Genomic DNA, 57,671 nt, shown 5'->3' with positions numbered 1-57,671 from the left:
TAATACTCATACTGGAATACGCCGCCGGGTATGGTATCTGTGATGGTTTGTAGAAGCTGTTGAACTGACTGATTCTCACGTTGTAAATGGCGGTGCTCGGTAACATCTGTAAGTACTGTCATGATGCCTGCTAGTTCACCATCTAACCCCACATACGGCTTTTTAGTGTAAAGCAGCTCCAGTTCTTTGCCAGATTTGTTAGTGTAATTAATATGCTGATTAATGACTTTGCCTGAATTTAAACTTTGCTCATTTTGTGAAATTAGTTTTTTTACGACTTTAATATCGCCGCGCAGATATTGGTTATTTTCATCCCATAAGTGAGCAAAATTTTCTTTGTAGGCACGATTCCACATAACGCGTTTTTGATGCTGATCTTGAATCACCACCATAGTGGGTAAGTCATCAATGAGTTTTTGGGTAAAGTTAAGCTTAATCAATGCCACTTCTTCAGCTTCTTTACGCTTTGCAATTTCGCGATTAATAGTTAACCGCCAGCTAATAAAATAAATCACCGACACAGCGATTAAAATTAAAATAAGAATTGCCGTGGTATTCACTGTTTTACGGTCGTAGCCACGTTCAATACTAAAAATGCCATGTCGGTTCACAACATGGCTAAAGTCGTTGCTGGTCAGTGTTTTAAATAAGCTGTCTAGCAAAGTCGCAAACTCTGAAAAGTGCTTATTCACTAAAAAGTAAATAGGCTGGGTATAACGGTATTTTGGATTAATATAAAACTCACCAATATAGAATTGGTTTAACTGGTATGCGGCAATACTTTGCGGCAGTATCACAGCATCAATGTTGTCATTTCTCAGTGCATAAAATAGCGTTTTAATTGAGTCAAATGATACCGTTTCAACGAGTTCATTCGTTACAAGCTTTTGCTTAGGGTCAGCAAACGCTTCTAAATAACCAATTCGTTTAGTTTGGCTTGCTCGTTTAGAGATTAACACCATCTCTAAACTGTAATGAGCTGGCAGTGCTATCAACACCCCCTCATCAATTTTAGTGGGGTTCATGGTCGGAATTAAATCAATTTTATTGGCCAAAAATAGACGTTCCAACTCTTTCGAATTAGCCGCAGGTATATACTTAAACTGAAAGTCACTGCGCTGAGCTAAAAGCTCAAGGGTATCGTTTAAATAGCCGTCTGCCTCTCCTAAATTACTTGTCGCATGAATTGGATATAAACCATCGACAAAAGAAAATGTCAGTAAGTAATTATTTTCTTCTTTTTTATCAATACGGTTAAAGTCACGCTTAAATTGACTATACGCTTTAGCGGCTAAATATTCTTCACTAGCAGAACTTTCCCATAGTTGTTTCGTGGTTGGTGAAATAGCGGCTAATACCGAATTAACTTGATTGCGTAATGCTGTTTTGTTTTTATTAAACATTACATGCAAGGTTTCGCTCGATAGCCAAACTGGGCTCACAACTTTCAGGTTTTCTTGAGAGCGATTTTTTAGTTGATGAGATAATACTGAGTAATCACCCATAAAGGCATCAAACGAGCCATCTGCTACTTTTTTAAAGGCGTCTTCGGGTTTTATAAAACGATTAATAAATAGCGCGCCATTTTCAACTAAATATTCACAATGTGAGCTACCCGTAATGCACACCCAACGTAAGCTCGCTAAGTTTTTCAAAGCATCATTTGCGATAGACTGATTTGCGACAATACCTCTTGGCGCTTCCATGAAGGGTGTTGAAAATAAGAAATGCTTTTTACGCTGTGCGGTTTTATTTAGGCCTACAGCAAAATCGATCTCACCAACTTTAAGCGCATCTAATAACTCATCTAAACTGTCGTAAACACGGTATTCAAGATCGGCTTCAGCCAAGCGAGCGATTTCATTACTATAACCAACAATAACACCCGAAAACTGCCCATCAGCATCCCGGGTATGGTAAGGAAAAAAATTATAGTTAACGATACCCGCTTTGAGTTGTGTGGCTAAGACATCGAATGAAAGACACAGCGTCAAAAACAACACTATGATTTTATGGAAATAACTCAACTGAAACATCGCTTTTATTAAGGTTTTTTAAGTATAAGAGCATAAATTGATTTAAACAACTGCACATAAATCTTACACAAGAGCTTAAGTAAATAATTAAACCTTAAAAATTAATTATTTTATAACTGTAAAACCTATAGTGAATTTGTTTATAAAATAAAAAACCCTGCAAGCGCAGGGTTTTAATATACAAGTATTTAAATCGTTCGTTTAGAACTTAAATTTGAAACCTGCATAGTACAGACGACCAACTTGGCTATAAAGAGTATCGTCGTAGTCTAATTCAGAGTTCAATACTGGATCTTTATCAGCTAAGTTATTAACACCTAGTGTTAGATCAAGATTCCAAGGCGTTGCGTAAGTATAGTTAATATCGATAATGTTATACGAAGATAACTCACCAACTGCTTTGAACTTAGTACCTTCATCATTTGCATCTTCAGTTTCTTCAGCTGTAGAAGCAATATGGTTCCAATTTACGTTTAACATGTGAGCTTCGATATCCCATGTTAAGCCCCAGCTGATTCTTCTTTCTGGTAAGCCAGCACGGCCAATTTTATCAACGTTAGGGTAACCGATGATATCTGGCTCTTCATAGCTAAGTACTTCTGACCAAGCAAATTTAGAGCGAAGTAGACCTGCGCCACCTAAGTCAAATACTGCGTTAAGTTTGAAATCTAAGCCATCTGTAGAGAAACCAGGGATGTTAGCCATTGGTGCAGTAACAAGTAACGAACGACCAGTTGGATTACCACCACGGTCTACAGATACTTGGTCATAACCAGCAGCGTTATCATTTGGATCTTCAGGGTCACCTAAAAGGCCAGCTAACTCAAGGTCAAATACATCTTGTGTAGATAACGAGCTAACTTGGTTAGTGATTTCGATATCATAGTAATCAACTGACATATCGATATTATCAGTGATGTTATAAACCATACCGAAACTTACACTTTCTGATTCTTCAGGTTTTAATGAATCAGTACCGATGAAGTAAGTTGTATGTTGTTGAGTACGACAATCAGAACGTGATGTACCTGCCGATGTACATACTACAACATCTTTAGCTGATGAAGCTGACTCTTGTGGTGCTTTATATAGATCTTCCAGCGTTGGAGCACGGAAACCTTCACCCCAAGCAGCACGTAAAACTAACTCATCAAATGGCTGGTATTTAAGTGAAACTTTAGGAACAAATGATGAACCTACATCGCTGTAATCATCATATCGAGCAGCTAAGTTTAACTCTAATGTGTCTACTACAGGGATTAACATTTCAGCAAAAACAGCTGATTCTGTACGGTCACCTGCCGCTGAACCACCAGCAGTACCAATGATGTTTTTCGCTTCGTTTTGAGCTTCCGCTTGGTCAAAGTAATCAGTTTCACGGTAGCTAGCACCAACATATAGGCCTAGTTCACCTGCAGGTAAAGTAGCTAACTCATTAAAGCTTACGCCTGCAGTTACTTCACGTAATGTACTACCAGAACGACGGTTACTATTTGCGGCGATATTAGCTAATTGAGTAGCATACGCAGATTGATCTGGGTCACGTGGATCCCAACCATCAATGATCGCATTTTCTACGCTTGGGCGATGAACATAGCCTTGACCCCACTCGTTCATTTCATAACGGTTATAGTGTGCATCTACATGCCAATCAAACACTTCACCCATACCATTTAGAGATGCACTCCAATCAGCCATGTTGCTAACTTGCCAAGTGTCACGTGAAGTACCTACGTTATTAAAGCGGTAATAACCACGGTCGCCTTCATTAACAGCCATTAAGCCTTTTTCTGTGTCTTCAGCAAGCGCAATAGGGAATGTAAACCAGCCTGCTGCAGGTGCGAAACGACCAAAGCTTTCATTACGCGAATGTAATGAACGGAAGTTAAAGATTAAATCATCATTGATGTCATAATCAAAGTTAACAAATACTGAGTCACGCTTTGTTGAAGCAGCGTCAGCAGCAACAGCAGTATAATCATAGTGACAGCCGTCGTCAGCAGGGAAATCTGGTGCATCATTATGATAAGCAAATGAATCACCGTACTGCGAACAGTCTTGACCAGTGATCATTGGGTTAAACTCAAATGTTTGCATATCTAGAATGTTACGGCCATACCAGCTTTGACCTGTTGTACCAGCGAATGTACCTGAGCCATCGTCTGTTGCACGTGAGAACCAACGATCACGAGCAAAAATAATATCACGCTCATCATGCTCATAGCTGAATACTAGGTTAGAGTTTTCTGATTTAAGACCTGTGATAATTGAGAATGATGACTCATCACCACCGCCATCACGGCTCGGAGTACCCATACGACCCTGAACTTGAACACCTTCAAAATCTTTTCTTAAAATAATGTTTACTACACCGGCGATCGCATCAGAGCCATATACCGCAGATGCGCCATCACCCATAACTTCAATGCGCTCTACAGCAGCAAAAGGGATGGTATTTAAGTCAGCTGCACCACCACCCATAACAGGTGAACCTGGCATTTTCTTACCGTTAATTAAAACAAGTGTTCTTGAAGAACCTAAACCACGTAAGTTTACTGTTGCCTGACTTTGCGCTGTACTACCTGATGATGGTTGGATCGAACCAAATGAGTTAAATGTTGAACGGTTTAATACGTCTGCAACACTTAATTGACCTGAATTATCTAAAGATGCACGGTCGATTACAACAACAGGGTTTGCACCCTCAATGTCAGTTCGTTTAATACGTGAACCTGTAACTTCGATTCGCTCAACTTTTTCTACACCTTCTTCTTCAGCAGCAAAAGACGAAGCTGAAAATGCAGCAGTTGACGCTGCACCAAAAGCAATCGCTAAGCGAACTGCTTTTGAAACTTGATTATTTAACATTTGATTCTCCCTGGTCATATCCATGTTATGACTTTATTAATTTATTTTAACCCTTAAAGAGGTACTAGTACCCCATAAGGGAATTAAATACTAATATTAGGGACAACTTTTGGTCAACAGTTTTTTAACCATTGTTTTTCAATGTAAATTTTAAGTTTCAGGTGTATATAAGATTAAAGAAAAGTTTGATTACATATATTTCACATTAGTTTATATATTCGAAACAATAAAAAACCCAGAACAAGGTTTGAGCCTTAATTTCTGGGTTTTTTGTATTTTTTTGATAATTTATTATTTCAAATATCTAGCCAAAAACTTTTCCATTTTTGTGTAAAGCTCAACTTTATTTTCTTGCTTCTGAAAGCCATGACCTTCATTTTCTTTCATTATCCATTCATCATCTGACAAAATTACTCCTTTTTTTGCCAGTGCATCGCGTAAATCAGTTGCGTGTTGCTTAACTACACGCGGGTCTTTCGCACCTTGCACTATCATTAGTGGCGCTTTAATTTTATCAACATGTTGCAACGGTGACATTCGTTTCATTAGGGCTTCATCAGATGGATCACCAATCTGCATTTCAAGCACTTCACGTTGTGACTCCCAATGCTTTGGTAATGTATCAAATAATAAAGACACATCTGTTACGCCAACGTAATCTATTCCGCATTTATAAAGTTCAGGTGTAAACGCAAGGCCTGCTACTGTGGCATAGCCACCGTAACTCGCGCCATAAATACAGACCTTATTCGCATCTGCGATACCTTCTGAAACCAAATATTTAACGGTATCTGTAATATCATTTTGCATTTCAGCGCCCCATTTACCACCATAGCCCGCTTGCTGGAATTTGCGACCATAACCGCCAGACCCCCTAAAGTTAACTTGGACTGTGGCATAGCCTCTACTTGCAAAAAACTGGGCTTCAGGATTGAATCCCCAATAATCTCGAATTCCAAAGGGACCACCATGTGGATTTACGATAAGAGGTAGCTGTTTACCCGACGAGTTTTTAGGAATTGTGATATAACCATTTAATGTTAAACCATCTCTACTTTTGAATTCGATAGGCTGCATCGGCGACATCGCTTTAGGATCTATCCATGACATTGGGCTTAATAATGCTTTTAAGCTATTGTCATTTTTATTGAATAAATAATATTGGCCGGGATCAGTGTCACTCGCTGCATAGACAATATTGAGCACTTCATCATCAGAGCGACTAGTAATTGTCACAACTTTATCGGGAAATGCCTGCTTTAATGAGGTCATCATTTTTGCAGTCTGTTCATCGAAGTATACTTCTTCAGGGTATTTGTCATAAAAACTAATTGAAGTAAGCTTTTTACGCTTTCTCGAAAAGCTAAGCGATGTAACATCAACGTTATCATGGGCAAAAATTTGTTCGCCTAACTTATTCGTTTCTGGATCGAAATAAAAAACAGCTTTGGTATCACGACCTAAATCAGAAGCGACGAACAACCTTTTATTATCGAAATCAAATGCCAAAGGTTCAATATTTGCCTCTTCGGCATTGTACTCTCGTAATACTCTGAATTTTTCTTCGCCTTTTCCTTTATATAGTAAAGTACCTTTTAAACCTTCAATCGTTAAAGCGCCACGTACCTCACCATCATGATCAAGCATCCACCCCTGAACGTTACCAGGGTTCTTTGCAAGTAAGTCCATCTTGTAATTACGTTCGTGTTTACGATCCCAACGGCTGTCGATTGGCAGTTTATATAAATCTGGAGCAACAATGTTTCGGCCATTATATTGCACCAGAATATGCTTCGGATCATCTGGTAATAAATGCACAACTGATGCAGAGCGGATACCTGATGCGCCAACTTTTGATCCGACTAACTGCACGACCTTTGCACGTTTCTTATGGGCATCAATTGTATAAATACTGAATGCTTCATTACCATTACTGTCTAGTGTAAAAATAATGTCATCATTATTCGCCCAAGAGAAACTATTGATATCTTGCTCATCAAACTTTGTTATTGGCCTCGCATTTTTAAAACCATCAACTTCCATTACAACAATATTTCTACGCTCGTTAATTGGCGATAAAACCGCAAGGTACTTACCATTTGGAGAAAGTTGCAAATTAGAAAATTTAGGTGTTTTAAAGAAGTCCTCAATTGGGATGTCTTGCGTTTTGGAGCCGACACTCATAGATAAACTGAGCAAACTACTCAAAAGTAAAAACCATATTATTTTCATTTTAATATTCCCTTTAATTATGACGATAAATGTTTGGGTTATTTATAACTTAGTACTTTGCATAAAAAAACCCTGCTGTAGCAGGGTTTTAAGAGCTTATACTAATTATTTTAGCTTAGAATTTTTGTTCTAAACGAAGGTACATTGAACGACCTGTTTGATCGTATAATGACCAGCTTGAATCACGGTAATCACGGAAGCCGTCATACCAAGAAGGTGCTTTCTTATCAAATACGTTGTTAACACCTACAGAAATTTTAGTATTTGTTGGTGCAGTGTATGTGAACTGAGCATTATGCTTGAAGTATGAAGGAACGTCAGCAAGGTAATCAACACCCCACTCTTCGTTACCTGACTCTTGAGCGCCTACGTAGAACATAGTCCAAGAAGCACTGTAATCTTCATAAGAATAGCTAACACCTAAATCAGCTTTCCAATCTGGGTAATCTTGAAGACCAGCATAATCAAACGGTTCTGCATCTTTGTCTGCTTTCTCTTCAAATTCCATAACTTTTGAAACGTTTAGCATTACGCCAAAGTCACCGAAGCTAGTTTCATGCTTGTAGCGAGTTGAGAAATCGAAACCAGACGTTTGTAGTGATGCTTTATTGATATATCCTGTGTAGATGTAATCAATTTGGCCAGTACCATTAGCACGGTCGATAGCATCTGGTGTAGAACCTAAACCACCTTCTTCCTGTTCAATACGTAGAAGTTCAGTTGTGCTTACGTCATCGATACGGTTTTCGTAGCTGATATCGTAGTAAGTTAATTCTACTGCTAAGCCATCAACGATATCCCATACGAAACCAAGCGTCGTAGAGTCACCCGTTTCTTCAGTAAGGTTTGCATTACCACCGAACCATGTCGCTACTTGCTCACCAGCGTCAGAACAATAACCTTCTAATGATTGACCAGGGTTAGCATCACACCATGCTGTATCACGAACAGTTGGGAAGCTTAATGCATAAGACTGGAACATTTCGCCCATGTTAGGAGCACGGAAAGACTCACCCCAAGAACCACGGATTAATAATGTGTCAGTTGGGCGCCAAGTAACACCTACTTTTGGAACAACCTTATCAAATGTAGTGCTCTTTTCACCAAGGTTAGTCATACCTGACTGTTCGTATTTCTCATAACGACCAGCAACAGTTACATCAATTTCGTAAGGTAAGCTTGCTTGAATTTCCATGTATGCAGCAGTACGGTCACGAGTTGCATATACGTCATCGCCGCCTGAACCGCCTGAGATGAAACCATTTGCAGACTCAGGGTCAGATACTTGAGTGAAATCAATTTCTTCAAATTCAGCACCAACAACACCAGCAATAACGAAATCACCGTTATCAACGAATGTAGTAGACACTAAACCATCAATTTGTTGGCTTTCGTAACGACCTTCATAAGTACCTGTATGCGCTGCATATTGGTATAAGTCTGTAAGTTGAGTATTCCACTCTTCGTAGCTCATGCCTGTAGTGTTAAGAATATCATATTCACCAGAGTCAATTGCGCTTTGTAACATTACGTCATTAACTAGGTTGCTACCAAAAACATTTGTTTTAGAGATGCTGTTTTGGTAGTTGATTTCCCAATCAAAACCATTACCGATATCAGTGAAGCCTTCAAGACCTAATACGATGTCTGTAGTTACAACTTCTGTTTTTGTGTCACGGTTACCAATTGGCACTGAACGCATGTAAAGACGGATATCTTCATCTTCAGGGTTATATTGGTTGTCAGCATCCATCCAAACTGCACCTGTAGATACCGGCGTACCTGCGTAACGTGAGTTTGTTTCGTTGAAACTTGCCATAGCACGACCAACAAGGCGAATGTTGTCAGTCAATTCATAGTTAAAGTTAGTTAAGAATGAGTTGTTTTCTACGTCTGGATAGAATTTTGTAACGTTACCGTAGTTATATAAACAACCACCAACGCCGTTCTCATCCATAGCATTTACTACGTCAGCTGTTTGGTCACAAAGCTCAGGGTTAGAGATATAGCTACCTGCACCACCGATTCGGTAGTTTGGAACATGGCTATAACCGCTGTACGCACCGTACGTAGGATCATCCATCGCCCAAATTTCTTTGTCGAAGATTGCATTGTCACGTGAGTTTTCATACGTGAAGATGATGTTACCTTTTTCAGATGTGTAACCTGAAGTAATTGAGAAAGTTTTGCTTTCGCCACCTTCAACTTTAGGTACTTCGTAATCGTATTTAACGCTTACGCCATCAAAGTCTTTCTTAGTAATGATGTTGATTACACCAGCAACAGCAGATGAACCATAAACAGCTGATGCACCATCGCGAAGGATTTCAACACGCTCAACAACAGCCATTGGAATGATTGATGTATCAGCCGATGAACCAGAAGATGAACTTGTACCAGGCATACGACGACCGTCTAATAATACAAGTGTCGCGTCAGAGCCAAGGCCACGTAAGTTAATGTTAGAAGAAGCTGCACCACCAGCACCATAACCAGATACACCTTTCCAAGAACCGAAAGAGTTAGAAGCAAGGTTATTTAAAACGTCAGCAACTGTAGGCTCACCTGAAAGGCTGATTTCTGCCGCTGATAAAACAGTAACTGGAGAGCTATTCTCTAGATCTACCTGCTTGATACGTGAACCAGTAACCTGGATACGTTCAACTTTTTCTGCGTTTTCTTCATCTGCAGCAAATGTGCTTGCAGAAAATGCAGCTGTAGAAGCTGCGCCAAAAGCGACCGCTAAGCGAACAGCTTTTGAAACTTTATTATTTAACATTTGATTCTCCCTGGACCATGTTATTCATGGAATATTTATAGTTATTCAAAAAAAATGCATATTAGGCAGTAATTTTGAGCTTTGATAATAATACTCGCCACTCTTAAAGGTCAACACTTCGCTAACTCAAAAGTTCAATTTTTAACAATAAATAAAACACTAACCAAAATAATAAAACATAATTAACACCTTCAAACCCCTTTAAATACAATAGACACAGCAACATTTACAACAGGTTACAAAGGTCAAAAAGAATTTAACTTTTTAGTATTAATATGGGTACTAAAGCAAAACCTGCCAATAGTTGCAATTTTAGCAATAAAGCTCAGTACTGTTAAATGGCATTTTTTATCTTTAAAAATAAAAAAATAAAATTTTAAGACCTTACAGTTAAGATGAATCCACAACAATCATGGTCAAAATGGTTAACACGTAGAAGAAATGGACTTAATGATGCAAAAGTTAATAGAATGAACATTCTATTAACTAGCAACAACTAAGGGAAAGTTTAGAAAAACATTTAAACCCCTTATATTTTCTTAAGATAAACAAGTAAAGACAGAACAAATTCGGTACATATAAACTTGAAAAAATTGTAACAATCACTGATAGTAAGATTGTTAAAACAACAAGGAAAAATCATGTTTAAACAATTATTACTAATTGCATTTACTTTTTGCTCACTTTCATCGTATGCAAAAATAAATGAACTACCGGAAGAATTTTCAGACTTTAGCCTTAATCGAGATATTAAAATTTCGTATGAGGACCTTGATAACTTACTTGAAATGACAGTAATTGACATGGGAAAGTCGGACCGAAGTTCTCGTAAATCTCAATCCTCCATTGGCACGCGCATGAAATCACACAAAAACAACGACACTGCGCTTGAGGCCAATCGCTTTTTCTTCGAAGGTGTTTCTAAATCAGAGATAAAGGATGGCTTTCACAAAATTAGAGTTAGCTTGGAGAAGGTACCTAGCGAAGTGTCGCTGAATGATTTAAGCCTAGACGAGCAGTTAGCTTACTGGCTTAACCTATATAACACAGCCATGGTAGAAAAATTAATTGAGCACTACCCTATTCGCGATACAGAAGACCTTCTATTTGGTGATGATTCGATTCTAGAAGATGAGTTTTTAACCGTTGCCGGTTACAAACTTTCACTCAATGATATTCAACATAAAATTGTTTTTGAAAAATTTGGTAAAAAAAAGCCGATAGTTATGTATGGCTTTTATCAAGGTAACATTGGTAGCCCAAACCTTCGAGATGAAGCGTATAAAGGTAGCAAAGTTTACCATCAACTTGTTGAAAATGGAGAGGAATTTGTAAACTCAAATAGAGGCATGCAAATTAAGCGTAAAAATCGCCTTTATGTATCTAAATATTATGAGCAAGCTGAGTCTTTATTTTCAGATTTCGAAAGTGACTTACGTGAGCACTTAGAAGACTACGCTGAAGGTCAAATGAAAAGCGATGTTAAATACGCCAAACGCTTCAAAGTTGATATCGAAGATTGGAGTATTACTGATTTATATGGTACCGACCGTGACTATGGCGGATCTACATCAACTAACCCTGCAGCAATGCTTAATGCTGTTGTAAGCAACTCAGCTGTACCAATCGGTCCTGAAGGTAGTGGCTCGGGTATTGGAGCGGTTAATGTGAGTCATATTACAGATTCAATTATGATGCGCACCATGGATTTTGGTCGTTTTTCTCCTGAAATGTTAGAGAAAATCAAAAAACTTAACTTAAAGCGCCAAGACAACAGTGGCTCTGTTGAGATTAAAGATCTTGATTCAAACAATTAAAATTAAAATTAAAAGGCCGCTCGTCAAAAGAATGTGACGGGTGGCTTTTTCTGAACAGGGAGTTCGCTATGCTTAAACCACTCTTATTAATAACCGCAATTTTCTTTACTGCACACTCGTCAGCAAAACTAGACACTCTACCTGAGGAATTTGCCGATTTCGGCTTAGATAGTGATTTAACAATATCTTATGGTGATTTAGATCAGTTACTTAAAATCACGGTTATTGACTTAGGCCGCTCAGACCGAGGCTTTCGAAAAGGCCAATCAGGCATTGGCACACGTACGAGAGCACACAAAAATAACGATACAGCTTTAGAAGCAAATCGTTTTTATTATGAAGAAGTTGTAAAGGCAGACCTGAAAACTGGTTTTAAAAAAATACGTCTGAGCCTTGAACAAGTTCCTGAACAAATCCCACTTAATGAGCTCGTTTTATCTGAGCAACTTGCTTACTGGCTAAATTTATATACCACAGCATTATTAGAGAAACTCATTGAGCACTACCCTATCTTCAGTACTGAAGATTTATTATTTGGTGATAATTCATTACTTGATGAGGAATTTATTACTGTTATGGGACATAGCCTGTCTTTGAATGACATACAACACAACATTGTCTTTAAAAAGTTTGGCAAAAGTAAACCGATTGTAATGTACGGCTTTCATCAAGGGAATATCGGCAGCCCAAATCTTCGCCCAGAGGCCTATGTAGGAAGCAAAGTGTATTACCAACTAGCAGACAATGGTGAGGAATTTGTTAATTCTAACCGAGGTATGCAAATTAAAGGGAAAGATAGACTTTACCTATCCGTCTACTACCAGCAAACAGAAGCCTTGTTTGACGACTTTGAGCAAGATTTAAAGTCTCATATTGAACACTATACTAATGGCTCTTTAAAAGATGCTGTAGAGTCATCTAAAGGGTTTAAGCTTACAATAGATGATTGGCATATCGTGGATTTATATCGCACGCATAGAGCCTATGGCGCCTCTTCTGCTATTAACAGGGCTCCCCTAGAGGGTATAGGAGGAATGACATATGGATATCGTGCAGCAGACGGAAGCTATATCACCGATCCCTTAACGAAGCGGCTAGCTCAATTTGGTCGATACCCACCACAAGTTTGGAAGAAAATTCGTAAGCTTTATAAACAAAGAGAACGCATTAAAGGCACTGTAGAAATCAAAGACCTTGATGTAAATCAAGAGTAATATTTTACTTTACTGTACGCCCTGTTAACATAAAGCAAAAACAGGGTGTACGAGTGAATAATTCATTGCAAAGAGCTTTGCACGCATTCAATCAACAACAATATGTGCATGCATTACAACTCCTTTCTTTACATACAAATAAAACCGCTGATTGGTATACATTAAATAGCTTATGTTTATCAGCTGTAAACAAAACCATAGAAGCTGAGCAGTGCTATTTACAAGGCCTTAGCCAATTTAGTAATCATGTTGGCCTTTTAGACAACTACACCAATTTACTTTGTAAACAAAAAAAGTATGCAGAGTGTATTCAGTTTTGTGAATATAACACAGCTTCTTTATCACTCGAAAAGCCACGACTTAATTACATTGAAAGCCTAATTAATCAAGATGAATTATTAAAATCCGAACATTTATTGAGCAAAACATCACCCTCGCAGAACACATTCGTTCGTTACCATTGGCTCACTTTAGAACTTTTCGAGCGCTTTGGTGACTTACAACGTATCGAAGAGTATTTTCAAACAAAATTGCCAGATCAATTAAAGGAGCAATTTCATTTCGTTTATAAACATGCTTGTAATTATCGAAATTTAGGTCAATTTGCCGAGGCCTTAGCGCTTTTGCAAATGCTTTTAAAACAGCAACCAAGTGCCGAGTTGCATTACATAGTTGGTTGTACATACTATGATTTACAGCAATATGAACAAGCACAAGCTCACCTTAAGGCATGCTTAGAACTTGCTCCTAACTATGTACCAGCGCATGAAAGCCTTAACAAGCTCTACTGGGAACACTCGCAGAGCCAATTAATGAGTTCATATGTTCAAACTTTCAAAAATTATGATGCAAACCCTGTTCTGATCCACTCTCAAATTGGCCAACTACTGCAACTAGATAAGCTGGAAGAAGCATTATTAGTAAGCAGTGATGCAACACGAAACCATCCACAAAATTTAGATTTACATCATGCACACAGTATAATTCTAGATAGAACAGGTGACGAAGAAAAAGCATTTTCACTCCTTCAGCAACTCGTTAAAGCAGCCCCACAAAATGCTCGTTACTGTATTGATTTAGCAAACTTTTACATACAACAAGGCGATTACAGCTCAGCGATCTCTCATTTAGAAACCGCAGTAAAATTTAACCCTCACAACCAAGAGCTTTGGGCATATTTAAGTATTGCTTGGCGACTATCAAATAATGATAAATATCACTGGTTAACTGACCTAGACAAATTCGTTAAAGTGATGGAGCTGCCTGCTCCGCCTGGTTTTAAGACCTTTGCTGATTTTAATAAGCAGTTGCAAGAGCTAATGATCAGCCTTCACACAAATAAACTACAACCATTAGATCAAAGTGTGCGCAGTGGCAGCCAAACACAAGGTCACTTGTTACACCGTTCAAACCAACTTATTGATTTATTTAAGTCATCTATGAATGAATGCATTAATCAATACCTGATGCAGCTACCAGAGGATGCTAACCACCCTCTATTAGCGCGTAATCATAAACGCTTTGTTGCCAGAGGTAGTTGGTCGGTGAAACTAGAAGAAGGCGGTTTTCATGCTAATCATATCCACCCTCAAGGTTGGTTATCAGCGCCGAGCTATATTTCTATTCCTAATGAGATGAGTAAAGATGATGAAACTAAAAATGGCTGGCTTAAGCTAGGAGAAACCAGTCTTAACTTAGGTGAGCGTGAGTCTATAGCTCGTGAAATATGCCCTGAGGAAGGTCAAATTATTATATTTCCAAGCTATATTTGGCATGGTACATACCAACTAAAAAGTACTAGCCCTCGGCTAACTATTCCATGTGATATCATGCCCTTAAAATAATAAAAAAGACCATCTAAATGATGGTCTTTTTTATTACCAATTACTTATTTAACAGCGCTTTGGCATCTTGGTAGGATTTTTCATCGGCCTGTATGTGTTCAAGGTAATTTGCAAATCGTCCTGAGGATGACTTATAAAGTGGCTTTCTAACCTGCCATACACTCGCTGTACTTACAGTGCCAGATTTATTGTGAAATCGCTGGGCTTCATCAGTATATTCAAGCCCTAGAAAGCTAAACAGCTGTTCTAAAATCTGCTCGGGTGAGCAAACGAGCTGATCGTAATTCAGGGTAAAAATATCATTACTGAAACACGACTGCCAATGTGACTTAATACGTTGCTGCTGCTCATAGTGGTGTAGAGTATCACCTAGGGATACAGCATAGTTTAAGCTCGGACCCAAATGCTGGAAAAAAGCTGACAAGCTATTGTCTTTAATATCTCGCTCTGTCCAGATAATCTTAGCTTTTGGATAGAGCTGCTTGATAATATCTAAGTAAAGGTAATTTTCTGGGCGTTTATCTGTAACGTAAATAGCACCTTCGGCTCGAAGAGTTAGTTGCTCGTTATAACCATTTATAAACTCAGGATCTTTAGCCTTATTTGCAAGCGCCTTTTCATCACTAATTAAATTGAATAACGATGAATGTAAATAGGCAATCTCACCACCTGCTGCTATTTGCTCGTTAGAACTGATAATTTGTTCAATCAGTGTTGAGCCAGAACGAAACATACCGCAAATAATGATAGGCGTAATAGAGGTATTCGCTGCTTGAAGAGTGATATTACGCGCTAAGGTGTAGTCGGTTACCGCTTCAATAGACTGGCGATCATAAACTGGTAAATACTTTTTATTGTATTGATTAGCCTTTACATAATAATACCAAGCTTTCTGATAGTTTTTACAATCATTAAATACTTTACCAAGTGCATAATAAAGATCAGCACAGGCAATATCATCTGACTCTCGTTGTAATATAGCTAGGCATGCTTGTTCGTAGTTAGTCGCATCTTGTTCAGAAAATGTCTCGATGTCAGCCAGCCTTGCTTGTGCCATCGCGTTAAATGCATCTATTTTTAAAACCTGTTGAAAGCCTTTTTTCGCTTTCTCTTTATCACCAAGCTGTTCGTAAATATTTGCCAATGAAAAGTGAGCTTGAAGATTATTTTGATCATGACTAATCGCTTGTTGTAAGTAACGTACGGCATCATCAGGTTGATGTAATTGCTCATTATGCATAAAAGCAATTTCTATTAAAGCGGGTGCTTTAAACTGCTCAGATAATGTTAGAGCTTGTTCAAAGAAGCGCATCGCTGAATCGTGGTTATCAAGCTTTCTTTCTATTTTTCCTAGCTGAAAGCAAATATCAGCTTGCTGCGGATTTGCTGTGTATAAAGGTAACAGCGCGTTTTTCGCAATTTTGAACTCACCACAACTTATACTTAATTGTACTAAGGTCAGTACATAATCAAACTTTTTTGGAGCTATCGATACCAGTTTTTGGCAATAGGCAATGGCTGTTTCAGTATCTTGTTGCTGCATAGCAACTTTGAAAAGGATCTGTAACGCTTTTTCAGCAAACTCATTGTTATGTGTTAACGGTTTTAATAACTCAACCCCTTGGCTAACTTTACCTTGCTGAAGTAAAGCAACAGCTTGGGTAAACGCGTGTTGTTCTGATGTCATTGTTTCCCCATAATAAATGCTTCCCCATAAAAAAAGCGAGCCGAAGCTCGCTTTATCATACATTAATTAATTCAAATTAGAATTTTAATGAAACGCTTGCGTGGAAGTAACGACCTAATGTGTCGTAGTAACCAGCAACTGCGTTACCATTTGTAGATAATGTACCGCCAACTAGTGGTGGCTCTCTATCTAATACGTTGTTCACACCAACAAGTACACGAGTGTAGTCATTGATAGTGAATGAACCTTTAAGGTCAAGATAGCTTTGTGAGCTTATACCGTCTTGAACTAGTTCATCAGCACCAGTGTAGTCGTTAACACCACTGAAGAAACGCCATTTAGCAGTTGCTTTCCACCAGCTACCAGTGTCATAGCTTGCAGTTAGAACATGACGCCATTCTGGTTGTGGGAAACAGCCATTGTCTAGTGTATCAACACAGTCATACGGTTCACTTACACCTGGAATATCTTCATATTCTTTAGTCATCATGTAAGTACCGATTAGGCTTGTAGAAAGTGTACCACCGCCAATTTCCATGTCGTAGTTAGCACTTAAGTCGATACCTTCAAAGTGAATGTTACCTAAGTTAGTGTTTGTTGCTACAACTTGACCAGAACCAACCCATAAGCTGCCGCTACCAGGTGTACGTTCAATCTTGTCACAGAATTGTGCATCGCCTGTAAGACCACACTGACGAACGATTAACTCAGGGTCAATTGCACCGATTGCATCTTCAAGGTCGATATCCCAGTAATCGATTGAGAAGTTAAAGTCTTCAAATGGGTTACCAACAACACCTAAAGTGATTGTATCTGCGATTTCAGGGCGAAGCTCTGGGTTACCACCGAAGAAACCGTTGTACTGATCTGCAGGGCTCTTACCAACATTACCGTATTGTGACGCTGTTACACCTGTGTTAGCACAAGCTGCTTGACTAAGCTCTGGAGTTGCAGTCGCACATGGATCTACACCACCCCATAAGCCTTGGCTTTGTTGAGCGAATAGCTCACCGTTGTTTGCAGAACGAACAGCACGGTTGTAGCTTGAACGGATTTTCCAGTTCTCAGTTACGTCCCAGTTCATTGCTACTTTATAAGTAGGCTCTGAACCTGAAGTGCTGTAATCAGACCAACGATAACCTAAGTCAATTAATAGACTTTCAACACCTGTGATACCTTCAACGATAGGAACACTTAACTCACCGAAGAATTCAGTTACATCGTACTCACCGTTAAGGCTCTTAGTAGGACCACCTTGACCAAGTAATAGACCTTGCGCGTAAACTTCATCCGCCGTACGGCCGAATGTTTCTTCACGGTATTCAGCACCAAATACTGCAGCAAGTGGGTAATCTGAAGAAGGAAGACCAAACTCAAATTCACCTGTTACGAAACCACTTACGATGAATTGCTCTGTAACACCGTTAAGGATTGCAGTACCAGTTAGTGCGCCAGCTGCTTCAGCAGAAACACCTTGGTAAGTGAATACTTCGTAAGGAATACAGCCGTCAGTTGCCGCACAATCTTCACCATTTGCAGAAAGCGCAGTACTGATACGTGGACCGAAGAAGTCATTTTCGTATGCAGAAGATGAAGAAGTTGAACCATATTGCATGAACGCTTCATATGACCAAAGGTCACTGACTTCACCTTTACTACCTAATACTAGGCGGAATGAGCTGTGCTCAAGTTGGTTAACACGAGGACCACCTTCAACGTTACGCTTACCGATGTAAGTTGCAAATTGGTCACCAGAAGTTAGACCGAAACGGTCAGTTAGGTTTTGACGCTGTGCATCTGTAAGAAGCGGGCTATCATAATCGATAACATAGTTTTCATTGAAGAACGTACCTGATTCTGCGATTTGAGCAGAAGTACGGTCACGCATGAACATAGCTTCAATGAATGGGTGGAAGTTATCATTAACTTCATAGTTAGCAAATAAACCTAACGTGTGACGCTCATCCGGACGCATGAAGTGGTTTACTGGTGCGTAGTTATATAAGTTACCGCTTGAAGGAATGAAGCTGCTATCTGTACCAAGTGTCCAGTAATCGTAATCATCCCAATCGAAACCACCGTCGTCTGTTACACCAGCGATGTAGAAGTTAGGAACTACCGCGTTACCAGAACCACCACAAGATGTACCAGTAGAAGATAATGCACATGACGAGTAATCACGTGAACCTTGGCGTAATTCATTTTGTTTGTTGTAAGTGAAGTAACCTACAGCATGACCTTTACCGCTATCGAATGAACCACCTAAAGTAGCAGAGAAATCAAACGATGAACCGTCAAAACCAGTGTTACCACTTTCGTATTCGAAACCTTTATCATCCATTAAACCTTGGATGTACTCGTTGTCATTATCGTGTTGATAAGCTGTTGAACCAAGGTTTACTTCGAAACCTTCGAACTGATCGTCCATCACGAAGTTTACAACACCCGCTACCGCGTCAGCACCGTAAGTTGATGAACCACCACCTGTCATAACGTCAACGCGTTTGATAAGTGCAGCTGGAATTTGGTTGATATCAGCAGATTGGCTGTAGATACCACCTGCTTGCATACGACGACCGTTGATAAGTACTAGGGTACGTTGTGAACCCATACCACGTAAATCAAGAGTAGCAGTACCAGAAGCACCATTTGATTGGAATGCAGTGCTTGAAGCTTCAAGTTGAGGCAAGCTGTTCATCATGTCTTCAACACGAGTGAAACCAGCTACTTCAATTTCTTCAGCTGTTGTAACTTGTACTGGGCTTGCAGTTTCAATATCAGTACGTTTGATACGTGAACCTGTAACTTCAATACGTTCAACTTTTTCTACTGCTTCTTCTTCGGCAGCATAAGAGTTTACAGAAAACGCAGCTGTTGAAGCTGTACCAAAAGCAAGCGCTAAGCGAACTGCTTTTGAAACTTTATTATTTAACATTTGATTCTCCCTGGACCACTATATTGTGGCTATATTTAGCATAAGCTTGTTTATTATTTGTATCGCATCAGGACTGCGACAAACAAATAATAAACAAATAAAACAAAATATCCAGCCCTTTATTTACAATTTTTTAATGAAGCAGCAAAAAGTTTACTTTTTCTTATTTTATGAACAAAAAACACACAAATAAGCGTTTAAACTGAGCTGAACAATCATTCATCGCAACAAAGAGTCAAAAAAATGTTAATTTTTCTAAAAAAGCTGTATCTGACGGTCACTTAGAGATGAAATTTTAGTACCCAAATCAACAACAATCATCTCAGCTATTGGCAATAATTGTTTATTAACATAAATGCCATAATCATATTTATGTTTACCTGTGTAGTACTCAGCGCCGTTAGCGGTGTAAACATATTCAATTATTTGACCACGTTGAAACGTTAGGTGGGGATTGTCAGCTAAATGCTGTTTCGCTGCTTTTACATGAGGAGGGATGTTTTTTTGATAATCAGTGAGATGCTGACCCAGTCGCTTGCGATAGGTTAGCTTAGAATCGAATTCACCTGCATAAAGTTTTTTAACATACCTATCAAAGGCTTGAAAAATAAATTCTTGTCTGTAATTTTCAGAAAATAATATTTCAAATAATTCCGTCTGAAATTCATGAGCAAGTTCTGTCCAATCACTTCTTACGGTTTCCATACCTTTGAAGACTAATTTTGAAGCGCCATTATTTTCGACTTTTCCTACATAACGCTTTTTTGAACCCATTGTTTTGCCTCTAATTGTGGGCATAAAAAATGGGCTATAGTGGGTTTCGTACTCAATTTCTAAAAAACTGTCTATTTTATAATCTTGCTGCAAAACCTGCTGCCAGCGTTTGTTAATTTTATCTGCCAGTTTCGTACCGATTTCATTACAGTTTAGTGAATTTAGATCATCATCAAGCTTAACAAAGGTTGAATCTGTATCACCATAAATGACGTTATAGCCCCACTCTTCTATCCATTGCTTAGTTGTTTGCATTATTTCATGGCCACGTAAAGTAATTGAGCTCGACAATCTCGGGTCATAAAAACGACAACCTTTAGAGCCAAGTACACCGTATAAACTATTCATAATGATTTTAATTGCCTGCGAGAGCATAGGCTGGTTTTTATCTTTGGCTATTTGTCTTGTTGCTGCAAGTTCACGAATAAGCTCAGGCAAATGGTGCTCAGTACGTGAAAACTGTGCTTGGTTAAAACCTTCGATTGCGTCATCTGGCTTTTTTAAACCTTCAATTAGTCCCAGAGGGTCTATACAAAATGTGCGCATTATTGATGGATAAAGGCTTTTGTAGTCAAGCACCAAGATATTCTTATATAGGCCAGGCTGCGATGACATGACATAACCACCTGGGCTGTCAAAACTTAAGCCATGATCGCCTAAATTAGGGGCTACATAGCCACTTCTATGTAGTAGCGGCAGATAAAGGTTAGTGAAGGCGGCAACTGAGCCACCCATTCGTTCTAATTCAAGTCCGGTGAGTTGGCTTCTCACAACAGCAAAATCGAGTAACTTAAGTTTCTCAAAAATTCGCAGCACTAACATGCAATCTTGTCTGTTGTAATTAGCAAGAGACAGTTTGTCTTCATTAAACTGGCGAATAATTTCTTCTAAGCGATTATCTGTGCTAATCAGCTTCTCTTCACCAAGTTCAATACTCGCTACATTAGCAAGGCTAAAACTATCGTAGTGATAGGTGGCGTTTTTTAGGGTATCAATACCATCTACAACTACTCGGCCAGGTATTGTAATACGGGTAAAATTACCTTGCCGCAGCTGCATTTTTTCTTTATTGCGGCCAAGCGGTAATTCGACACCGAGTGCTTCAGCGCGGGCATGTAAAACACTAAAGTCAAATTCAATCACATTCCAACCAATGATCACATCAGGGTCGACAGTTTCAATGTGTAAACAAAGCTGATTGAGTAAATCAATTTCATCCACACACCAATGAAGGTTAAATTCAAGTTCACTGGTATCTTGTGGCTGGCCTACCATCAACACTGTATCTATGTGTGCCCCTACTAGACCTATTGAAAATAGCACTCCTTCACCATTACATTCTATATCGAGCGACAAACTTGAAAAATGTGGCGTAAAATCGTTATTTTTTTTGAACTTAGTATCTGTTAAAACAGGATATGGATGGCTTTTTATTTGTATTCCCTGAGCCCAAACTGACCCTTTAATGAAACGTTCCATTAAAAATCTATCAACAGGGCGAATATCATCCTCATATACTTTTATATGCTGCGCTTTGAGTCGTTTCGCTGCATTGTAATAGTGCTTTAATGATGAAAAGTAACAAGAAACTACTTCTTGTTGCATAAAGCTCTTCAGTGCCACAGGTTTAATTTCACAAAAAATACCATGCTCTGAAAACACTCTATTCGCAGCGTCTATTTGAGATTCATTAATAAAGAACACTGCTTTTTGCGGTGTGCTTATTAGTTTTACAGGCCCTTGCTTAGATAAAATCCACACCACAATCGAAATGCCCTTAGCGCTATCATAGCATTGCGTGGAAAGAATAAAGCCGGAGGCTAACTGCATGTAATTAAACCTTTTTACTATAATTTAGGCATATTAGTTAAACAAAGCTAAGTTGATTAACTAATTAAAGTAACAAGTCGCTTGTAGTTGCCCAGTTAAATCTCTAAAATTCATTACTGTAATTATATACATACTTTAGGTTTTCTGGGCATGCTTTCTGACTCTTTAAAAAAAACAATTCGGCAAATTCATAAGCATGTTGCTGATAACCTCACCGATTACCGCCCTAGAAGCAGTCAAAACTACTTAGTTGCCGAGATAGCAAAAACCCTGGCTGGCGAGTATCACAAGAGCCAACGAATTTGTGTTATTGAAGCAGGCACCGGAACCGGTAAGTCACTGGCGTATTGTTTAGGGGCATTGCCTTTAGCGATGGCCAAGAAAAAGAAATTAGTGATTTCGACGGCAACCGTTGCCCTACAAGAGCAGTTAATTAGTAAGGAGCTGCCTTTTTTTAAAGAGCACTCTGGCCTAGACATCAAGTTTGATTTAGTGAAAGGTCGGCAGCGTTATATCTGTGCACAAAAACTCAGTGCTGCTGTAAATGGCGACAGTCAAACGCAAATGGAGTTTATGCCGACCCTGTCATCGCCGCTTTCTGATATGGAAACCAAATGCTTAAAGCAACTTTATGATGCTTATTCAAAAAAGCAATGGCAAGGCGACCGCGATAGCTGGGCTGATACCATCCCTGATAAAGTGTGGAATTTAATTGCCTGTGATAAGCATTCATGCCAACGACAAATGCGCGCTCATCAGCTCTGCCCTTTTCATATGGCACGTCAGCGTCTTATGCAAATGGATGTGCTAGTGATCAACCATTCTTTATTACTGGCTGATCTTGATTTGGGTGGCGGTAAAATTCTACCTGAGCCTGACGATACAATTTATGTAATCGATGAAGCGCACCATTTAGCGCACATCACCCGCGATTTTTCTTCTGCTGCAGCAACCATTAAAGGCACCATAGACTGGCTCGACAAGCTGGTTAAATTTGCTGGTAAAATGGCCAATGTGCTCGTAGGTCAAAAAGCAATTGGGCAAAATTTTAAGCTCAGTGACAGTATCAATGATGCTGGTAAAAACTTAAAAGTGGTGCGTGATATTCTTGATAACGCAGACTTTAACTATAACAGTGATGACACCTATCGTTTTGAGCACGGTGAAATCCCAGCATCTTTACATACCAAAGCAAAAGATATTAGCGATGCCACCCTTGATGCCCTAAGAGCACTCAACAAGATGCACGATACCCTAGTGCAAGACGTAAGTGATGGCGATATAAAACCTTATGTGGCCGATCCAATCTTGGCTGAAAGTGGTCAGTACATTAATCGCTTAGAGTTATTAAATAAGCTGTGGTTTAGCTACGCCACAAAAGGCGAAGGTATTCCCCATGCCAGGTGGATAAAACGCTTGGAATATAAGAACCATCACGACCATTTACTCAGTGATTGCCCTATTGAAGTTGGCTATTACCTAAAAGATAAATTATGGAATCAATGTGCGGGTGCCGTACTTTGTTCAGCCACCTTAACTGCATTGGGTTCATTTGATCACTTTGCCTATGAATGCGGTCTTGCCAAAGAAGAAGGCGTAAAATACATAAAAGTCCCTTCTCCGTTTGATTACCCAAAACAAGCGACGCTACATATCCCTGCCAGCCATATTGAGCCGACCGATAAAGCGTTTAGCGACCACTTGGCTGAGCAATTACCTAAGTTCCTTGATGATAAAAAAGCAAATTTAGTATTATTTGCCTCTTATTGGCAGATGGATCATGTTGTTAAAGCGCTTCGTAGCAAAGGAATTGAGGTCTTAGTGCAAGGTGAAATGTCTCGTGAAGCACTGCTTAAAAAGCATAAAGCCAATGTAGATTTAGGCCGTGCTAGCTATTTATTTGGTACTCAAAGTTTATCTGAGGGTCTTGATTTACCAGGTAAATACTTAGAAAACCTGGTAATTACAAAAATTCCATTTGCGGTGCCTACCTCACCAATAGAAGAAGCGCAGGCTGAGTTTGTGCAAAGTAAAGGTGGCAACCCGTTTCTTTCGATAACCGTACCTGATGCGGCAAAGAAATTAGTACAAAGCTGTGGTAGACTGCTGCGCAAAGAAAATGATCAGGGTCGCATTACTATCCTTGATCGCCGTTTAGTGACCAAGCGATATGGCAAAGCCATGCTCGATACCTTGCCACCTTTTAAAAGACAAATTGATTATTAATGTTTGAATTAGCTTTAGACCCAGCAACCTGGGCACTATTATGCGCAGTCGCACTGGCAGCGGGCTTTATTGATGCAATTGCAGGCGGTGGCGGGATGTTAACTGTGCCAGCGCTATTAACTGCAGGCTTACCGCCCCATCTCACCTTAGGTACCAATAAACTTGCAGCGAGTTTTGGCTCATTGACGGCCAGCGTGACTTATTTTCGTAAAAAGTTGTTCAACCCACGGTTTTGGGCTGCATCTATTTTAGCGACAGCTATTGGGGCACTCGTAGGCACTTTAGTGGTTGATTACTTAAGTATTGAATTTTTAAATAAATTACTACCGGTGGTGATTATTTTAGTCGCTTGTTACAGCTTATTTGGCAGTTTGAGTACAACTGAACATAACGAGTTACCAAAGCTTGATAGCAAAACTAAAATTAAACAATGGCTACAAGGATTAGGGCTTGGTTTTTTTGATGGTTTAGCAGGCCCCGGCACTGGCACATTTTGGACAGCCTCAAATAGCCTATTATATAAAATGAGTTTGTTGCTTAACTGTGGCCTTGCCCGCTCAATGAACTTTGTTTCAAACTTTATTTCTTTGATCACATTCGTGGCGCTTGGCCATGTGAACTTTTTACTTGGTATTACAATGGGCTTTTTCTTGATGCTTGGAGCATGGTTAGGAGCACATTCAGCAATAAAGTTTGGTAGTAAAATGATCCGCCCAGTGTTTAACACTGTGGTTATAGTGTTAGCATTAAAGTTAATCTATGAGGCTTATTTATAAATGCAATCGACTGCTTTTGATAAACTACGTTCACAAATTGAAAGGCTCAAACAATTAGCCACACAATTTGATAAGGGTAATTTATTTGCTAAAAATCGCTATATGCAAGCCCAACCAAGTTTGTTTGATAAAGCCGTGTTTAGCACAAAAAGTATGAAGCTTACTGACTACGTAAGCGAAATCGAAGATGAACTAAACAGCTTGCCGCCTGCTGAGCATCGCCATGCTTACCAATATGCACTTGAGCGCATTACCCTTCAGGTAGAGGCGGTATTTAATGTGATCAAATCAACCCCGGTATGGGCTAAAGAAAATAAGTACAGTTTTAAGCCAAAAGCTAAACCACAGGTTTATAAACAAGCAGTTAAAAAAATCATGCAGTCATCCCATGAACTTTATGACGAACTAAAGCAAAACCATGAGTTTGAACGCCGCTTAGTATTGATGATCGAAGAGCGAAAACTAAAACTTGAAGCTGCAAATACACAGCAAGCAGCCGAAATTAACAAAGAAATACTCGCATTACACGCAAGACTTGGCCGTTGTCGTAAGGCAATTTCTGCCACTGAAGACAAAATTCAACAGGTCGAGAAACAGCAGCTGAGATAATGTTTTACTACCATCCAAGTTATTCAGCGTTAGCTTTACCTGAGCGTCACCGCTTTCCAATTGATAAATATCGCTTGTTAAAACAGCTTGTCAGCAACTTCATTGATGAACAGTATTTCATTACCCCACAACAAGCCACTAAAGCGCAGCTTACTCTGTGCCATAACCCCGACTATGTCGACGCTTTTTTAACTGGCAGTCTTGATAGCAAAGCCATTAAAAAAATGGGCTTTCCTTGGTCCACTGAATTGGTTGAACGAACACTTTACTCTGTTGGGGCGAGTATTCAAGGCGCTGAGTTTGCTTTGCAACGCGGTGCGGCTTTTAATCTAAGTGGTGGTTATCACCATGCTTTTACGGGCTATGGTAGTGGCTTTTGTATTTTTAATGACTTAGCGATAGCTGCTGCACACTTGATTGATACTGAGCAAGCCGACTCCGTATTAATCTTTGACTGTGACGTTCACCAAGGCGACGGTACAGCTGAAGTTACGCAACTACATCCTCAAATAATTAGCTGCTCAATTCATTGTCAGCAAAACTTCCCCCGCATTAAGCAGCAATCAAACTACGATTTTGCTTTAGAGCATGGCACTTCAGATACTGAATACCTAGAGACAGTCAAACAAGCTTTAGCTCTGACCATTAGACTCCACCAGCCAGATATCATTTTGTATAACGCCGGCGCAGACATCGCAACAGATGACGAATTAGGACACTTTCAAGTGAGTTTAGAAGGCGTGTATCAACGTGATCATTTTGTATTAAGCCAAGCGAAGGAAGCTGATATCCCAGTGTTTGCAGCTATGGGCGGCGGCTATCAACGAAATGTAAGCCGTTTGGTTGATGTTCACGGTCAGCTTTTTAGGGCTGCTGTCGATTTATTTTAAAGCTTGGTATACACTAAAAGTGACTATTTAATTAGGCTTATTTTGTATGAAAATGCATGACGACATTCACAACTACTATGAAAAATTAGTTGTCGAAGACATCACTAAGCGCAACTTAGAATCAACCTATAGTGATGATATTATGGCAGATTTATGCTGCACCGTATTAAACCAACTGCCTGCCCGCTACATCCGCTACGATGTCGATATGGAATTTTATTTACCACAAACAGAGCGCATTAAAATGGAGCAACAAGTGCAAACTGCTATCGATGTTGCCATTAGCCAAGTTGCTAAGAAAAAGGAACTAAAAGTATGAGCAGTGAGTTAGAAAGCGCACCTAACTATATAAAAATTGCTGTTGATCTCATTATGCTCTTAGAGCAAAACGATGTTCCCGCAGAAGATGTATTAGCGGCTTTAGAGATCGTAAAATCTGATTTTGAAAAAAAACTCCCACAATCAACTGATTAATAGTCCGAAAATGGCCAGTATTGGGGCATAAATTTGGTATGCTCAGGTTTTATAATTTAAGAATGTAAAACCATGTCATTGCCAAGTTTATTACGCTTATTCATCCTTGCTGCTATTTGGGGTGCTTCCTTCTTATTTATGCGCATGGCAGCGAATAGCTTAGGCCCTGCAGTATTAATTGAGTTAAGAGTCGGCTTTGCAGCTATAACACTGTTTATTTTTGCGCTGTACTTACGCAAGAAACTTGCGTTCGCGACCCACAAAAAGCATTTTTTCATTCTTGGCGCGCTTAATTCCGCCATTCCTTTTTTATTGTTTGCCTATGCAGCACAAACAATTAATGCATCTACCTTATCCATATTAAACTCAACAACGCCAATTTGGGGTGCCATCGTGGGTATTATTTGGAGTAAAACAAAACCCACTAAAAGTATGTTGCTTGGCTTACTGTTGGGTTTAACGGGCGTGGCCATTTTGGTAGGTCAAAATAGCCTGGCTATCGACAGCCAAGCTATCACGGCAATTGTTGCGGCACTGTGTGCTTCACTCAGCTACGCCATCGCATCCCATTACACTAAACATGCACCTAAGTTATCTGCTTTTGATAATGCCCATGGCAGTATGTGGACGGCGAGTATCATGGTGCTGCCGCTTATTTTTGTTATTCCTGCCAGAGAAATGCCAAGTAACGAGGTTATGCTTGGTGTGGTGGCACTCGGAGTGCTGTGTACAGCGGTAGCGTATATCTTGTTCTTCCGTTTGATTGATGACATTGGCCCAACTTCTGCGTTGACTGTGACCTTTTTGATTCCACTTTTTGGCATAGTGTGGGGAAATTTAATTTTAGATGAGCAAATTGGTCCTAATACCTTAGTTGGCGCACTGTGTGTTATCGCAGGTACCATGCTCGTTACAGGCTTTATTCGCATCAAGCCGTTTCTAAAACGAAACACCTTGTAACAGAATGCAAATTGCATTTTTAAATACAATCTATATTCTGTTAGATACTAAAAAAGGAAGGAGAAGTGTATGTCAGGTACTACCATGGTGGTGTTAATCGTGCTGATATCAGTTGGCTCTGGGGTAATTTATGATATGTATAAAAAACACCTTGAGTTTAAATCACGAACTTTAAAAAATTCAAAAGAAGCCAACGAACATGTAGCCGAAGTAACAAAAGAGCTGCAAGAGCTAAGAGAGCGAGTACAAACTCTCGAAGCCATTGTTACTGACTCTAGCTACAGCGTAAAACAAGAGATTAATAAACTTTAATTAAGTTAACTCTAATTAAGATAATAATGCACTGTATTGTTCAAGCACAGGCTGATAATAATCGGCGTCTTGATTTAACATACGTTGGTAATGAGCACATAACTGCTTTAAATACGTTTGGTGCTCTTTACTTGTTAGCTGCCACATTGAGTGCCCTACTCGAGTGATCTGTTGCGAGGATGACGCACTCATGGCAATAACTTCATAAAATCGTTTGTTTTCACACACCAACTGCTCAGAGACGAGCCCCAAGGGCAGTGTTTGTAAATAGCTACGAACTTGATAACTGTGATGCACTGGGCAAACAATAAAGTCGATATGCGTATTTGGCTGTTGGCTTACAATCTTCGCTAAGAACTGCACTAACAACTCACCACCCACTCCAGCAATAATAACAAGATGGCGTTTTTTAGGATCTGGTGAAATCATTGCTACATCTTGGCAATGTACCTGCCAACGGCCGCGTTGCTCTCTTGTAGCAAAACGTTCGAGTTTATCACTTAGTGCCTGCATTAACTCAGGCACAATATCAACAAAATGTATAAGCGGTGCTTTATCTTGCTGTAGCAGCTCAATGCCTAACAAACCGTGATCACAGCAACAATCCCAGATTTCGTCATAACCTGAATCTACCACATCAATGATGGCTGATAGTCGTTTACTCAGTGCCATTAGTTTGCTGTTTTATAAACTAACGCTTTTAAGCTGCGATCACTGTCTACTTCAATAAAACCATCAGTAGGAGCTAATCGCTCAACAAAACTAATTGCTCCTTGTGTATGATCGCTAATGAGATCTTTAAAGGCCTGCTCTGAAAGCTCAGGGCTATTGGCACACAGTAATAATTGGGTGTTTTCATTTAACAGCTCAGGTAAACGACGCAAGATTTTTTGATAATCCTTGGTCAATATAAAGCTGCCCTTTTGAAAGCTCGGTGGATCAACAATGATTAATTCATACGGCGCTGATTTTTTTAGTTTACCGAATGATTTTAAAATATCGTGCGGAAAATAACTAACCCCTTGAGCAAAACCATTTAACTGATGGTTTTGTTTACCAGTTCGCAGCACCCCTTTATTCATATCCATATTAATAACTTGGTCAGCACCGCCTTGCATTGCTGCAACAGAGAAGCCACACGTGTATGAAAATAGGTTGAGCACTTTTGCATTTTTACTATTGGCTTGAACAAACTCTCGGCCACGGCGCATATCAGGGAAAATCCCAGTATTTTGGCGACTCAATAAATCGACTTTAAACTTAATACCATTTTCACTGACATGGTGCTCTTGGGGTAATTCACCAAACATCAGGGCATTACGAGTGTTAATGCCGCTACGTTGTTGGTAAACCAATGCACTTACAAGCTCTGGCGCATTCTGTTGCGCCCATTGCCACAGGGTATCAGTTAATTGCGCAAGCACTTGTTCATCTATTTCTTGATATGAAACTAAAAAGAGTGCTGGCGGATAAAAGTCTAAGTTTATGTGGCTCAGCTCAGCGACTGAGTGACCACGGCCATGGAATACACGACATAATTCATTAGCAGCAAGTGGAGCCTCTGCTAAGGCATTTAAAATGGCAGAAAAATCGTTTGTCATCATCTTTAGTTAATTAACTGTTGTTGTAATTCGTGAATTTCATCACGCACAGACGCCGCTTTTTCAAACTCAAGATCGCTAGCATAAGCATGCATTTTCGCTTCAAGGGTTTTGATTTGGCTAGCAATATCTTTCGCGCTGAGCACTTGTTTAGACTCTTTACGCACCAACTTAAGGTTATCTTTCGGACTTGCCTCTTCACCCACATCCATAATATCGGTGATACTTTTAACCAGTGCTTGCGGCTCTATACCATGCTCAAGGTTATAAGCTTGTTGTTTTTCACGGCGACGGTCTGTTTCATCAATGGCTTGTCGCATCGAGTTAGTTATGCGGTCGCCATAAAGAATCGCTTTACCATTTAAGTGACGCGCAGCACGACCAATGGTTTGAATAAGTGAGCGAGTCGAACGTAAGAAGCCTTCTTTATCAGCATCAAGTATCGCAACAAGTGAAACCTCTGGCATGTCGAGACCTTCTCGCAATAAGTTAATGCCCACTAACACATCAAACACACCGGCACGTAAATCACGGATAATTTCGACTCGTTCAACGGTGTCGATGTCTGAGTGCAAGTAGCGAACTTTTACATCATGGTCGTTGAGATAGTCGGTTAAATCTTCTGCCATACGCTTAGTTAAAGTAGTGACAAGTACTCGCTCGTTCACTTCAACTCGTTTATAGATTTCTGAGAGTAAGTCATCAACCTGGGTGCCCACAGGGCGCACTTCAATTTCAGGGTCTATAAGCCCGGTTGGACGAATGACCTGCTCAGCAACCTCCCCTGATGAGCGCTCAAGCTCAAAGTCACCAGGTGTTGCCGACACATAAATAGTTTGCGGAGCAATGGCTTCAAATTCTTCAAAACGTAATGGGCGGTTATCTAATGCCGATGGCAAGCGAAAGCCATACTCAACAAGATTTTCTTTACGGCTTCTATCGCCTTTATACATAGCACCAATTTGCGACACAGTAACGTGTGATTCATCAATAATCATCAATGCATCATCAGGTAAGTAATCTAATAATGTCGGCGGTGGATCGCCCGGTGTTCTACCTGATAAGTATCGCGAGTAGTTTTCGATGCCTGAGCAATAACCAAGCTCGGTCATCATTTCAATATCGTACTGGGTGCGCTGAGCAATACGCTGCTCTTCCACAAGTTTGTTGGCACTAAGTAGCTGAGCTCGGCGGTCTTTAAGCTCACCTTTAATTTTATCAATGGCATCAAGAATTTTTTCACGGGGAGTTACATAGTGTGTTTTCGGGTAAATAGTTGCGCGCACAATGTGCTTTTCAACAGCCCCTGTAAGCGGGTCAAAAATACTTAAGCGCTCAATTTCATCGTCAAACATCTCCACACGCACAGCGTAAGTATCCGATTCAGCTGGAAATATATCGACCACTTCACCACGTACACGGTAAGTACCGCGGCTAAATTCAATATCGTTTCTTGTATATTGCAGCTCAGCCAGACGGCGCAGCATATCGCGCTGATCGACGGTTTCACCCACTTTCAGTAAAAGCATCATCTTCATATATGAGTCTGGGTCGCCCAAACCATAAATAGCAGACACCGAAGCCACAATAATGGTATCGCGTCGTTCAAGCAGCGCTTTGGTAGCACTCAAACGCATTTGTTCAATGTGCTCATTGATAGACGCATCTTTTTCAATAAAGGTATCGCTGGCAACAACGTAGGCTTCTGGCTGGTAATAATCGTAATAAGATACAAAATACTCAACCGCATTATGGGGAAAAAACTCTTTCATTTCGCCATAAAGCTGTGCCGCGAGCGTTTTGTTGTGTGCCATGATGATAGTTGGACGATTCAAATCATTAATAATATTGGCCATGGTAAAGGTTTTACCCGTTCCCGTAGCCCCTAATAATGTTTGATGCGCAAGCCCAGCCTCTAGGCCATCTTTTAACTGTGCTATTGCCGTTGGTTGGTCACCACTTGGCTGAAACTTAGAAACTAGTTGGAAATGGTCGCTCATGAATGACACTCCTTCATATATGACTCACTTAACCCATCAACTTCTTTGATAAACCATTTATAGGCAACCGTTGCAGTAAATAAGTTACCAATCGCCGCACCAATAAATAAACCGGTTAAGCCTGCAATTTCGCTGCCTATATAAGCAAAAGGTACATAAAAAACAAACAGGCGTACTACACTTAAAATCAGTGCATTCATTGGTTTATGCAGAGCATTAAATGAAGAGTTAGATAAAATAATCACCCCTTGCAGGCCATAACTCAATGGCAAGATATAAATGAATAACTTAATCACATCCATTACCGCTTGCTCTTTACCAAATACATCAGCGATAAAGCCAGAGGTTAACAGCAGTAAAATATAAATAGCGAACTGCCAAATCATCACGAATTTCAAGGTTTTTGTGTAGGCTTCTTTAACACGCTCAAACTTACCTGCCCCAAAGTTTTGACTCACAAATGGCGGCAAGGTCATCGACAAAGCAAGCACCACAAGGCTTGCAATAGATTCAATGCGACTGCCTACACCAAACGCCGCAACTGCTTCAGGACCATGTTTAGCCACTAATGCTGTCATGACCGCCATGGCAATAGGTGTCAGCATATTTGCGCCAGCCGCAGGTAAACCAATTTTAAGAATTTTACGAATCGAGCTAAGCGGCGTTTGTACACCAGCATGCAAACTCAATAGACCATTTTTTACCGCAAGGATGTATAAAATGATAACGACAGCAACTGACCAGGCAATAACACTAGCAATAGCTGCGCCTTGAATACCTAATGCCGGAACGGGTCCAAAGCCAAAAATAAGTATAGGGTCTAAGATGGCATTAATCAGCCCTGCTCCACCCATAACAATGCTCGGTGTTTTGGTATCGCCACTGGCTCTAAGCACAGAGTTGCCAACCATAGGGGTAATTAGAAATACGCTGCCTAAGAACCACACACTCATATACTCATGAATAAGCGGTAAGACTAATTCGCCAGCACCCAATAACTTAAAGATCGGATCTATTAATAAATAACCTACTACAGATAAGCTAAACACCATCACCACCGATACCAACAACGACATGCTGGCATCAAAACGTGCTTCATCTAACTTATCACTACCAAGTGCTTTAGCGATAACCGCAGAGGTACCTATCCCTAAACCAATTGCAAGGCTAATAACAGTAAAAGTAACAGGAAAGGTAAAGCTAACAGCGGCGAGAGGCTCTGTACCTAACAAACTAATGAAGAAGGTATCAACCAAATTAAACATCATTAAGGTGATCATGCCAAAGATCATTGGGATGGTCATTTTTTTCAAGGTTGGCAGAATGGGTGAGTTTAAAAGATCAGGTTTAGTTTTGCTCTGCGGTTTCACGCTCATGGGAATACTTTGCCTCTTTTTCTGAACCTGTAAGTTTAAAGCATCCTTCTCTTGCAAGCTATGCTTTATTAACAGAATCAAAATTCATACACAAAACTATTACTTTTGACGCTTTGACATAAAAATAACCACTAACCCTCATAAAAAACAATATAAAAACAAGTTTAATAGCTTTGTTACAATTAAAAGGCAGTATTCGCTGTTTTTTTACACAATAAATAGCGCCATTTCATCGTCACGAATAAATTTACTCATCAATTCAGCAAGGCTTCAGATAAAAACACTAACACATTGATTTAAAATGAATTAAAAAAAGTGAATTAAATACTTGAAATTGCTGTAGCCCTCGAAAATCCTAGCACTATAGCTGTTCTTAAAGTTTAATAAACAGAGTTATCCACAGAAACCGTGGATAACTCGCTAGAAGCCGCAAATATAAAGGCTTTTAAGGCTAGCCTGAAACGCATAATACTATAAATAGCAAAGCATCTTGTTTTAACGGTTTTATAAGTTTAGTGAAAAGAAGGCGCAAAAATGTTCTACAACTGTAGCCGAGATACTAATCGCGGTAATTGCACGGGTTATGATGTGTAAACTAAAATTACCACGAAAGTCGCGCAGACTAGAATAGGTAAGGGTTGGTAAGAAAAAAGTAGCGAGTGCTGCTTTTTTAATCAGTAAAAGCTTTTGTAAACTTCAGTAATGCAGAAATAGATTTTGATAGGTCTTTGCCAGTCTCATATTGCCTTTCAATAGGCTCTTCAGCGCCTTGAATAAATTCAATTTAATACTCTGTTAGGTTTCGAGATAAAGCTTCTTAAATGCGTTGTACGGCTCCCTAACGGTGAAAATCTCAACTATTTGATAAAACCTTAACTTACACCACCTGTTTCAATAAGTTAGATAATTTAATGTATAACTCATCATTATAATGCTGGTTCAGCGTCAAATGAATCTGAGGTTAGATACCAAGATTCTAAAACTGTGGCCAAAATTAGTTGACCATTACAACCATATTTAAGACTCCCCTTGCATGCCATTTCGTTCACTCTCTTAATAATTCGAAGCTTGTATCAAATTAAAAGACATTGGTGCGAGTGATTTCTATTTTTAAAGGTCATCAAAAGTAACTTATTCACAAAACCAATTATTAATTGGCGCATCAAATGGACGGCCATCTTGTGACTTAAAGTGACCATCTGGCATAAACATAACGCGCGGGCTAATCCCCTGCTCGTTAATTTCACTATTAAAGCGACATGCAGCGTCCCCCAGTTTATTCGGGTGCTGGGCATTTAAAACTGTAAGTGGTTTTGGCTTTTTAGTCGTCATGGCTGAACACAGGTTTTAAAAATCTGTGTTCAGTTTGGTGTTTAAGGTGAGATTATTGGCCGTGCGGAAATTCAGGAATTTTAATTTTCTAGTTTCGGTGTAGTTATCCCATATAAGTTAACTTTTGGTAATTGAACCTTCTTCTCAACAGCAATAGCTTCTGTTTTATTTATCAATCTTTGTAATGTAAAAATACCATCAATTTGTCTATATTCACTATAAAGTTTGAAATACTCATTTTCATTTATATAAGGTCTAATAATATCTAGTCTTCTTTTTATTGCATTCACCGCAGCAGTCTCTGATGCTAACTGAATAGTGAGGTTCACGTACATTAAGGAACAAGTTAACATCGCGAAAAAGACGATAATATTAACTATCATAGGATGTTTTTCTATAAACAGTTCAAAAAAGTTAGATTCATTGTTTTCTTCAGGTTCAGAAAACTTAGATTCACCACTTTCTTCAATTTCAGACCAGGTTCGACAAAACCTTATATAATAAAAAATTGGAATCAGACACAGCAAAACAAGAAGTATAATTGAAGAAAAAACTTTCAAGGCTTCCCCTCCACTTCCCACATTTTCATATAAGCTGTTGTTGTAATCACTGATAAAAGAGTTAAAAAACCTCACAAACAACTCTCCGATAGTGAAAATAGTATCCTTTAAAAATAACTCCCAAACTCCTGAACCGAGTCCACCAACCAACAAGATAATGATAAATTTTATAATTTTTTTTAGCACTGTTAAGCCTTTCATCATATTAAAATACAGAGTTGCAAACTCTAACCTGTTTAAATGCTGTTTAAAACTCATTCTAAGCGATTTTTAACTCCACATAAGAGAAGTTGCAATATGAAGTACGAACAGGCTTTAAAATCAACCCAGAAAAAGAATTTTATCCTCTTTTAAACTTCCACCTGATAGCTAATATGCAACACCTGGCGGGCATTGTTCACACCACATGGCGCGCCAATAGTCACGGTGATAAATACGCACAGCCTGGGCCAGTGTTAAATTGGCTATATCTAAATTAGGGTAAGCTCGTTGGCTTATGCCAAACTTAGTTAAACCTCCACGGTCTGATGCTTTATCATTTAGCCCGCCATCACTTCGCAAACCACCTTCCAAAAATAGCAGTGTCAAAATGCATTCAGAAAAGTGCAGTGAATAAGGCGCTACGCTGCCTTTACTTCTGGCAGTTGTTTAAATGGGGATAGGTTGATTGTTTGAGACATACCGAAAAACCATGTTGTTTTTCGGTATTGTGGTTGGGATTCGGTTAGTTATGGCCGTGCGGGGTTTCGGGAATTATCTATAGTTTTGAGCTTTAATCAAAGTTGCATTATTATGCCCACAGAACTCTTTGTTTATTTTATTAATTAAACTAAAAACTGATCTTTCGTTATCTTTAAAGCTATTTCTTGGCGAACGAGGTAGGCTAATTCCTATAGTCTTGAGTAAATTAATCATTTGAGTTTGATGTTGTTTATAATCAAAGAAACTTACCTCCTCTGAAGTTCCTGAAAAACAGGAATTTGAATTGTCTATTAGCCTATTTATCTCACTCAATTTCTGTTTATAGGTTTCGGAAACATACAGTTCCCCGAACCGAGAATCTGGATAGATGATATTGTACCACTTCAAGATATCTATTTTCTTTACGTTTAAAGCATTTTCACCCTTAGATTCTGAAATTAAATAATCCTTAAAAGTGTTTAAATTAGTAAGGTGAATCGTGGTTTTTGCAGCGGTTGTTGCGCTTATGTAATTTCTTAAAGCAAAATAAATACTAAATATTGTTACTGAAGTGAATAACAGCTTTAGAGATATCTCTAAGAAGTCAAATGCATCCTTAAAGCTAAGCCCGAATGTTTTAATGCATTTTTGAGTGAAGCAAAAAGGCCTGTTGAAATAAGATTGCTCTATATAGATTACTGACGTTATAAAAATAAAAGCAAGCGATGTGATCACTACATGAAAAATTATTAAATATTTTGATACATTAAGTGGATCGCATTTTAAATTAAACTTCATTTGGCCTCACTTCTTTAAGCCTTAACCTCAAACCCTTTGCATGACTGGAGAAACTTCTTTGCAGAAGATTAAGTTCATAATGAGCAAGGTTATATATTCGTTTATAAGAGTATGTCCCTTTGTCATTTTCAAAGTTCTTTTCGAGCCTATAGACTAGCTTATGTGCTGTAATTATGTCTTGATATGAAGGCAGTGGCAGTATTTTTAAGACTCTGTTAAGTAACTGCTTTGCTTGATTATGCCCTATACTTTGCATTCTATTTACACGGCCCATACACATAGCATGGCTTTTTCTATAATCTCGACTAGTCCTATACTTTGAATCTTTAGCTAAGTTTTCTAGGCTGCGAACTGAAGCCCTGATCTTAGAGACTTCGTCCTCTGGTAACCTTGGTTGCTTAAAGTTCACTCTCAGGCCATGTACTAACGTTGAAGAGTTTGAGTGATTAGAGATAACTAGCTTCTCTTCATTAATTGGAAGGTCCTTACTTAAAAGCATTTCCTTGATTAATCCGACAGCTAGAGTAAAGTCATAGTTCTTCGTATAGCTTGAAACTGTTATATCATCAACCAAACGTGTATAAATAAGCTTTTTTTTATGTAACCTCTGAACTAGCTTGGGCTCGACATCATGTAAAACTGCCGATGCTATGAAGCTAGAAGTTAATCCTCCTTGTGGCACTTTGTTATCATAAGTACAAAAGTCAGCTAATGCCTTCGAGACATCATCGGCATATTTAAATACTTTATTAAATATTTCATAAACGTCCTGCCAATGTATATTTTCATAAAAGTCGCTAATATCAACTTTTAAAATGCTTTTGGTAAGGCAGTGGTTTTTAGCGCATGAGATGTAATCTCTGTGAAAAACTTCTAGCTTACCATCTACCCATTTTAGTGTATTAGGTACTGAACCATATAAATATTTTGGCCAAATAACTACCCCTTCCTTAGGTTTCTTTGGATTAAAAATGCGAGAGTTAATCATTCTTTGAATTTTTCTGACTAGTGGGTGAGGATTATAAACTAGCCGTTCATCGCCTGAACTTTTGAAGTGCCCTGATACCTTTTTATAAGCATCATCATTAGCAATTAAGGTATAAAAAGAGTCAAACTCTTCATCGGTAATACTTAATGTCCTTTTAAGTACCCCTATTGAGGGGATAGATCTGTTTGTTCTTTTTTTAATGTGATACTGAAAATGAGTTTTCACAAAAGTCCTTTTTTGATATAAGCCTGGCTATCCATACAATAGGAATTAACATTCAGCCGCTTTTTATTACTAAATTTTTGAAAGTATCTACCTAAATGTCAACCTGCCAGGCTTATCATTTTGACTGCAGCCGCTCGCCGGGTCAGGCAATGGTGGAGGGCAGCCCCTTGTAGTTCTAGTGAAGTCAATTTGAATTCCTAGAACGGCTATCGAAAGATAGCATTTACTATCAAAGACATTAGTACAAAGCAGAGTGGCGATGCGCCACTGATTATTTAAGACTAACACCAAAGAGAAAATGCCGCAATATGAATATAAAGTGAATGAATCAAAATAAACTTCTCTGTCTTCTCTGTACTTCGACCCCTCGCTGTTGCTGAATTACCTCAGCAACACGCCTTTGCGTTAAACCAAATTTAATGGCTAAAGCTTAGATGACTTGACCATTAAACTCCTGCCATATTTGAATATCTCGCAATGCCTTCTGAGAATTTTTAATGCTCTATAGGTTCAACTTTAAAATTTGAAAACATTGCATTAATAGTGATTTCCTCGATTTGGTAAAGAATGACTTAGCAAAGAAACCTTTTTTATATTTTTAAAAAATGACTCAGCTCAAAAAGCATGCAAAAAAGTGATGCATTCGACATAGATCCTCCGCTGCTAAGCAAAAAATGTTGAGCTTTTCAGCTACATTTTGCTCAGATCGAACATAAAAACATCGAATAAGCTTCTTTTTTGAATTTATGAAGTTTTTATGTTGACACTTTGCAATGCTGTCATTAATATTTCGCCCCGTTGAAAGGCATGACGCTTCCCCCTTAGCTCAGTTGGTTAGAGCGACGGACTGTTAATCCGCAGGTCCCCCGTTCGAGTCGGGGAGGGGGAGCCAAGTTTTTCAATCATAAACGATTCCCCCTTAGCTCAGTTGGTTAGAGCGACGGACTGTTAATCCGCAGGTCCCCCGTTCGAGTCGGGGAGGGGGAGCCAAGTTTATGAATATGATTGTTCCCCCTTAGCTCAGTTGGTTAGAGCGACGGACTGTTAATCCGCAGGTCCCCCGTTCGAGTCGGGGAGGGGGAGCCAAATCATAGCACCACACTACTCTATTTAGTTCCCCCTTAGCTCAGTTGGTTAGAGCGACGGACTGTTAATCCGCAGGTCCCCCGTTCGAGTCGGGGAGGGGGAGCCAACTCCGCGAATCTATTAAAATTTTATCTACTATTATTCGTCGATTGTATTAGACTTTAAAGCACTTATAATCTAACCTAATTTAAGTTTATTCTATATTATGCTTTAGAATACAACGACTATACTTAAAGCAATCAATCAAGGAATTGATTCCTTCCTTTAGGCTTTTAAAAGATAAGAACATGGCTGGCTTTAAAAAACTTATTTTTATACAACTTATATCTTGGTTGCTGTTTGCATTATTAGGTGGTTACTTTATTGCGCTTAGCTTTGATAGCGCAGTCAGTGATGCACAGCAAAAAGCACAGCGTGTAGTAAACGCATATATAAATACACAAACCATTGAGCAACTTGCACCAGAGAAAATACAAAAAGCATTTGCCGATGGTAGCACTTTTTCTAAACTTGTGATCCGTGATCAATCAGGTCAAGTGGTTAGCATGGTAGAATCTAGCCAATCCCTACCCTTGTTTGCTGAAATAGTTAATAACAGTTTTAATTCCATTCGCCCTCAGTTCGCCGTTAATCAAACATCTGACATTAAAGTAGAGTTTACGATTAATGCACACAACCTGGCTAGCCTATTACAACAGTCTTTATTTATTGTAGTTTTGATTTCAGGCCTTATTGCCCTACTTCCTATTATTTATATGAAGAGCATGTTCCGCCGCCTAAATCGTAAAATTAGTACGACCATTTCAGATATCGTTGATATTTATATCAACCAAAATCAGGTTAACGGTGACCTCGAGCAAGCGATGGATACCACCCGCTTAAAGAAGTTAAGCAAAGATTTAATTCCATCGTTCAATCGCCTATCGCATTTCTTACAGACCAAGCATGATGACATTCAAAATAATGCGCTAAATATTAAAAAAGAAGCGTATAAAGATGTAGTTACAAACCTTGGCAATCGAAATATGTTTGTTGAGTACTACGAAAAGAATATTGAGAACGTAGAAAAGAGCACGTTTGGTTCGCTTGCTATGGTTCGTTGTAGCGAATTGCAAACCATCAACCAAACCCGTGGTTACCAAAAAGGTGATGAATACGTAAAAGGTGTGGCTGATATTATTAAACATATTAGCGGCACCTATACAGGCAGTCAGGTTTTTCGTTTAAACAGCTCTGACTTTGCAGTGGTATTACCTAATACCCCTCTTAAAGAAGCTGAACGCTTTGGCGATAACTTACAATCGCGTTTTACTCAGTATCAGCAAAACCAAGAATTAAGCTCAGTTGCTAACACAGGTATTGTTGGCTACGAAAAAGGTAAGCCGCTTGGTGAGTTATTATCGATTGTTGATAATGCAATGAGCATGGCGCAATCAAAACAAGCGAATGCATGGCATGTGCAGCGCGAAACAGACTTAGTTAATAACGCCAGCGCAGGTTTTGGTAACCAAAACTGGCGTAAAGTTATTAGCGAAGTGATTGAGTCGAAACGTGTTCACTTGGTTATGCAGAACATTATGCCAATAGGTAAAAGTGTTAAAGCCTATGCAGAGATTCAAGTTCGTTTTAAAACCGCAGAAAATCAAATGCTGCCAACAGCCTCTTTCCTTGCTATGGCAGAGAAGCTAGAAATGGCAATGGAAATTGACCGCTTAATTATCGATACCACTTTAGAAAAAGTTAAAACCCGTAATTTCTCTGAAAAATTCTTTGGTATTAATGTTACGGCATCAAGCGCTCACAATGATCAGTTTGTGATCTGGTTAGAACGCCGCTTACTGAAAGACAGTAACATTGCATCAAAACTTATTTTTGAAGTCAGTGAGTTTGGATTACAACAAAACATTAAAGCAAGTAAACGCTTTATCGATATGGTACATCGTGTGGGCGCACGTATTACTGTAGAACGCTTTGGTGTGGGGTTAACCTCATTTAAATTCTTTAGAGACTTAAAACCTGACTTTATCAAAATGGATGCAAGCTATACTCGCGGCCTCGAAGAAGATAAAAACAATCAATACTTTATGCGCTTAATGGTAGATCTTGCTCACCGTATTGGTGTGAGTGTATTTGCTGAAGGCGTAGAAAGCCAAGAAGAAAAACATATCATCGAAACGCTGTGCTTAGATGGTGTGCAAGGCTATTACATCGAAAAGCCAAAAGATATCTAACCCCTCTTTAAGGCCCAAAAAACCTTACTATTTTTGGGCCTATTCCATCTATTAACTTTGCTTTAACACTTTAATCGTAAACAGCTTTGTTAATTTTAGCTATTCGTCCCTCATGTGTTGTGTCGGCCCCCATAAAAAAGGATAATAGAGCCGTTTTTATTCTCGTGAGGCACGCATGACAGAATATGTCTTGTTATTGATTGGCACTGTGCTAGTCAACAACTTCGTTTTAGTTCAATTCTTAGGTTTATGCCCGTTTATGGGTGTATCGGGTAAGTTAGATACCGCGATTGGTATGTCTTTAGCCACAACCTTTGTACTTACACTTGCCTCCGTGACTAGTTATCTGGTGAATCATTATATTTTGATCCCGCTGGATATCGAATTTTTGCGTACCATGAGTTTTATTTTGGTTATCGCTGTTGTCGTGCAATTTACCGAAATGGTGGTGAGAAAAACCAGCCCGACACTCTATCGCTTATTAGGGATTTTCTTACCGCTTATCACCACTAACTGTGCTGTTTTAGGTGTTGCTCTACTTAATATCAAAGAAGACCACTCATTCTTACAATCGGCTGTGTACGGCTTTGGTGCCGCAGTGGGCTTCTCTATGGTGTTAATACTGTTTGCCGCATTACGTGAGCGTTTAGCTGCGGCTGATGTCCCTGCTCCTTTTAAAGGTGCTTCAATTGCGATGATCACCGCAGGCCTTATGTCGATGGCCTTTATGGGTTTTACAGGATTAGTGAAGTTTTAATATGACCTTGTTTTATGCTTTGATAGCGTTAGGTTCATTAGCGCTAATATTTGGTTTAATTTTAGGTTTTGCCGCCGTTCGTTTTCGCGTTGAGAGCAACCCTATTGTTGACCAAATTGATACCATTTTACCGCAAACACAGTGTGGCCAATGTGGCTACCCTGGCTGTCGTCCCTATGCAGAAGCAATTGCCAATGGTGACGAAATCAATAAGTGCCCACCAGGCGGCGAAGCCACGGTAAAAAAACTCGCTGATTTAATGGGTGTTGAAGCAAAACCTCTGGCTGGCGGTGAGCAAGCAGATCCAGTTAAAACCGTTGCCTATATTCGTGAAGATGAATGTATTGGCTGTACCAAATGTATTCAAGCCTGCCCTGTTGACGCCATCGTTGGCGCAACTCGCCAAATGCACACTGTATTAATCGATGAATGTACCGGTTGTGACTTATGTGTTGAACCATGCCCTGTAGACTGTATTGATATGCTGCCTGTCAAAGAAACCAAACAAACCTGGAAATGGCAATTAAACGCAATCCCTGTGACTCAGGTAGATTAGGAGCACAGATGGAAAAGTTAATAGATCAAATTAAACAAGGCAAAGTGTGGTCTATACCTGGAGGCGTTCACCCACCAGGTCAAAAGCTGCAATCAACAACACAAGCCATTGCAAGACTGCCACTACCAGACAAGCTCGTTGTATCACTAAAGCAACATATTGGTGCTAACGGCAAACTTATTGTTGAAAAAGGCCAGCAGGTTCTAAAAGGTCAAGCATTAACTAAGCCAAGCGGCAATTGGTCAGTGCCTGTGCACGCGCCAACATCAGGGTTGATCAGCGATATTTGCCCAATGCCTTCTGCTCATCCTTCAGCACTGCCTGAGCTTAGCGTAATTATTGAACCTGATGGTGAAGATAACTGGTGCGAGCTTAACCCTGTGCCTGATGCTAAAGCACTTTCCCATGATGAGCTTGTCGATATTATTCATCAAAGTGGTATTGCAGGTATGGGCGGTGCTGGCTTCCCAACTTATGTAAAAGCAGATACCCGTAAAGCCATTGAGTTTTTAATTGTTAATGCTGTTGAGTGTGAGCCTTATATCACTGCTGATGACATGCTAATGCGCGAACATGCCGATGGTATAATTGCCGGTATTGAATTAATGCAGCAGCTGTTAAGTCCACAGCTGACAATTATTGGTATTGAAGATAATAAACCTGATGCCATTGCTGCCATGAAACTCGCAGCACAACATAACGACAGCATCATAGTGCAAACAGTACCAACGGTTTACCCTTCTGGCGGTGAAAAACAGCTAATTAAACTGCTAACGGGCAAAGAAGTCCCAAGTGGTAGTATTCCTGCCGATATTGGTATGTTGGTGCAGAATGTCGGTACTTTGTTTGCGGTAAATCAAGCCGTACATGAAGGTAAACCTCTTATAGAGCGTGTAGTAACGGTAACCGGTAACACCATTCATAAACAAGGTAATGTGTGGGCTTTACTAGGCACTGAAATTAAACATTTATTAGACTGCCAAGGCTTTTCTCCGGTCCCACAGCAACGTGTAGTTATGGGCGGTCCAATGATGGGCTTTACCTTACCAACCGTGCGTATTGGTGTGGTTAAAACGACGAACTGTATTTTAGCGCCAGATCACCAAGAGCTTGCTGAGCCGGGTGATGAAAAAGCCTGTATTCGTTGTAGTGCCTGTGCTGACGCCTGCCCTGCTTCATTGTTACCTCAGCAATTACAATGGTTTGCTAAGTCTAAAGAATACGACAAACTCAACGAGCACAATTTATTCGATTGTATTGAATGTGGCGCCTGTGCTTATGTTTGCCCAAGCGAAATACCCTTGGTGCAGTACTATCGTGTTGCTAAAGCTGAAATCAAAGAGCAGCAAGCAGAGCAAATCAAAGCAGAGCGAGCAAAAGAGCGTTTTGAAGCACGTAAAGAGCGCTTAGAGCGCGAACAAGAAGAGCGTCAAAACCGCCATAAACGTAAGCCGGCCGCTAAGTCAGATGGCGAAAAACAAAAAGTGGCCGATGCACTCGCGCGTGTTAAATCTAAATCTGATGATAAAGACAGTAAGTCAGCTGTCGCTGCAGCTATTGCCCGTGCGAAAGCGAAAAAGCAAGGTGCTGAGCTTGAGCCTGATAACTCTGAAGTAGCTAAAGAGCGTGCAGCGCGTAAAGAACAAGCACGTAAATACAAAGAGCAAAAAGCACTAGAGCAAGGTGAAGAAGGCGTCGATAAAGACGATAAAAAGTCTGCTGTTGCTGCCGCTATTGCCCGCGCTAAAGCGAAAAAAGCCGCACAAGCTACAGAAGAAAACGCTTCTGCTGAAACTGACGCTGCGCCAAAAGATGACAAAAAAGCTGCTGTTGCAGCTGCTATCGCTCGCGCTAAAGCGAAAAAAGCAGCGCAAGCTGCTGAAAATCAAACTGAAGCTGAAGAAGATAGCGCACCAGTAGATGACAAAAAAGCTGCTGTTGCTGCTGCAATCGCTCGTGCTAAAGCGAAAAAAGCAGCGCAAGCTGCTGAGAATCAAACTGAAGCTGAAGAAGATAGCGCGCCTGTTGATGACAAAAAAGCTGCTGTTGCCGCTGCTATCGCCCGTGCTAAAGCGAAAAAATCAGCACAAGCTGCTGAGAATCAAACTGAAGCTGAAGAAAATAGCGCGCCAGTTGATGACAAAAAAGCTGCTGTTGCAGCTGCTATCGCCCGTGCTAAAGCCAAAAAAGCAGCTAAAGAGCAAGCGCAGAGTGACGACTCTTCACAGCAAACTAATGATTCAAGTGCTGAGGCAGATGCCCAGCCACAAGCTAACGCTCCTGAATCTAACGAAGATAAGAAAAAAGCCGCCGTTGCTGCCGCTATCGCTCGCGCCAAAGCGAAAAAAGCCGCTAAAGAGCAAGCACAGAGTGACGATTCTTCAGAGCAAATAAATGATTCAAATGATGAGGCTGATGCCAAGCCACAGGCTGACGCACCTGAATCTAACGAAGATAAGAAAAAAGCCGCTGTTGCTGCCGCTATCGCTCGCGCCAAAGCGAAAAAGGCCGCTAAAGAGCAAGCGCAGAGTGACGAATCATCAGAACAACTTGATGATTCTAGCGATACGGATGATTTAAAACCGCAGGTTGATGAACCTGAGTCTAGCGAAGATAAGAAAAAAGCAGCGGTCGCTCGTGCCATTGCAAGAGCTAAAGCGAAAAAGTTACAACAAGAAGGAAACGATAAGTCATGAAACTAACCATGGCGAGTTCGCCGCATAATCATAGCCATAAATCATTAAGCCGATTAATGATGACAGTGATTGCTGCGTGTATTCCAGGCTTAATCGCGCAAGTTTTCTTTTTTGGTAGCGCTGTTTTAATTCAGCTTGTTCTCGCGCTAATTACAGTTAGCGCCTGTGAAGCCGCTGTATTGATGCTTCGTAAACGCAAAGTTTGGCCAACACTCAGTGATGGTAGTGCGTGGTTAACAGGCGTATTACTGGCGTTGAGTATTCCGCCTTTAGCGCCTTGGTGGATTATCGTAATTGGCTGTTTGTTTGCAATTGTTATTGTAAAGCAGCTTTATGGCGGCCTTGGCTTTAATTTATTTAACCCTGCTATGGCAGCTTATGTATTACTACTTGTATCGTTTCCGGTGCAAATGACAAGCTGGTTACCTGTTAATGATTTAATTGCATCTCCGATAAGCTTCTCACAGCAACTGTCTGTTATTTTCAATGGCTTTACCAGCGCTGGATTTAGTGTCGATCAGTTACGTGTAGCGATTGATGGCACAACCATGGCAACGCCGCTTGATACCGTTAAAACAGATGTCGCCCATCACCTAACGGTGGCTGAGAGCATGAGTAAGCCTCTTTTTAATGACTGGTTTGGCCTTGGTTGGGGCTGGGTTAACCTCGGCTTTTTAATCGGGGGGCTTTATTTATTAAAAGCTAAAATCATTAATTGGCATATCCCTGTTAGCTTTTTAGCCTCATTGGCCGTGTGCAGTGGTATTGGTTATATTGCAGCTCCTGGCACAGAGCCAGGCGTGGTATTTCATTTATTCAGTGGTGCAACCATGTTAGGGGCATTCTTTATTGCTACCGATCCAGTTTCTGCATCAACAACGAATAGAGGCCGTTTAATTTACGGTGCGTTAATTGGTCTACTTGTTTACTTAATTCGTACTTTCGGTGGTTATCCTGATGCTGTGGCATTTAGTGTATTGCTGTTAAATATGGCGGTACCTTTAATTGATTACTACACGAAACCACGTACTTACGGCCATGGGGTGAAATAATGATCCTTTCCTCAATGACTAAAAACGGCGCTATTCTTACAGCATTTGCGCTCATTACCACAGGCACTGTGGCCCTGACTCATAGCCTGACTGCTGAGCGTATTGAAGACCAAGAAAAGCAACAACTTGCAGAGCAACTTCAACAAGTACTTGATGCCCATCATTATGACAATCAACTATACAAAGATTGTGTCGTGATCACCGATGAGCGCTTAGGTCCACGCCCAGAGCAAGTTATTTATCGTGCTTACAAAGACAATAAGCCTTACGCTTTAGTGATGCGTCATGTAACACCAAGTGGTTATAGTGGCGATATCAACTTATTAACTGCGGTTTTTGCCAATGGTGAAATAGCGGGTGTTCGTGTCACTAAGCACGAAGAAACACCGGGCCTTGGCGATAAAGTTGAGGTCAAAAAATCAGACTGGATCACCCTTTTCAAAGGCCAAAATGTACTGGGTGAAGATGATAGCCGCTGGGCTGTTAAAAAAGATGGTGGCCAATTTGATCAGTTTACTGGCGCAACCATTACACCGCGTGCCGTTGTCGGCTCAGTAAAACAAGCTGTGCTGTTTGCCCAAGCTGAATTTGATAACTTGTTTGCTGCGCCAAACATCTGTCAAGGAGCCAAGTAATGAGCCAAGTTAAAACTTTATTTAAAGATGGCATGTGGGCCAATAACCCTGCCCTTGTGCAGTTATTAGGCTTGTGCCCACTACTTGCCGTTACCTCTACGATTACCAATGCATTAGGCCTAGGTTTAGCAACTTTATTGGTTCTGGTTGGTTCTAACGTCACCGTATCGATTGTGCGTAACTGGGTACCTAAAGATATTCGTATTCCTGTTTTTGTGATGATCATCGCAGGCTTTGTAACCATCGTGCAGCTAATGATGAATGCCTATACATTTGGGCTTTATCAATCACTGGGGATTTTTATTCCACTGATTGTTACCAACTGTGCCATTATCGGTCGCGCAGAAGCATTCGCTTCTAAAAATACCGTGCCACTTTCAGCCTTTGACGGCCTGATGATGGGACTTGGCTTTATGTTAGTTTTAGTGGTGCTAGGGGCAATGCGAGAGCTTATTGGTCAAGGTACGCTATTTGATGGCGCCGATTTATTATTAGGCCCATGGGCTGCTGCACTTCGAATTGAAGTATTTAGTTTTGATAACCAATTTTTATTGGCAATTTTACCACCAGGTGCCTTTTTAGGGCTTGGTTTATTGATTGCTGCAAAAAATGTCATTGATACACAAATAAAATCTAAGCAAGTTGTTACTCCAGAAGCAGAAAAAGGCCCTAGAGCCCGAGTGACAAGTTTAACTTAAAGGAGAGCACGCACCGTCACTGCGTGCTTTACGCCACCATGAATAAAGAAAAGCGCTATGAGATCTTATCTCGTTTACGTGAGCAAAACCCGCACCCAGAAACAGAGCTTGAATACTCAAGCCCGTTTGAATTATTAGTTGCGGTTACCTTATCAGCACAAGCTACAGATGTCGGTGTTAATAAAGCAACCCGTAAGCTATTCCCTGTTGCTAACACGCCTCAAGCGATTCTTGATTTAGGCCTTGAAGGCCTTCGCGATTACATCAAGACCATTGGTTTGTTTAATTCTAAAGCCAATAATGTCTATAAAATGTGTGAGATTCTGGTCAATAAACATAACTCAGAAGTACCAGAGAATCGTGAAGCGCTCGAAGCATTACCGGGGGTTGGCAGAAAGACCGCGAATGTTGTTTTAAACTGTGCCTTTGGCTGGCCGACAATTGCAGTTGATACGCATATTTTCCGCGTATCTAACCGCACTAAGTTTGCTATGGGTAAAGATGTAGTTGCTGTAGAACAAAAATTAGAAAAAGTGGTACCTAAAGAGTTTAAAGTCGATGTACACCACTGGTTAATCCTGCATGGCCGCTATGTGTGCACGGCTCGTAAACCTAAATGCGGCAGCTGTATTATCGAAGATTTGTGTGAGTTTAAGGAAAAGACTGAGTAGTTAAAGTCTATTCTAAAGCTAACAATTTTAAGGTGAAGTTGCTCACCTTTTTCTATCACCTCAGTAAGTTCATTTTGCTTATTGTGCCAAACACTAGGTTTGGCACAATGTTCCTACCCATTATCGTGGGTTTTGGCTTACCTGCTTTTTAATAAATTCTCGCGTATCTCTTAACAGTGCCACTCTTGCTGGTTCGTGGACATACATCATGTGACCGCCGTGATAATAGTGATAATCAATTTTATCAGCGTATATACCGTGTCTATTTAAGGTGTATTCAGCATCAAAAAATGGCGTAACAATATCGTAATAACCAGAGGCGACCATCACTTTCATTTGCGGATTGCTGCGAAGCACATAAGATAAATCTGGCGCTGTATTAACGTATCTTGGCTCCCAGCCTTGTCCATCAGGAGCAGTGCGCCAGCGCCAGTTATCTGATAACTCAGGATCGCCAGGGTTTAAGTATTTTCTTTTCCACTGTACGTTTAAATCTGCGCGCATATATTTCATCAGTGCCGCTTTATATGCTGGCCCTATCACTTTTGACGCATCTTGCTTAGGAGCTGCTGTTAAATCGTCTCGTTCATCAAGCTTATAACGTCCATCAAGAAAGCCTACTGCGACACCCTCATCACGCAATAACTCTTTTGCAAATCTAAAGGCGTTAATGCGTAAATCAACCTGCTCAATATATTGTTTGCTTAGCCCTGTATAACGGTGAAGGCCGTCAACAATTCGCTTTCTGTCAGCTTTACTAAGCGCATTACCCTTAAATAAGGCTGGTAGTAATTCATCAACTGCAAATTGTCGGCTTGCATCTATAAATGCTTCAAAATCTCCAGATGTATCTACTTTTTTATGATACCAAGCGGTTGCAGCAAGTGTGGGTATGTAAGTGATATAAGAAATAATGTTGTCATCAACATAAGGGCTTGAACCTTGATAGTCTAAAGCTTGTGACACAAAAATAATGCCATTTACATTAATCAGGTGTTTATCCATCAGTACTTTAGAAACCGCTGCTGCTCGAGTTGTCCCATAGCTCTCTCCCAATAAAAATACTGGTGCATTCCAGCGATTTTCTTTTGTTAGCCACTGGGCAATAAAATCAGCGATAGAGGCTGCATCTTGATTTAAGCCCCAAAAGGCTTTGCTGTCAGTGTTGCCTAAGGCACGCGAGTAACCTGTACCAACAGGGTCCACAAACACCATATCAGTTACATCAAGTATCGTCTCAGGCGCATCTTTTAATTCGTAAGGAGCCATTCCTGGATGTGCAGCATCGCTTGGTACAACAACTCGTTTAGGACCATAGGCGCCCATATGTAACCAATTAGATGATGAGCCTGGGCCACCATTCCAGATAAATGTGACTGGTCTGTTTTTGTTATCGCTTGCAGCTATGTAATCAAACGAAAAAATAGCAGCAGTTGGCTCTTCGTTTTTGTTTAATAAATAGGTTTCACCGGCTACAGCTTTGTATTTCATCCTTTTGTCATTAAAAGTACCTTTATGCTGGGTCACAAATTTAGTGGCTTCGGGTATCGGCTTCTTACTGTTGTTTGAATTTGAGACTTCATCTGCATTAACTGCGTTTGTACAAAACGCAAACAATGTAGAGATGACTACAGTTTTGAAATTGGCAACATACGCCATGTTTTATTCTCCCTCGGAGGCTTAGCTTTATCGGGCTTGATAATAGAGCGTTGCTATTTATGTCTTGAATGCTTTGTCAGCCTATTTTTCAAGTTTTATGTTATTCACCTATTACCTTTACAGTAAGAAGGTGTAATTTCAACTGTCTGCGACAAAGGTGTTGTAGTACTCTATCCTATTGCAAAATAGCAAGGGCCTGATTATATCTCCAAATCATAAGCTTAATTATTAATTTAACAGCATAGTCTTTACGCTTTGTCTCAATGCTACTGTGCATGCAATCGAAATAACTTATAATCCATTTTTGATAATTTTAATGTGCAGCTTTGTACCACGCTGTGTTATTGAAATTGTATGAATTTAAAGACAAAAAAGAGGATGCTTAAATGCGCTTATTACACACAATGCTTCGCGTTGCTGATTTAGATAAATCAATTGAATTTTATACGCAGGTATTAGGTATGAAAGAGCTGCGCCGTGCAGACAACGAAGAGTACCGCTACACCCTTGCTTTTGTCGGTTATGGTGACGAAAAAGATTCGACCGTGCTTGAGCTTACTTATAACTGGGATACAGATAGCTATGATTTGGGTAATGCATACGGTCATATTGCTATCGAGTTTGATGATATTTATAAAGCCTGCGAAGACATTAAAGCTGCTGGCGGTAATGTGAGCCGCGAGCCGGGTCCTGTCAAAGGCGGCACAACTGAAATTGCATTTGTTAAAGACCCAGATGGTTATGCGATTGAGTTAATTCAGAAAAAAGATAACACCACTTTTTGATTCATATCGGCTATTTCGGCGATTGCTGAGATAGCCACTTTGCGAGCGCTTTTTCAAGTTCAACAAAATTAATTGGCTTTGCAATATGGTCACTGATACCAATTTTTGCGCTTGTTTCGATGTCGTCTTTCATAGCATTAGCACTAACCGCAATAATCGGCGTATCAAAATCTGGCCTTGCAAGTAAGTTTTCACTGGCAGTCAATCCATCCATCACTGGCATTTGAATATCCATTAAAATCAGTGCGTAATCTTGTGTTAGGGTTTTCTCACAGGCAATTTGTCCATTTTCTGCCAGTTCATAATTTAGACCTAATTGAGTTAAATACTTAGTGATTACAATTTGGTTAATCGGGTTATCTTCGGCAATTAATATTGGCTTATCGACGGCTTTAAAATCGAACTGAGTGTCTTCATCTGATTGGTGTACTTTTGCGCTAGCGTCCTGTGGGTTTAGTGATTTAAAATTAACATTAATGGTAAACTCGGTACCTTTTCCAAACTCACTGTCGATAGCAATAGTGCCTCCCATCAAATCAATCATCCCCTTACTGATGGCAAGCCCAAGACCGGTCCCTCCATATTCACGAGTGGTGCTACTTTGCGCTTGAACAAAGGGATTAAACAGGGCCGTTATTTTATCTTCAGCGATACCTATGCCTGTATCTTTTACCGATAACACGACGGCTGTCTGGTGTTCATCTCGGCTTTGCAGAGTAAGCGAAAGAATGATCTCTCCTTGATTGGTAAACTTAACGGCGTTAGAGAGCAAGTTAATCAGCACTTGTTTAACACGTATTTCATCACATTCTACATTCAGCGATTGTAATGAGGAGACCTCAAGCCGGCAGCCAACCCCTTTAGCATCACAACTCGGTTTAAATAGTAAGATTAGGTCATGGCAAAGCGCGACTAAATCACATTGTCGCGACTCGAGCTCTATTTTATTGGCCTCTATTTTTGAAAAGTCGAGAATATCGTTAATCACGGTTAATAACACATCACTACAGTTATTAATTTGCCTTACAAACTCTGCTTGCTCTTGTGTTAGCGTGCTTTTATTGAGTAGCTGCAAAAAGCCCACAATACCATTCATTGGAGTGCGTATTTCATGGCTCATATTGGCTAAGAATTGGCTCTTAACTTGCTCAGAGCGCTCAGCGCGAAGTTTTTCTAATTGCAATGAAGTAATTTGTATATCAATGGTATCAGCCATGCTGCTAAGGGAATCTGCAATATCTTTAAACTCTTGATAATGAAAATCGTCGGTATCTTGTTTGTAATTACCTAATGCATATTCTCGGCTAAGAGCAGTAATACGATTTAGTGGGTTATGAAGACGGGCCGTCAACCAACGCACTGAGATAAATGAAATAATAGAGAGTCCTACAATTAACAACCCTGCCAATATAGCCGTTTGCTTTACAGCGCTGGTGTAGGTGGTTTTTGCTTCATTAATTTGGAATTGTAAACTGGTTGGCTTACCTGCAAAAAAAACATTACTGATTGAGGCCTGCCCCATTAATTTGCCGTTATCGCCAGCATCGCCCACGCTATATAGAATGTTATCTTGTGCTGTAATTTGTACCTGCTTACCCGCTTGATATACCGGTTGCTCATTGTGTATTGCAAGCCACTTTAACGCCTCTGATAAAGGCACAAAAGACACTAACACGCCCGTTTTAATTATTGGCTCACTGAGAGAATCTTGCTCATGTAGCAATGTAGATGTAATTGCCAGTAAAGCATTTTGCTTTGCCTGTAAAGGTGCGAGTAGCTCAGTAACTTGTGGATTATCAATAATTTGAATTGTGTTTTGCTCTGTTGATGTTTGAGCGCTGTCGAGAATGCTTTTAGTGAGTTTAAAATTCAAATTTAAAGAAGTGATGGGATACCCTTCAACTATAAACCCTTGATTATCAATTACTATCGATGCTTTTATCTGTGGATTTTGGGCAACAAACTCTTGTAGCTGCACAAGCGCGAACTGTGAGTACACCACTTTATTTGGCAGCTCAGTTATCGCCTTAGTGCTACTAAGTAATTGGCTATTTTTCTCAAGCTTAAATAAGAGTTGTTCAAGACTGGCTGCATTATTTCTAGCTTGCCATTGCAAACTCGTATTTGCTTGGTCAATTGAGCTTAAATAGAAACGCCCAATCATCAAACCTGCAAGGATCAGTAGGGGAATAATGACCAGTAGTAATACACTGATAAATAAGGCGCGGCTAAAGCGTGGACTACTCATTCATCCCCTTCATTGGCAATCGAACGCTCTGCCAACCCTTGCATAAAAAGCCCCGCTTGCTCAGCAGTTAAGGCACCACTGCCATAGCGAATAAATCCTTTATTTAATACTTCCCATACGATGATCATAGATGCGGTAGAGGGCATAGGTTTTGTGAATTGTATAGCATCAATTAAGGTTGATAACTCAGTGCCTTGTTGTGCTTTTAGGTTATTTAAAACCTCAGTGTTAACTGGGATATCTTGAAGTTTTTGCCAAACCAGTGTTTGGAATTTTTCCGCTTGAACCAATTTAGCAAATTTGATCAAGCTCTCTTTATTTGCACCATTTAAAGCATGGTTTGGAAATGCCAGCACAAAGGTTGAGTAGTAAGGCTGCATATACTCACCATTGAGTTTCGGTAATTGTTGTATTCCTAAATTATTACCCAATGCCTCTTCATACGTTTTTAATGCCCATGCACCATCAATGGTGAAAGCGGCTTGCTGCGCTTTAAATGCATTATTTGAGCAAGTGTAATCGCACTGCCTATCAACCAGGTTTTGTTTATTTAAATCCCAAACAAATTTGAGAGCCGATTGCATTGCTGGTGTATTAAGCTGAACATGGTTATCTACAATTAGGTCGCCATTAAAAGCCGATAAGAACGGGATAAACCAATACATTTCCATAAAACTCCATGTAACGAGTTTCACTTTTTCAGGCAATGATGATTGAATTCGGTATATATCCTGCCAATTTTCTATTAGCTCTTTAACAAACTGCTTATTATAAAAAAGTAATAGGTGATTGCCTTGAATGATGGGTATACCTAAGAGCTTGTTGTTTAGCTTTGCAGTTTCTAAGGTTCGCTTGTCTGTGGTGTCAGCTATGAGTGAGTGTGGAATAACGCTGTAGTTGGCATATTTATCAAGGCCTAAGTGATCAGCGGGTACAATAACAACGTCTGTTGAGGTGCTGGTACTAGTATTTTGCACCAACCTTACCTTTAGCGCCTTTTGGTCAACCAATACAGAGTTAACCGTTAAACCGCTTTGCTCTGCAAACTCACTAAGCAATTGGTTAAAATGTTCATGCTTCATGGTATGGGCTAGGTTTATCGTTGCTGCATAGCCATCAAACGTAACTAATAGCACCGCCAGCCAAAATACTCGCCACACGCTAATGTCTACTCAAAATGAATTAAAATTACTTTTTAGTTAAGCACATATGCCCTAAATTGCCCAGCCTAATCAAGGGTTTTCTTAAACCTAAATGCAGCCACAGCCAAGCCCAAAATTGTAAAGGCTAACAGCCAAAGTAAATCACTGCTCATGCTTATTAGATTGACATCTTTTAGCACGATTCCACGTATTAACCTTAGGTAATGCGTTGCGGGTAAGCACTCAGCAAGCCATTGCGCTGCCTTTGGCATGCCTTCATAAGGAAATACAAAACCTGATAATAATATCGAGGGTAACAGAATGAAAATTGTCATTTGCATTGCTTGAAGCTGATTTTTAGCGATGGTTGAAAGCACTAAGCCAAGCACTAAACTGGCACATATAAACGCAAAGGTTGCGACAACCAATGCGACTAAACCACCTCCAAAAGGAATATGAAACAAGAGCTTACCCATACCTAATATAATAAATAACTGAATAAAACCAATGAAGATATAAGGCACCACTTTACCGATCATTAATTCAAGTGAGCTTAACGGTAAGGTGATTAAAAGCTCCATATTACCTCGCTCTTGCTCTTTAACAATGGCAGCAGAGGTAAACATAATCATCGTCATGGTTAAAATAACAGCAGCTAAACCTGGCACAATATTCACTGCAGAGCGTTGCTCTGGGTTATAAAATAAGGTCGTCTCAAAGGTTGGGTATGTTCTATTCGCAGGCTTATCGAGAAGCTCTGCAAGCGGCATATTGCGCAGCGATTTTATGCTCGACGCTACCATTGTATCTGAGCCATCAACTAACCAATGCGCAATTGGCCTGACTAACGACTCATTACTGCCATCAGGCAAACCAAAACCCACTGTTGGGTGCTGGGCAAGTCGGTTTGCCACATCGTGGGGTATAAACAGCACAGCCCGCACTTTCGCGCTCGCGATTGCTGTTTGTGCCTGTTCAATACTGTCGTAATAATCCGTCACTTTAACCACATTTGTCGCCGATACTGTTTGTACTAAAATGCGACTGAGCGCAGTTTGACTATGATCGACCACTGCAACAGGGATATCTTTAACGTTGGTGTTAATAGCGTAACCAAATAGAATCAGTTGGATAAGGGGGATCATCACCACCATCGCAAAGGTCATTCTATCGCGGCGTAATTGTAATAATTCTTTGTTTACAATTGCTTTTATCCGGCTTAATGAAGTCATAATACTCATTGTCTGCCCTGCCCTGTGCAGGTGACAAACACGTCTTCAAGGCTTGGGCGCACACTATTTACTTGCCACGTATCCTGACAAAATGATTGCTGTTTTATGAACTCAACGGGGTCTTGAACACCTTTTTTTACTAATACTCGCAGCTGTGTACCTAATTGAGTGGCTGAGATAACATGGTCGATTGTTGCGAGCTGTTTTTTTAATTCTCTGGTTTGCGCCCCTGCGATTTCTACAACATGAGCGTGCATGTCTGTCATTAATTGCTTTGGAGAGCCATCCGCGCGTTTAATACCAGATTCTAAAATGGCTAAACGATGACAACGCTCAGCTTCATCCATGTAATGGGTGGTGACTAATACCGTGGTACCGGCATTACTTAAATCAAACAGTGTTTCCCAAAAATCACGGCGATTTTGTGGATCGACTGCCGATGTGGGTTCATCAAGAAATAAAATTTTCGGTTTATTAATCACTGCAGCAGCCAATGCTAAGCGCTGCCGTTGGCCCCCACTCATACTTCCGGCCATTTGATCTACTCTTTGATCAAGACCATAGGTATGGAGCAATTCGTCAATTCTTTGTTGTTTTTGTTGCTTTTTAAACGGGTAAAGCGCCGCCATGAACTTTAGGTTTTCAAGCACGGTCAGGTCACTATAAAGTGAAAACTTTTGTGTCATATAACCAAGTTGCGTTCTGAGCTTTTCAGCATCTTTTGGCAGACTCAAGCCAAGCACATTGATATCACCAGAGGTTGGCTTCAATAAACCCGTAAGCATACGGATTGCAGTCGTTTTACCACAGCCGTTAGGGCCCAAAAAGCCATAAATTTGCCCTTGCTCAACGTCTAGATCAAGGTTATCAATCGCTTTTAAATCGCCAAATTGTTTTACCAAACCTTTGGCATGGATCACCGATTCAGTCATGGCATAATCACTTGAGCAGGTACGCCTGTCGGTAAATTATTTTCACTTACCGGTAGTGTTACCTCAGCAAGGTACATTAATCTCGCACGCTCTTCCTGATTAAGGGCATAAAAAGGCGTGAACGCAGGCTCTGAGGCAATCCAGGTCAGTTCACCCTGAATATCTTTATCTATGCCATCGACACGAACTGTAAGTGTCATGCCCTGATTGAGCTTGGCACGATATGGTTCAGGGATATATACGCGCACATAAGGTGCGCTGTTTGCTTGAATAATAACGACAGGGCTGCCTTTAGTAACTCGCTCACCTACGTGCCAAGGTAAGTTATCGACCCTGCCAGCACGCATCGCTTTAATTGTCAGATCTGAGAGGTATTTTTGCTGTACTTTTAGTTCTGCTTCTGCGGCCTGAACTTGCGCTTTCGCACTATTAATATCTTCAACGCGAGAACCATTTGTTAATTCATTTAAGTTCTGCTTTGCTGATTCTAAATTAGCGAATGTCTCATCGCGTGCAGCGGTTGCACTGTCTAAGGTTTCTTGGCTTGCGAGTTTATCTTTAACTAAGGTTTTTGCACGGTGAAAATTAGCTTCGCTTTGCGTATATGCAGCATTAGCTGCTGCTACTTTGGCTGATGCACCAGCAACTTCTTCGGGGCGAGCACCATTCAAGGTTTTTTCAAGAAATGCAGTGGCTTGAGCTAGTTGAGCTTGTGCTTTAGCAACAATCGCTTGTTGTAGTTCGGCATCGAACTTTGCAATCACCTGCCCTTTTTCGACCAACTGGCCTGCTGAAACGGGTAAATCGATCAGTATTTCGTTAGTCGTTGCAGGATGGATCACACGCTCACGCTCAAGCGTTCCTAGCGCTACTCCCTCATTTGAGTCTGAGCAAGCAGTAATGACTAAAGAAATTAGAATGAGTACAACACGTTTAGCTAACATTTTAATTTCCTTATGGTTAGCTGATGAGTTGCTAGATACTATAAAGTATTAAAATGATCTGTAAAAGTGATCTATAGGAATTAAAGTTTTAGAAATATATGGAGTCTATATCGTAAAGATATATGGAGAATAAGGAATCTTAAGTTGAAAAATCTTAGTTATATTTGAAATGATATTTAAAAGACAGTCTTTCCAACACATTACTTACTTAAAGTAAGTGGCGTCCCCAAGGGGATTCGAACCCCTGTTACCGCCGTGAAAGGGCGGTGTCCTAGGCCTCTAGACGATGGGGACGCAGAAATTGGTTTGCAAATCACTGATTTGCTATTTCTGCGTAAGATGAGACCGAGCCTGCGAGGCGAATGGCCTTAGCTTAAACAGAAAGTTTCTGTGTCACTAGGACAACTGAATAGTTAGACTCGATTCAGACGAGTTCTTAATAACACAACACTTAAAGTAAGTGGCGTCCCCAAGGGGATTCGAACCCCTGTTACCGCCGTGAAAGGGCGGTGTCCTAGGCCTC

The 57,671-nt window shown here is 40.1% G+C and carries 42 protein-coding genes and 5 tRNA genes (1 of these 47 running past the window's edge); 24 read left to right on the top strand and 23 right to left on the bottom strand.

The annotated features are described in order from the left end of the window. The 4 genes from AN394_RS10710 to AN394_RS10695 all read right to left on the bottom strand — a co-directional run. A protein-coding gene (locus tag AN394_RS10710; protein ID WP_055021502.1) for an ATP-binding protein crosses the window boundary here: on the bottom strand, positions 1-1,994 show its start. Its footprint begins 2,161 nt before the window's first position; the window shows 1,994 of its 4,155 coding nt (coding positions 1-1,994); the start codon lies at positions 1,992-1,994; its stop codon lies off the left edge, out of view. Between the two features lie 243 nt (positions 1,995-2,237). After that, on the bottom strand, positions 2,238-4,904 hold the full coding sequence (locus tag AN394_RS10705) for a TonB-dependent siderophore receptor (protein ID WP_054564038.1): 2,667 nt from the start codon (positions 4,902-4,904) through the stop codon (positions 2,238-2,240). A gap of 291 nt (positions 4,905-5,195) precedes the next feature. Next, a complete protein-coding gene (locus tag AN394_RS10700) occupies positions 5,196-7,136 on the bottom strand; it encodes a S9 family peptidase (protein ID WP_054564039.1) in 1,941 nt (646 codons plus the stop codon). Positions 7,137-7,251: 115 nt separating this feature from the next. Beyond that, entirely contained in the window at positions 7,252-9,915 is a 2,664-nt protein-coding gene (locus AN394_RS10695; protein WP_055021501.1) for a TonB-dependent receptor, read from the bottom strand. A 641-nt stretch (positions 9,916-10,556) separates the two neighbouring features. Between AN394_RS10695 and AN394_RS10690 the strand changes: the two genes are divergently transcribed. The 3 genes from AN394_RS10690 to AN394_RS10680 all read left to right on the top strand — a co-directional run bounded on the left by AN394_RS10690 (position 10,557) and on the right by AN394_RS10680 (position 14,790). Continuing rightward, positions 10,557-11,732, top strand: a complete 1,176-nt coding sequence (locus AN394_RS10690) for a DUF547 domain-containing protein (protein WP_055021500.1) — start codon at positions 10,557-10,559, stop codon at positions 11,730-11,732. A 68-nt stretch (positions 11,733-11,800) separates the two neighbouring features. After that, positions 11,801-12,946, top strand: coding sequence for a DUF547 domain-containing protein (locus AN394_RS10685; RefSeq protein ID WP_055021499.1), 1,146 nt, complete (start codon positions 11,801-11,803; stop codon positions 12,944-12,946). 53 nt (positions 12,947-12,999) lie between these two features. After that, positions 13,000-14,790, top strand: a complete 1,791-nt coding sequence (locus tag AN394_RS10680; protein ID WP_152968927.1) for a putative 2OG-Fe(II) oxygenase — start codon at positions 13,000-13,002, stop codon at positions 14,788-14,790. Between the two features lie 40 nt (positions 14,791-14,830). On the opposite strand, the gene AN394_RS10675 is transcribed toward AN394_RS10680, so the two are convergent. From AN394_RS10675 to AN394_RS10665, 3 genes are all read right to left on the bottom strand, one after another. Continuing rightward, on the bottom strand, positions 14,831-16,477 hold the full coding sequence (locus AN394_RS10675; protein ID WP_055021497.1) for a sulfotransferase: 1,647 nt from the start codon (positions 16,475-16,477) through the stop codon (positions 14,831-14,833). Positions 16,478-16,553: 76 nt separating this feature from the next. After that, a complete protein-coding gene (locus tag AN394_RS10670; protein WP_055021496.1) occupies positions 16,554-19,412 on the bottom strand; it encodes a TonB-dependent receptor domain-containing protein in 2,859 nt (952 codons plus the stop codon). Positions 19,413-19,667: 255 nt separating this feature from the next. Next, entirely contained in the window at positions 19,668-22,016 is a 2,349-nt protein-coding gene (locus AN394_RS10665) for a DNA polymerase II (RefSeq protein ID WP_055021495.1), read from the bottom strand. 150 nt (positions 22,017-22,166) lie between these two features. Here AN394_RS10665 and dinG point away from each other — a divergent pair, with 150 nt between their 5' ends. The 8 genes from dinG to AN394_RS10630 all read left to right on the top strand — a co-directional run bounded on the left by dinG (position 22,167) and on the right by AN394_RS10630 (position 28,263). After that, entirely contained in the window at positions 22,167-24,242 is a 2,076-nt protein-coding gene (dinG, locus tag AN394_RS10660) for an ATP-dependent DNA helicase DinG (protein WP_055021494.1), read from the top strand. Then, positions 24,242-25,018: a TSUP family transporter gene (locus AN394_RS10655; RefSeq protein WP_055021493.1), complete on the top strand. Its 777-nt coding sequence runs from the start codon at positions 24,242-24,244 to the stop codon at positions 25,016-25,018. Before dinG ends, AN394_RS10655 begins: the two co-directional genes overlap by 1 nt. Beyond that, positions 25,019-25,627 carry a primosomal replication protein gene (locus tag AN394_RS10650; RefSeq protein WP_055021492.1) on the top strand — a complete coding sequence of 203 codons (609 nt, stop codon included), beginning with the start codon at positions 25,019-25,021 and terminating at the stop codon, positions 25,625-25,627. It abuts the gene before it with no gap. Continuing rightward, positions 25,624-26,517 carry a histone deacetylase gene (locus tag AN394_RS10645; protein ID WP_200907876.1) on the top strand — a complete coding sequence of 298 codons (894 nt, stop codon included), beginning with the start codon at positions 25,624-25,626 and terminating at the stop codon, positions 26,515-26,517. Before AN394_RS10650 ends, AN394_RS10645 begins: the two co-directional genes overlap by 4 nt. Before the next feature lie 46 nt (positions 26,518-26,563). Next, on the top strand, positions 26,564-26,836 hold the full coding sequence (locus tag AN394_RS10640; RefSeq protein ID WP_054563651.1) for a late competence development ComFB family protein: 273 nt from the start codon (positions 26,564-26,566) through the stop codon (positions 26,834-26,836). Next, positions 26,833-26,991, top strand: coding sequence for a YbaM family protein (locus AN394_RS21680; RefSeq protein ID WP_082401733.1), 159 nt, complete (start codon positions 26,833-26,835; stop codon positions 26,989-26,991). The genes AN394_RS10640 and AN394_RS21680 overlap by 4 nt, the downstream gene beginning before the upstream one ends. Positions 26,992-27,063: 72 nt before the next feature. Next, entirely contained in the window at positions 27,064-27,951 is an 888-nt protein-coding gene (locus AN394_RS10635; protein ID WP_055021491.1) for a DMT family transporter, read from the top strand. A 69-nt stretch (positions 27,952-28,020) separates the two neighbouring features. Beyond that, positions 28,021-28,263, top strand: a complete 243-nt coding sequence (locus AN394_RS10630; RefSeq protein WP_054563649.1) for a hypothetical protein — start codon at positions 28,021-28,023, stop codon at positions 28,261-28,263. Positions 28,264-28,278: 15 nt separating this feature from the next. On the opposite strand, the gene AN394_RS10625 is transcribed toward AN394_RS10630, so the two are convergent. From AN394_RS10625 to AN394_RS10585, 9 genes are all read right to left on the bottom strand, one after another. Next, a complete protein-coding gene (locus tag AN394_RS10625) occupies positions 28,279-28,935 on the bottom strand; it encodes a tRNA (adenine(22)-N(1))-methyltransferase TrmK (protein ID WP_055021490.1) in 657 nt (218 codons plus the stop codon). After that, positions 28,935-29,864 (bottom strand): class I SAM-dependent methyltransferase, encoded by a 930-nt coding sequence (locus AN394_RS10620; protein WP_055021489.1) that lies wholly within the window; start codon positions 29,862-29,864, stop codon positions 28,935-28,937. The genes AN394_RS10625 and AN394_RS10620 overlap by 1 nt, the downstream gene beginning before the upstream one ends. Before the next feature lie 5 nt (positions 29,865-29,869). After that, the gene (uvrB, locus tag AN394_RS10615) at positions 29,870-31,864 is read right to left on the bottom strand and encodes an excinuclease ABC subunit UvrB (protein ID WP_054563646.1); all 1,995 of its coding nucleotides are present in this window, start codon (positions 31,862-31,864) and stop codon (positions 29,870-29,872) included. Beyond that, positions 31,861-33,240: an MATE family efflux transporter gene (locus tag AN394_RS10610; protein WP_054563645.1), complete on the bottom strand. Its 1,380-nt coding sequence runs from the start codon at positions 33,238-33,240 to the stop codon at positions 31,861-31,863. Before AN394_RS10610 ends, uvrB begins: the two co-directional genes overlap by 4 nt. Before the next feature lie 1,131 nt (positions 33,241-34,371). Then, a complete protein-coding gene (locus AN394_RS10605; protein ID WP_055021488.1) occupies positions 34,372-34,572 on the bottom strand; it encodes a hypothetical protein in 201 nt (66 codons plus the stop codon). 80 nt (positions 34,573-34,652) lie between these two features. Further along, a complete protein-coding gene (locus tag AN394_RS10600; RefSeq protein ID WP_055021487.1) occupies positions 34,653-35,390 on the bottom strand; it encodes a hypothetical protein in 738 nt (245 codons plus the stop codon). Positions 35,391-35,501: 111 nt separating this feature from the next. Then, the gene (locus tag AN394_RS22290) at positions 35,502-35,693 is read right to left on the bottom strand and encodes a glycosyl hydrolase 108 family protein (RefSeq protein WP_055021486.1); all 192 of its coding nucleotides are present in this window, start codon (positions 35,691-35,693) and stop codon (positions 35,502-35,504) included. Between the two features lie 192 nt (positions 35,694-35,885). Next, positions 35,886-36,611 (bottom strand): retron Ec48 family effector membrane protein, encoded by a 726-nt coding sequence (locus AN394_RS10590; protein ID WP_055021485.1) that lies wholly within the window; start codon positions 36,609-36,611, stop codon positions 35,886-35,888. Then, a complete protein-coding gene (locus AN394_RS10585) occupies positions 36,601-37,824 on the bottom strand; it encodes a reverse transcriptase family protein (protein WP_055021484.1) in 1,224 nt (407 codons plus the stop codon). The genes AN394_RS10590 and AN394_RS10585 overlap by 11 nt, the downstream gene beginning before the upstream one ends. 815 nt (positions 37,825-38,639) lie before the next feature. On the opposite strand from AN394_RS10585, the gene AN394_RS10580 reads away from it, so the two are divergent. The 12 genes from AN394_RS10580 (at position 38,640) to nth (ending at position 48,206) form a co-directional block, all read left to right on the top strand. After that, positions 38,640-38,716: transfer RNA gene (locus AN394_RS10580), tRNA-Asn, on the top strand. A gap of 21 nt (positions 38,717-38,737) precedes the next feature. Next, positions 38,738-38,814 (top strand) — tRNA-Asn (locus AN394_RS10575). Positions 38,815-38,833: 19 nt separating this feature from the next. Then, positions 38,834-38,910: transfer RNA gene (locus AN394_RS10570), tRNA-Asn, on the top strand. 29 nt (positions 38,911-38,939) lie between these two features. Further along, a tRNA-Asn gene (locus tag AN394_RS10565) sits at positions 38,940-39,016 on the top strand. A gap of 181 nt (positions 39,017-39,197) precedes the next feature. Beyond that, positions 39,198-41,141 carry an EAL domain-containing protein gene (locus tag AN394_RS10560; protein ID WP_054563644.1) on the top strand — a complete coding sequence of 648 codons (1,944 nt, stop codon included), beginning with the start codon at positions 39,198-39,200 and terminating at the stop codon, positions 41,139-41,141. A gap of 175 nt (positions 41,142-41,316) precedes the next feature. Next, complete coding sequence (rsxA, locus tag AN394_RS10555) at positions 41,317-41,898, top strand: electron transport complex subunit RsxA (RefSeq protein ID WP_054553689.1); 582 nt, start codon at positions 41,317-41,319, stop codon at positions 41,896-41,898. 1 nt (position 41,899) lies between these two features. Then, a complete protein-coding gene (rsxB, locus tag AN394_RS10550) occupies positions 41,900-42,454 on the top strand; it encodes an electron transport complex subunit RsxB (RefSeq protein ID WP_054563643.1) in 555 nt (184 codons plus the stop codon). A gap of 8 nt (positions 42,455-42,462) precedes the next feature. Continuing rightward, on the top strand, positions 42,463-45,150 hold the full coding sequence (rsxC, locus tag AN394_RS10545; RefSeq protein WP_055021483.1) for an electron transport complex subunit RsxC: 2,688 nt from the start codon (positions 42,463-42,465) through the stop codon (positions 45,148-45,150). Beyond that, a complete protein-coding gene (rsxD, locus tag AN394_RS10540) occupies positions 45,147-46,202 on the top strand; it encodes an electron transport complex subunit RsxD (RefSeq protein WP_055021482.1) in 1,056 nt (351 codons plus the stop codon). Before rsxC ends, rsxD begins: the two co-directional genes overlap by 4 nt. Further along, entirely contained in the window at positions 46,202-46,837 is a 636-nt protein-coding gene (gene rsxG, locus AN394_RS10535) for an electron transport complex subunit RsxG (RefSeq protein WP_055021481.1), read from the top strand. The genes rsxD and rsxG overlap by 1 nt, the downstream gene beginning before the upstream one ends. Continuing rightward, entirely contained in the window at positions 46,837-47,535 is a 699-nt protein-coding gene (locus AN394_RS10530; protein ID WP_054553694.1) for an electron transport complex subunit E, read from the top strand. The genes rsxG and AN394_RS10530 overlap by 1 nt, the downstream gene beginning before the upstream one ends. A 38-nt stretch (positions 47,536-47,573) precedes the next feature. Then, positions 47,574-48,206 (top strand): endonuclease III, encoded by a 633-nt coding sequence (nth, locus tag AN394_RS10525; protein WP_054553695.1) that lies wholly within the window; start codon positions 47,574-47,576, stop codon positions 48,204-48,206. Positions 48,207-48,326: 120 nt separating this feature from the next. Here the strand turns inward: nth and AN394_RS10520 are convergent, their stop codons facing one another. Continuing rightward, positions 48,327-49,865, bottom strand: a complete 1,539-nt coding sequence (locus AN394_RS10520) for a S10 family peptidase (RefSeq protein ID WP_055021480.1) — start codon at positions 49,863-49,865, stop codon at positions 48,327-48,329. Positions 49,866-50,251: 386 nt separating this feature from the next. Here AN394_RS10520 and gloA point away from each other — a divergent pair, with 386 nt between their 5' ends. Continuing rightward, positions 50,252-50,650 carry a lactoylglutathione lyase gene (gene gloA, locus AN394_RS10515; RefSeq protein WP_055021479.1) on the top strand — a complete coding sequence of 133 codons (399 nt, stop codon included), beginning with the start codon at positions 50,252-50,254 and terminating at the stop codon, positions 50,648-50,650. A gap of 10 nt (positions 50,651-50,660) precedes the next feature. On the opposite strand, the gene AN394_RS10510 is transcribed toward gloA, so the two are convergent. From AN394_RS10510 to AN394_RS10485, 6 genes are all read right to left on the bottom strand, one after another. Further along, positions 50,661-52,898, bottom strand: a complete 2,238-nt coding sequence (locus AN394_RS10510; protein ID WP_055021478.1) for an ATP-binding protein — start codon at positions 52,896-52,898, stop codon at positions 50,661-50,663. After that, the gene (locus tag AN394_RS10505) at positions 52,895-54,058 is read right to left on the bottom strand and encodes an extracellular solute-binding protein (protein WP_055021477.1); all 1,164 of its coding nucleotides are present in this window, start codon (positions 54,056-54,058) and stop codon (positions 52,895-52,897) included. The genes AN394_RS10510 and AN394_RS10505 overlap by 4 nt, the downstream gene beginning before the upstream one ends. Before the next feature lie 68 nt (positions 54,059-54,126). Next, positions 54,127-55,272 carry an ABC transporter permease gene (locus AN394_RS10500; RefSeq protein ID WP_054563664.1) on the bottom strand — a complete coding sequence of 382 codons (1,146 nt, stop codon included), beginning with the start codon at positions 55,270-55,272 and terminating at the stop codon, positions 54,127-54,129. A 5-nt stretch (positions 55,273-55,277) separates the two neighbouring features. Then, the gene (locus AN394_RS10495; protein WP_055021476.1) at positions 55,278-56,204 is read right to left on the bottom strand and encodes an ABC transporter ATP-binding protein; all 927 of its coding nucleotides are present in this window, start codon (positions 56,202-56,204) and stop codon (positions 55,278-55,280) included. Continuing rightward, positions 56,201-57,148, bottom strand: a complete 948-nt coding sequence (locus tag AN394_RS10490; protein WP_055021475.1) for an HlyD family secretion protein — start codon at positions 57,146-57,148, stop codon at positions 56,201-56,203. The genes AN394_RS10495 and AN394_RS10490 overlap by 4 nt, the downstream gene beginning before the upstream one ends. A 218-nt stretch (positions 57,149-57,366) precedes the next feature. After that, positions 57,367-57,442: transfer RNA gene (locus AN394_RS10485), tRNA-Glu, on the bottom strand. Between the last annotated feature and the right edge of the window lie 229 nt (positions 57,443-57,671).

Source organism: Pseudoalteromonas sp. P1-26, from assembly GCF_001401795.1.
Taxonomy (GTDB): domain Bacteria; phylum Pseudomonadota; class Gammaproteobacteria; order Enterobacterales; family Alteromonadaceae; genus Pseudoalteromonas.
Note: the sequence above shows the minus strand (reverse complement) of the source record. Positions and strands in the feature narration are given on the sequence as shown.

What these genes read in the sequence shown, in the direction of transcription:
- AN394_RS10635 (WP_055021491.1), top strand. Translation starts at nt 27,064, where the DNA reads ATGTCATTGCCAAGTTTATTACGCTTATTCATCCTTGCTGCTATTTGG.
- AN394_RS10520 (WP_055021480.1), bottom strand. Translation starts at nt 49,865, where the DNA reads ATGGCGTATGTTGCCAATTTCAAAACTGTAGTCATCTCTACATTGTTT.
- rsxD (WP_055021482.1), top strand. Translation starts at nt 45,147, where the DNA reads ATGAAACTAACCATGGCGAGTTCGCCGCATAATCATAGCCATAAATCA.
- gloA (WP_055021479.1), top strand. Translation starts at nt 50,252, where the DNA reads ATGCGCTTATTACACACAATGCTTCGCGTTGCTGATTTAGATAAATCA.
- AN394_RS10605 (WP_055021488.1), bottom strand. Translation starts at nt 34,572, where the DNA reads ATGACGACTAAAAAGCCAAAACCACTTACAGTTTTAAATGCCCAGCAC.
- rsxG (WP_055021481.1), top strand. Translation starts at nt 46,202, where the DNA reads ATGATCCTTTCCTCAATGACTAAAAACGGCGCTATTCTTACAGCATTT.
- nth (WP_054553695.1), top strand. Translation starts at nt 47,574, where the DNA reads ATGAATAAAGAAAAGCGCTATGAGATCTTATCTCGTTTACGTGAGCAA.
- uvrB (WP_054563646.1), bottom strand. Translation starts at nt 31,864, where the DNA reads ATGAGCGACCATTTCCAACTAGTTTCTAAGTTTCAGCCAAGTGGTGAC.
- rsxA (WP_054553689.1), top strand. Translation starts at nt 41,317, where the DNA reads ATGACAGAATATGTCTTGTTATTGATTGGCACTGTGCTAGTCAACAAC.
- AN394_RS10510 (WP_055021478.1), bottom strand. Translation starts at nt 52,898, where the DNA reads ATGAGTAGTCCACGCTTTAGCCGCGCCTTATTTATCAGTGTATTACTA.
- AN394_RS10675 (WP_055021497.1), bottom strand. Translation starts at nt 16,477, where the DNA reads ATGACATCAGAACAACACGCGTTTACCCAAGCTGTTGCTTTACTTCAG.
- AN394_RS10705 (WP_054564038.1), bottom strand. Translation starts at nt 4,904, where the DNA reads ATGTTAAATAATCAAGTTTCAAAAGCAGTTCGCTTAGCGATTGCTTTT.
- AN394_RS10685 (WP_055021499.1), top strand. Translation starts at nt 11,801, where the DNA reads ATGCTTAAACCACTCTTATTAATAACCGCAATTTTCTTTACTGCACAC.
- AN394_RS10665 (WP_055021495.1), bottom strand. Translation starts at nt 22,016, where the DNA reads ATGCAGTTAGCCTCCGGCTTTATTCTTTCCACGCAATGCTATGATAGC.
- AN394_RS10650 (WP_055021492.1), top strand. Translation starts at nt 25,019, where the DNA reads ATGCAATCGACTGCTTTTGATAAACTACGTTCACAAATTGAAAGGCTC.
- AN394_RS10530 (WP_054553694.1), top strand. Translation starts at nt 46,837, where the DNA reads ATGAGCCAAGTTAAAACTTTATTTAAAGATGGCATGTGGGCCAATAAC.
- dinG (WP_055021494.1), top strand. Translation starts at nt 22,167, where the DNA reads ATGCTTTCTGACTCTTTAAAAAAAACAATTCGGCAAATTCATAAGCAT.
- AN394_RS10700 (WP_054564039.1), bottom strand. Translation starts at nt 7,136, where the DNA reads ATGAAAATAATATGGTTTTTACTTTTGAGTAGTTTGCTCAGTTTATCT.
- AN394_RS10600 (WP_055021487.1), bottom strand. Translation starts at nt 35,390, where the DNA reads ATGAGTTTTAAACAGCATTTAAACAGGTTAGAGTTTGCAACTCTGTAT.
- AN394_RS10690 (WP_055021500.1), top strand. Translation starts at nt 10,557, where the DNA reads ATGTTTAAACAATTATTACTAATTGCATTTACTTTTTGCTCACTTTCA.
- AN394_RS10500 (WP_054563664.1), bottom strand. Translation starts at nt 55,272, where the DNA reads ATGACTTCATTAAGCCGGATAAAAGCAATTGTAAACAAAGAATTATTA.
- AN394_RS10655 (WP_055021493.1), top strand. Translation starts at nt 24,242, where the DNA reads ATGTTTGAATTAGCTTTAGACCCAGCAACCTGGGCACTATTATGCGCA.
- AN394_RS10625 (WP_055021490.1), bottom strand. Translation starts at nt 28,935, where the DNA reads ATGGCACTGAGTAAACGACTATCAGCCATCATTGATGTGGTAGATTCA.
- AN394_RS10490 (WP_055021475.1), bottom strand. Translation starts at nt 57,148, where the DNA reads ATGTTAGCTAAACGTGTTGTACTCATTCTAATTTCTTTAGTCATTACT.
- AN394_RS10695 (WP_055021501.1), bottom strand. Translation starts at nt 9,915, where the DNA reads ATGTTAAATAATAAAGTTTCAAAAGCTGTTCGCTTAGCGGTCGCTTTT.
- AN394_RS10670 (WP_055021496.1), bottom strand. Translation starts at nt 19,412, where the DNA reads ATGTTAAATAATAAAGTTTCAAAAGCAGTTCGCTTAGCGCTTGCTTTT.
- AN394_RS10610 (WP_054563645.1), bottom strand. Translation starts at nt 33,240, where the DNA reads ATGAGCGTGAAACCGCAGAGCAAAACTAAACCTGATCTTTTAAACTCA.
- AN394_RS10630 (WP_054563649.1), top strand. Translation starts at nt 28,021, where the DNA reads ATGTCAGGTACTACCATGGTGGTGTTAATCGTGCTGATATCAGTTGGC.
- AN394_RS10620 (WP_055021489.1), bottom strand. Translation starts at nt 29,864, where the DNA reads ATGACAAACGATTTTTCTGCCATTTTAAATGCCTTAGCAGAGGCTCCA.
- AN394_RS10590 (WP_055021485.1), bottom strand. Translation starts at nt 36,611, where the DNA reads ATGAAGTTTAATTTAAAATGCGATCCACTTAATGTATCAAAATATTTA.
- AN394_RS10640 (WP_054563651.1), top strand. Translation starts at nt 26,564, where the DNA reads ATGAAAATGCATGACGACATTCACAACTACTATGAAAAATTAGTTGTC.
- rsxB (WP_054563643.1), top strand. Translation starts at nt 41,900, where the DNA reads ATGACCTTGTTTTATGCTTTGATAGCGTTAGGTTCATTAGCGCTAATA.
- rsxC (WP_055021483.1), top strand. Translation starts at nt 42,463, where the DNA reads ATGGAAAAGTTAATAGATCAAATTAAACAAGGCAAAGTGTGGTCTATA.
- AN394_RS21680 (WP_082401733.1), top strand. Translation starts at nt 26,833, where the DNA reads ATGAGCAGTGAGTTAGAAAGCGCACCTAACTATATAAAAATTGCTGTT.
- AN394_RS10495 (WP_055021476.1), bottom strand. Translation starts at nt 56,204, where the DNA reads ATGACTGAATCGGTGATCCATGCCAAAGGTTTGGTAAAACAATTTGGC.
- AN394_RS10560 (WP_054563644.1), top strand. Translation starts at nt 39,198, where the DNA reads ATGGCTGGCTTTAAAAAACTTATTTTTATACAACTTATATCTTGGTTG.